This is a genomic window from Stenotrophomonas sp. INTA L402-1, from assembly GCF_059295135.1.
Window position 1 is genome coordinate 1 of sequence record NZ_JCAFWP010000019.1, and the last position, 57671, is coordinate 57671.

The following is a 57671-nucleotide window of genomic DNA, read 5'->3' on the forward strand; positions in this document are numbered from 1 at the left end:
AGTTGTGTATAAGAGACAGGTCCGGTTGCGGGGGCGTGAGCCGCATGGATGCGGCGACCGAGCTTACATGGACGTACTTGCAGCGGCCCCCGCAACCGGACCCACCCCGCCTCCCCACAGGAAACCAGCTTCTGCTGTTGCTGTTGCTGTTGCTGTTGCTCCAGCTCGTAGCGGGTGCAGGGCGCAGCCCTGCCGTACCCCTAACCCCGTGCCATTGACTGCCACCACTGTGCCAGCAGCTCCGGCCTGCGCAGGCGCTCGCGCCACCAGCGCAGTGCGGCTCCATCCTCACCGGTGCGCCAGGCCAGCCAGAACGTCTCTTCCGGCTTGTGCTCCTCCACCTCACGGATCACCAGCTGGCCACGCGCCACTGCCGCGCGCGCGCACGGCTCGGGCAGGAATCCGAAGCCCACGCCTTCGCACTGCAGCTTCAATTTGCTGGCCATGTCGGGCACCGTCAGCATCTCCTGTCCCATCAACAGGCCGACCGTGCGCGGCAACAGCCGCCGTGCCGAATCGGAGACCGCGATCGCGCAGTGCTCGACCAGCTGCTCGCGACCGAGCACGCCCGGCACTGTGGCCAACGGATGATCGGGTGCGACCGCGAACACGAACTCCACCGTGCCCAGCGGCTCGACCACATAACCACCGCCACTGGGGCCCTCGCCCGGCGCGCCGACCAGCAGGTCGGCACGGCGGTCCAGCAGGGCCTCCCAGGTGCCGGACAGGGCCTCGCCAATCAGCCGCAGCCGGGTCGGCGCCTCGGCCTCACGAAACGCGGCGATGTCCGGGCCGAGCAGCCAGGTCGGGAACACCGAGTCCACCGCCAGGGTCAGTTCGGTCTCCCAGCCCGACGCCACCCGTCGAACCCGCAGTTCCAGCTCCCGGGCTGCGCGCAGCAGGTGGCGGCCTTCGTCCAGCAGCGCGCGGCCAGCCTCAGTCGGCTCGGCGCGCGGGCCGACCCGGTCGAACAGCTGTACGCCCAGGTCCTCCTCCAGCTTGGCCACGGTGTAGGAGATGGTCGAAGGCACTTTGTGCAGAGCCTTGCCGGCGCCGGCGAACGAGCCGCGGCGGTCGATGGCGTCCAGGATCTGCAGGGCATCGAGACTGAGTTTGAGCATTCGAATTTTTCGATGATGGCTGTCAAAACTATCCGTTTTTCAAACCCCGGGCGCAAGCGGATACTTCTCTCCAACGGGGAAACACAGCGGCTACCAGCCCACCCCGCCCCATCGAAACCATCGAACAAGGAGATTCCATCATGCTGCAGATCCGCAAGAGCGCTACCCGTGGCCTGGCCGAGCATGGCTGGCTGTCCTCGCGCCATACCTTCTCCTTCGCCAACTACTACGACCCCCGCTACGTCAGCTTCGGCCCGCTGCGGGTGATCAACGAAGACAAGGTGATCGGCGGCCAGGGCTTCGGCACCCACAGCCACAGCAACATGGAGATCGTTTCCTATGTGCTGGGCGGCGCGCTGGAGCACAAGGACTCGATGGGCACCGGCTCGGTGCTGCGTTACGGCGACGTGCAGCGCATGAGCGCCGGCAGCGGTGTCAGCCACAGCGAGTTCAATCACTCCGCCGACGAGACCGTGCACTTCCTGCAGATCTGGATCTTCCCGGACGCAGAGAACATCACGCCGTCCTACGAGGAGACCCACTTCGCCCCGGAAACCAAGCGCGGCCAGCTGCGCCTGATCGCCTCGCCGGACGGTGCCGACGGTTCGCTGCGCATCCACCAGGATGCCCGCATCTTCGCCACCATCCTCGATGGCGGCCAGAAGCTGCACCACGCCCTCGGCAGCGGTCGTGGCGCCTATGTGCAGGTGGCCCGAGGCCAGCTGCAGGTCAATGGCATCACTCTGGAAGCCGGTGATGCGCTGCAGGTCAGCGACGAAGCGCAGCTGACCTTGGAGAACGGCAACGACGCCGAAGTGCTGGTGTTCGACCTGCCGCTGTAATGACAACGCCCGCGATGCCGAAAAGCATCGCGGGCGCATGTGTAGAGCCGCGTCAGAACCTGTAATTCAAGCTCAACCGCACATTGCGCGGCTCACCCCAGGTGTAGGTGCTGTACCAGCTGAAGATCGTGTAGTAACGCTTGTCCAGCAGGTTGTTGACGTTGAGCGTGGCCGACAGGCGATCGTTGAATTCATAGCGCGCCATCGCATCCAGCAGCCAATAGGGCTGGGTGCGATGCACCACCTTGGCCTGCGTGGCCGGGTTGGTGATCTCGCCGAAAGTGGAATCCTGCCAGCGCGCGCCACCGCCCAGCGTCAGCCCCTTCCAGTCGCCGCGCAGGCGGTAGCTGGTGTGCAGGCTGAACTGGTTTTCCGGCTCCAGTGTGGTCACCTTGGCACCGGCCTGGCGGGCGATCTTGTGCGAGAACCCACCCTGCACCTGCCAGCCCTCGGCCAGCTGGCCCGACATTTCCAGCTCGTAGCCCTTGGTACGCACGCCCATCAGGGCGCGATACGCATCCTGCCCGTCCGGCGTCTTGCCGCCGGTGGGCTGGGCGAAGTTGTCCTGGTCGAGCTGGAACAGCGCCGCACTGGCGTTGAAGCGGCCATCGAAGAATTCCGCCTTCAGGCCCATCTCGTAGCTGCGCCCTTCCAGCGGATCCAGTGCCTTGCCCTGCTCGTCGCGTTCGCTGTGCGGCTTGAAGATGGTGCTGTAGCTGGCATACACCGAATAGTGCTCGCCAAGGTCGTAGACCACGCCGGCATACGGTACGAACACGCCGGTTTCGCGCGTCTGCGGCGAACGGTAGCTGGCCAGGCGGCTGCCGACGATCACCTTCAACGGATCGGCCACGTCGAAGCGGCCGACCACGTACAGGCCGTTCTCACGCGTCACTTCGTTGTTGCTGTAGCTGCGCTGCCACTCCGGCTCGGGAATGTCGCCATTCCAGGTTCTGTAGTCCGGCACGGTATCCGGGAACCCCGCCTGCGGGCCGTAGCCGGTGTTGGTCCAGCGCTTGCGCGAGGCGCTGCCACCGACGACCAGCTCATGCTCGCGGCCGAACAGGCCGAAATGACCGCTCAGGTAGAAGTCGGCCGCATTGCTGACGGTCTTGCCAACGTACTTGCCGAGCCACAGGCTGACGCCCTCGCCGGTCAACGGATCGGGATTGCCGGCGGCGGCGCCGGCCAGTGCGGCGTCATAGCCGTTGACCTGGTGGTTGAGTTGCAGCTTGGCCACCCAATCGTTGGCGAAGGTATGCTCGAGCGTGGCAAAGCCGGTGCGCACATACTGGCGCCAGCCACTCCAGCGGGTGCCGTTGTTGAACGAACGCGGCATGTCATTGAAGTTGCCGGCACTGTCCAGAAGAGGGATGCCACCCCAGGTCGAGCCCTTCGGGTCGCTGTCCATCGTATCGCCACCCACGGTCAGCAGCGTGCGCTCGCCCAGATCTGCTTCCAGCACCGCGTAGCCCACCTTGCTGGTGCGCTGGTAGAAGTCGAGATTGGAATGCTTGTCCTGCCAGGCGCCCACCGCGCGACCGCGCACACGTCCATCGGCGGTCAACGGGCCGCCAACATCGATCTCGGCACGATAGTCATCCCAGCGGCCCACACCCAGCGTCGCACTGCCGGCGAACTCCTTGCCCGGCTTCTTGCGCACCAGGTTGATGGTCGCGCCCGGATCGCCCATGCCGGTGAGCAGGCCGGTCGCGCCCTTGAGCACTTCGATGCGGTCATAGATCGCGGTATCGCTGAGCGTGTTGCCCGCCGAATAGGCCGAGTCACGCGACATCGGGATGCCGTCGTACTGGAAGTTCTGCACGGCGAAGCCGCGCGCGTAGTACTCGGTGCGCTCGCTGTCCTAGGTCACGATGCTGATGCCCGGGGTCACCCGCATCACGTCATCAATGCCGTTCAGGCCAAAGTCGTCCATCTGAGCGCGGGTAATGACGCTGATGGTCTGCGGGGTCTGCCGTGGCGTCAGCACCAGGCGGGTGGCGGTGGCGATGGTGCCCGGCGTGTACGCGCCACTGCCCTCGGTGATGGTACCGAGCAGATTGGCGGTGACCTGCACGGTCTGCAGGGTCTGCGATGCCGGGGCCTCGGCGGCCTTGTCCGGCTCGGTGGCGGACTGCGCGGCTGCGATGCCGCTGCTGGCCAGTGCGGTGATCAGCAGGCCCTGGGCAAGCGCCTGCGGCAACGCACGGCGACGCGGCAAGGGGGACGGAATACGGGCATCAGGCACAGACAGCACGACGGGACCTCCACGATCGGGTGGGATCCTCTGGCGGCGGCTGGAGGGAAGACGGGGACGCGGCCGGATGGCCGCAGGCGCAGGAGTGTACTCCCCTGCGCCCCGGCTGTCGTGCGATGTGCTGTGGTGCGGCGCGCTGCCGCAGGCTCAGCCGCCGATGGCGGCGCAGGCCTCCAGGATCAGCGCGGTCACCTCCTTCGGCTGCGAGGCCAGCGAGGCATGGCTGGCATCCAGCTCCAGCAGTCGCTTGGGCTGCATGCGCGTGGCCATTGCCCTCTGGTTCTCCGGCGCGATCATCCGATCATGGCGGGACAGCTGGTACCAGCTCGGCTTGTGCTTCCACGCCGGGTCGCTCACCGCATCACCGAAGGTGCTGGCCAGCGGCGCCTTCTGGGTCACCGCCATCACCCGGCCCTCATCGTCGCTCAGGTCCTGGCAGAAGCTTTCATGGAACTTGTCGGCGCGCAGCCACAGGTAACCATCACTGTCCGGCGCCAGGTTCGGCGCCGCCTCCGGCAGGTGCTGCTGGGTGATGGCACCGGGGCTCTCGCCGGCATCAGGCGCGAAAGCGGCGATGTAGACCAGGCCCTTCACGTTGGCCTCGTTGCCGGCCTGGCTGATCACCGCGCCGCCATAGGAGTGGCCGACCAGCAGCACCGGCCCGTCGATCTGCCGGATCATTTTCTGGGTGCGGCCGGCATCATCAGCCAGCGAGGTGAGTGGCAATTCCACCGCCTGCACCCGGTCATGGCCGTTGCGATGCAGCTCCAGGATCACTTTGGCCCAGTGTGCGGCCCCGCCCCAGAAACCATGGACGAGGAGGATGGTCGGTGTCGTGCTCATGTACGGATCTCCGGCAGCGGCCGGCGGAATGCCGACCGTGTCGCCACTGTCCGCGCAGGGCGTTAATCAGCGGTGACGCATTCGGGTCACTGCAATCGTATGCGTCGCTCGATGTCATGCAGGGCACTTGCCGAACCAGCCTGAAAACGTTTTCATGGGTGATCCTTGGAGCATCGCACCGCGCATGACGCCCTCATCCCCACGTGCCCAGCAGCACGCCACCCGTGCCGCCTTCTTCATTCCCGGATTCGCCACCGCCGCCTGGGCGCCGATGGTGCCCTACGCCAAGGCCAAGGCCGGGCTGTCCGACGCCAGCCTCGGCGCCGTGCTGCTGTGCCTCGGGCTCGGCTCACTGCTGGCGATGCCACTGGCAGGTGCGCTGACCGGGCGGCTGGGATGCCGCCGGGTGATGGTGATCACCTGCGCGATGATGCTGTGCGCCCTGCCCTTGCTGGTGCTGGCGCCCTCTCCGGTAGCGCTGGGCGCGGCCCTGTTCGTGTTCGGCGCCGGCGTCGGTGCACTGGATTGTGCGATGAACATGCAGGCGGTCGCGGTCGAGCGCGACGCCGGGCGCGCGATGATGTCCGGATTCCATGCCTTCTACAGCATCGGCGGCTTCGTCGGCGCCGGATGCATGACCGGCATGCTGATCCTGGGTACGCCGCTGTGGCTGGCCGCGTTGGTTTCGGTGGCCGCTCTGCTGCTGGTGGCAGTGCTGTCGGCACCGCACTGGCGCCCACAACGGATCCTGCATGAAGGCCCCCTGCTGGCACTGCCGCATGGCGTGGTGCTGTTCATCGGCGTGCTGGCCTTCGTGGTGTTCCTCGCCGAGGGCTCGATGCTGGACTGGAGCGCGGTGTTCCTCGCCGAAGTGCGGCAGGTGCCACGTGACCAGGCCGGTGCCGGCTTTGCACTGTTCACCCTGGCGATGACCGCGATGCGCCTGTTCGGCGACGGCATCGTCGAGCGCCTCGGCCGGACCCGCACCCTGGTCTTCGGCGGCATCACCGCTGCTGCGGGTTTCACCCTGGCGACGCTGGTGCCATCGTTCTCGGTGGCGCTGGCCGGCTACGTACTGGTCGGGCTGGGCTGCGCCAACATCGTGCCGGCGCTGTTCTCGATGGCGGGCCAACAGCGGGTGATGCCGGAGAGCATCGCCATCACCGCGGTCACCACGCTGGGCTACGCCGGAATCCTCGCCGGACCGGCAGCGATCGGCGCACTCGCACACGCTACCAGCCTCGGCTTCGCCTTCCTGTGCGTGGCCGCGCTGCTGCTGGGCGTCGCGGCGTCTGCGCGCTCGCTGGCAAGACGGGTGGCCTGACAGAAAAAAGGGGACGGAGGGGATTAAGTCGTTTCTGGCCCAGCTGTGCGGGAAACGACTTAATCCCCTCCGTCCCCTTTTCTCAGCTGCGTGTCAGCCACTCGGCCTGGGCCGGCAGCTGGGGCGCCGGGCACGCGCTCTGCGGGTGGTGCTGGTCGCGCGCCATCCAGTCATCGACCACTCCGGCCAGCAGGTCCAGCCGCAGCGGCAGGGTGATGTGGTCCTCGCCGCGCATCTCGATGTAGTGCGCGCGCGGATTGGCCTGCGCCAGTTCGCGGCCCTGGCTGACCGGAATGTGCTGGTCGCCCTGACCGTGCAGCAGCAGTACGCAGGCGCGGGTATCGGCCAGCGCGCGCGCTACATCCACGCGGTCCAGATCGACGTCGATGCGGCGGCTGGCGGCGGCGATCACCTGGTTGATGTCCTGGCCGCCGTAGCGCCAGCGCGCGTACGACGCCACCGCCTGCGCCTTCAGTCCTTCCGGCTGCAGTCCCATCAGGTGCGGAATCATCGTGCGGATCGCCACACCGGCATTGGCGAACGATTCCATCGCCACCACGCCTTCCACCTGGTCACCGAGCTTGTCGGCGGTGAATACCGCTGTGGCGGCGCCATATGACACGCCGAACAGGTACAGCGGGCCGGTTACTTCACCACGTGCGCGCAGCTCACCGATTACATCGACCACATCGTCGGATTCATAGGTGCCGTATCCGGACGGACCTGCACCGGACTGTCCATGGTTGCGCAGGTCGAGCGTGATCACGCGGTAGCCGGATTCGGCCAGCTGCAACGACCACGGCAGCATCGAATCACCGTTCATCATCCAGCCGTGCAGCAGCACCACGGTGCCGCGCGGGGCCTGCGCGCGGAACGGTTGCGGTACTGCCAGGCTCAGGCCGGTATCCAGCGGCAGGCCGTTCTCGTGGCGCTGCGGCAGGTAGTGATAACGCGCGCCGTAGTCGCCGGGATCGAACACACGCCAGAAGATCGGCACGCCATCGCGGCCCGGCGCGAAGCCATGGCGGTTGGGCAGTTCGGCGATGGCCGCGGCAATACGCGGGCGATCGAGCAGGGTCGATACGCCACCTGGCGCGATCAGCCTGTCGGCGAGCGAGGTGGACGAGGCATTGATCGAGGAGGAGCATGCAGCCAGCCACAGGCCGGCGCACGCCAGCAACAGCAGCAGCAGGCGCTTCATATCACGTCATTGGGGTGAATCAGACAGGCTGGGACGTTAACGCCCCGATAGACCGGTCATCTATCGCGCGCGGATGACGGCTTGATGACAACGCAGGAACGATTCAGCTTGGTGTACAAGCTGTATCCGTTCAGTCATTGATCCGGATCAATGAACGCGCGCGCGGGATTGCCCACAGTGCCGCCATGCGCACCTCGCTCAAGCTCGCCATTGCCTTGGCCGCCACGTTGGCCGCCGCCTACGGCATCGCCCGCACCACGCCCTACTGGTTCGCACCGCGACAGACGGCGCAGGTCGACATCCACGATCCGACGCTGATCGCGCAGGGACAGTACCTGTCGCGCGCCGCCGACTGCGCCGCCTGCCACACTGCGCCGGGCGGCGAGCCGTTCGCCGGTGGCCTCGGTATGCAGACGCCGATGGGCACGATCTACTCGACCAACATCACGCCCGATCCGGACACCGGCATTGGCGCCTACGACTACGCCGACTTCGAGCGCGCGGTCCGTCGCGGCATCCGTCACGATGGGCAGCCGTTGTATCCGGCAATGCCGTATGCCTCGTACGTGATCGCCAGCGATGCCGAGATCAAGGCGCTGTACGCCTACTTCATGGGCTCGGTGCAGCCGGTGAAGCAGGGCAACGCCGACAGCACGATCCCGTGGCCGGCCAACATGCGCTGGCCACTGGCCTGGTGGCAGCTGCTGTTCGCACGCCCGCGCACGTTCAACCCGGATCCGTCGCTGGATGCCGGCCAGCAGCGCGGCGCCGAACTGGTGGAAGGCCTGGCCCACTGCGGTGCCTGCCACACGCCACGTGGCCTGGCGTTCCAGGAAAAGACGATGGCCGATGATGGCAGCCGCCAGTTCCTGTCCGGCTCGGTGCTCGAAGGCTGGTACGCAAAGAACCTGCGCAACGAGTCGACCGGCCTGGCCAGCTGGAGCGAGGACGAGATCGTCGACTTCCTGCGCACCGGCCGCACCGATCGCTCGGCGGCCTTCGGCGGTATGGCCGACGTGGTCGAGCACAGCACGCAGTACCTGTCCGACGCCGACCTGCTGGCGATGGCCCGCTACCTGAAACAGCTGCCGGCGCGCGAGGGCCGCAGTGCGCAGTGGTCGCCGGGTACCGACACCACCACCGCCGCACTACGCAGTGGCGACTATCGCGTGGCCGGCTCGCTGGCCTATGCCGAGCATTGCCAGGCCTGCCATCGCGCCGACGGCCGCGGCATGCCACGGGTCTACCCGGCGCTGGCCGGCAACTCGATCGTGTTCGCCGATGATCCCAGCTCGCTGGTACAGGTAACCCTGATCGGCGGCCGCACGCCGCATACCCCGCACGACCGCATGGCCTTCACCATGCCCGGTTTCGAGCAGCTGCCGAATGCACAGCTGGCACAGATCCTGACCTTCATCCGCAGCAGCTGGGGCAACCAGGCCAGCGCGGTGAGCGAGGTCGACGTGGCGCGCATGCGCCGGGTGGTGCGTGACAAGCCGGTGCACTACGTTCCGCAGGAGGCCGCACGATGAAACGTTCGCGCAAACGCTCCCGCCTGCTGATCGGCAGTGTGGTCACCCTCGTGCTGCTGGCCGGCGCCGGCACCCTCGCCTATCGCCATCTGTACCCGGACCTGGATGCCGCCGTAGCCAGCACGATCGATATCCTCGATGCGCAGGGCAAGGTGGTCGGCCACTACCACGCACCCAGCGCCGAAGAGATCGCCGGGCTCGGCAATGCCGAATCGGTGATGCTTGGCCGCCGCCTCCTCAACGAGACCGCGCGCCTGCTTCCGGACAACGTCGGCAACGATCTGAACTGCAATTCGTGCCACATGGCCGAGGGCAAGCGACCGTTCGGCAACCACTACTTCAATACGGGCGGCGGCGCCTATCCGCGTTACATGCCGCGCCCGGGCAAGGTGATCGGGCTGACCGAGCGCATCAATGGCTGCCTGCAGCGCTCGATGAACGGCAAGCCGCTACCGAAGGACTCACCGCAGATGCGCGCGATGCTCGACTATATGGCGTGGCTGAGCAGTCCCGTGCCAGTCGGTGCAAAGGTGGCCGCCCCCAGCGAGGGCCCCATCGACAGCACGCTGACCCCGGACCCGATCCGTGGCCAGGCGCTGTACGCCGTGCAGTGTGCCGCCTGCCATGGCGACAACGGCGAAGGCCGGCGCGACGCCAGCGGTGATATCGCCTTCCCGCCGCTGTGGGGCGACCACAGCTTCAACATCGGCGCCGGCATGGCGCGCCTGTACAAGGCGGCCGGTTTCGTCAAGCACAACATGCCGCCGGCGGTGACCCGCGAGCCGCCACTGGGGCAGCAGGTGATGCCCGACCAGGATGCGGTGGACATCGCCAGCTACTTCATCAACCAACCGCGGCCGGACTTCGCCAACAAGGCCAAGGACTGGCCGCGCGACCCGAAACCCAAGGACGCGCGGTACTGAGGAGGGCGTGGTTCAGCGCTTGACCAGCTCGACCCGGCGATTGCGCGCCTTGCCTTCCTCGCTGCCATTGTCGGCCACCGGCCTGTCGGCGCCGAAGCCGGCCGCCTGCAGGCGGTCGGCGTTGACCCCCTTGGCGGTCAACGCCGCCACCACCGACCGCGCACGATCCTCGGACAAGCTGCGGTTGTGCGCGGCCGCGCCGCTGTTGTCGGTGTGGCCTTCGATCGACAGTTTCAGCGACGGGTCGGCACGCAGCAGGTCCAGCACCTGCGCCAGTTGCGGTTCGGACGTCGACAGGATCTGCGCCTTGTCGGTGGCGAAGTTGACCTGGATCGCCACGCGGCCGTCGCTGTCCAGCTTCTTCTTCAACGCATCGGCCGGCAGCAGCGCTGCGGTCTGGGTGAAACCCTTGCGCTCGACCACGACCCAGCCAGCGCTGAGGTATTCGAGGCGAGCATGTACCCACACCTGGCGGCCGTCAGCCAGATCGACGCGATAGACAACGGTGTCGTAGTTGTCCCAGCTGTAGCTGGCCGCGTTGCCGTAGGACGACTGCACCTGCTTCGACACGCCCTCGGCCGCCTCGTGCGGGATGCGCCCCTCGAACACCTTGGTGCCGTTGACCTGGGCCATCATCGCCTCAAGGTTGCGGCGTACTTCATGCATCGAGTATTCGCGCTCGCCCTTGTCGAAATCGGCAGCGAAGGTGCGGCCCTCGACCGGTTCGAAGTGATCTCCGGTCCAGAACGGGAAGGCATCGAAATCACGCTGCTCGGGCGTGTTGCGCTCACGATAGCCGGCCGGCAGGGACAGGTGCGGGAAACTGTCCGACCACTGCGCGGTGGCCTTGAACGGAACGTCATCCACGACCACCAGACCGGCGCCGTTGCTGTCCACCGCCAGCTGCACCCACACGGTGCGGTTGGCCTGGCGCAGCACGTAGACGGTGGTGGGTGCGTCCTGTTCACCGTTCACCGCATCGATGAAGCCACCCCCGACCTCGCCTTCCAGTTGCGGGCCGTAGTAGATGTCGCGCAGCAGCGTGCCTTCAAAGACCTTGCGGCCGCCAGCGGCGGTGATCACACCGTCGAAGTTGCGCTGCACTTCCAGCGCAGAGAACGCCTTGTCGGGGGCCGCCTCACTGTCGGTCACGATGCGTGCCGACCAGCTCGGACCTTCCACCCAATGCACACCCTCGCCCATCCGGAACGGGAAGCGCGCCCAGGCGCGCGGGTGCGGGGCGTTCTGCGGCGCGTAGCCCTGCGGCAGGCTGAAGAACGGCAGTCCGCCCAGCGCGGTGTCGCTCAGCGGCACGCTGCTGGTGTCGAAAGGCACCAGCGGCACCGGCTTGCCATCGCGGTCGGTGAGTGCGGTGCCGTCGGCGGCGGCCGTTGAACCCGCTGGGGCGGCGGCCGGTGCTGCGCCCTCGTCCGCCGTGGCTGGCGCAGGCGGTGCCACCTCTCCATCCGAGGGCGTCCGGTTGCACCCTGCCAGCAGCACCAGGGCTGCACCTCCCAGCCAGATCTTCGATCGCTTCTGCATCGCCACCACCTCAGGTCCATTGAAGCGCCGAGCATACCCGAAGGCCGTGACCGCCCCCACAGTGCCATCGTTCCTGCGCTGCCACGTCATGCCGATGTCATTGGCGCTGCCGACACTCCGGGGTTTCCTCCCTCTGAAGGTCCGGTTTCGATGCGAACGATTGCGCGTTTTCCCCGTGTCTCGCTGCTGGCCCTGCTGATCGCCCCCGCCCTGGACGCCCTCGCAGAAGCACCGCAGGGCGATACGGGCGAAGCGCGCAGCAGCGATGCGCGTACCCTCGACCAGGTACAGGTGATTGGTCAGGCCACCAGCTACGCGAAGACTTCGGTGCGCGCGGAAACACTGAACCGGCAGACGGTGATGAGCAGCGTCAACGACGCGCTCAACGAAGTGCCCGGCGTGGTGGTCAGCGAGGCCGATGCCACCGGTTCGTCGGTGTGGGGCACGCAGATCAGCATGCGCGGCTTCGTCACCAACCGTGACACCCAGCAGATCGGCACCACCATCGACGGCCTGCCCAATGGCGGCTCGGGCTACGGTGGCGGTTCGCTGGCCAACCGCTACATCGATACCCTGGACCTGGAAACAGTGGAAGTCAGCCAGGGCACTGCCGACATCTCCTCGCGCTCGAACGAGGCGCTGGGTGGCACGCTCAACTTCCTCACCAGCGACCCACTGCAGGACAGCCGCCTGCGCTTCGTGGTCGGTGCCGGTGACAACGAGGCGCGCAAGTACTACGTGCGCTACGACACCGGCCTGCTCGGCGGCCATACCCGCGCCTGGGTCAGCGCTTCTTCCGCACGTGTGCACGACTGGATCGATGGCAGCGGCAAGACCAGCAATGACCACATCGCCGGCAAGTTCATCACCGAGCTGGATCGCTGGACGCTGACCGGCTACCTGTCCTACAACGATGCCGACGAGCCGGAGTACACCAGCGTCTCGCCGAAGGGCTTCGCCACCAATCCGGACCGCGACAACCTGGTCGGCACCCTCACCGGCATACCGTACCTGGACCAGAACTACCGTTCCGGCTCGCGTGCGCTGCGCGAGAACACCTTCGGCTACCTGCGCGCGGCCTTCGACGGCGGCAACGGCTTCAAGGCCTCGGTGGCGGCTTACGGGCACCGCATGGAAGGTCGTGGCGACTGGCTGCCCCCCTACCTGGCGCAGGTCAGCGATGATGGTGCCGGTCGCCCGGAGTCGGAGTACATCGGTGGAAAGACCGTGTACGGTGGCAGTAACCGCGGCCAGATTTTCTTCGTCAATCCCGATGGCAGCGCCGCGCAGCGCCTGGCCAGCTGCACCCCACGGCTGGGCTTCACTGCCGAGTACGATCCGAACTGCTACGCGGGCAACGTGCTGGGCGCGCAGTCCTACCGCCACACCCACTACGACAACGACCGCATGGGCGTGACCGCCGACGTCGAATGGCGGCAGACCTTCGGTGCCGTCGACAACACGATCCGCGGCGGCCTGTGGGTGGAAAAGCTGGACCGCTCGGCGCGCCGCGACTGGCATCGCCTGCTCAACGTAGGCCAGGACATCGCCTTCGACCATCAGCCGTACTGGGTGCAGTTCGAAGACAAGTACAAGGTTGACGAGCAGATGTACTACGTCGAGGACGTCGCCCGCTTCGGCCCGTTCAGCGCACGCCTGGGCGTAAAGCAGTTCTTCGTCGACCAGTCGCGCCGCCGCGTGATCGGTGCCAGCGAGCACGTCAAATCCGATTCCAAGTCCGATCCGCTGCTGTCCACCGGCTTCACCTGGGCGCCCGGTGTGGAAGGCATGGAGCTGTTCGCTGGCTTCTCGCAGAACTTCGCCGCCATTCCCTCCGGCGTGCTCGGCGAGACCGACCCGCAGCGCTTTCGCAACGTCGAGCCGGAGACCGCCGACAACATCGAAGTCGGCATGCGCATCAGCCGCTGGCCGCTGACCGCGTCGGTCACCCTGTACAACATCAAGTTCGACAATCGCATCGTCTACCTGCCGGCTGGCTTTGTCAGCGGCATCGACTACCTGGGCGAGACCGACGGTGTCTACGAGAACTTCGGTGGCGTGGAAAGCAACGGCCTGGAGGCGGCGTTCGGCTACGGCTGGGACAATGGCTGGCGCCTAAACGCCGCCTATACCTACAACCGCTCCAAGTACCTGGGCAGTGGCGATGCCGCACGTGATACCCAGCTGGGCATCGTCGACGGTGCCAAGGTGATCGGCCAGCCAGAACAGACCCTGGTGCTGTCGGCCGACTGGCAGGGCGAAAACTGGAACTTCGGCCTGTCCGGTCGCTACCTCGGCACGCGCTACCTCGATGCCGCCAACGTCAACAAGCTGCCCTCGGCCACCGTGTTCAACGCCAATATCGGCTTCGACCTGCAGGGCCTGTCGCCGCGCCTGAAGGGCATGGGTGCCAACCTGGTGGTGAGCAACCTCACCGACAAGCGGTATCTTGCAGGGGTGGACGGCCGCGACAACGCCTTCATCGGCGCCCCGCGCACTGTCGGCATCTCCTTCCGTGTGGACCTGTGAGTGAGCCCGTGACTGATATCGGCCGACGCCGGTTGTTGCAGGCCGGCGTTGCCGCCGGCCTTTCCCCGCTGCTGCCCAGCATCGCCCGGGCCGCAGCGATCGCCCCCGCCGCGCAGACGCGCAGCCTCGAAGACCTGCAGCACATCGTGGTGTTCATGCAGGAGAACCGCTCGTTCGACCACTACTTCGGTACGCTGCCGGGCGTACGGGGGTTCGGCGATCGCTTCGTGGCTCCCGCGCCGGCACTGCAGACCGGCGGCCGCACGCGCAGCCTGTGGCTGCAACCCGATGCCAGCGGCACGCGCGCGATCGCACCGTTCCCGCTGGATACCGCCGCGCACTTCGGCTACATGCGGGTGGAGGGCACACCACACACCTGGCCGGACGCACAGCGCGCCTGGGACCACGGCCGCATGGGGCAATGGCCGAAGGCCAAGCAGAACCACTCGATGGGCTACTTCCAGCGCAGCGACCTGCCCTTCCAGTTCGCACTGGCCGATGCCTTCACCATCTGCGACGCCTACCACTGCGCGATGCAGGCCGGAACCAACCCGAACCGGGTGTTCCTGTGGACCGGTCACAATGATGCACACGCGCGTGCTGGCGGCCCGGTGATCGCCAACTCGCACGACAACTTCCCCGAGCACGGCGGGCATCCGGCGTCGTATCGCTGGACCAGCTATGTCGAACGCCTGCAGAAGGCGGGCGTCTCCTGGCAGATCTACCAGGACATGGCCGACAACTTCACCGACAACCCGCTGGCCGGCTTCGAGGCGTTCCGCCAGGCCTACCGCGCTGCGCCGGGGCATGACCCGCAGCTGCGAGCACGCGGGGTCAGCACCCGTGGCCTGGCGCAGCTGCGCCAGGACGTGGTCGATGGGCGTCTGCCGCAGGTCAGCTTCATCATCGCCGACGCGGCCGGCAGCGAGCATCCCGGCCCCTCCAGCCCGGCCCAGGGCGCGGCCTATACCGCACGCGTGCTGGATGCACTGACCGCCGATCCGGAGGTGTGGAGCCGCACCGCCCTGCTGCTGATGTTCGACGAGAACGACGGCTTCTTCGACCACATGCCGCCACCGGCACCGCCTTCACCGATAAACGGTGGCTGGGCGGGTACGTCTTCGGTCAGTACCGAAGGCGAGTACCACCGCCATCCGGCACCGGGCGACGAGAAGTACGACGCCGCCGAGCTGCGCGGACGCCCGTATGGTCTCGGCCCGCGCGTGCCGCTGTACGTGATTTCGCCATGGAGCCGCGGTGGCTGGGTCGATTCGCAGGTGTACGACCACACCTCGGTCATACGGCTGATCGAACGCCGCTTCGGCGTGGCCGCACCGGATATCTCACCCTGGCGCCGTGCGGTCTGCGGAGACCTGAGCAACGCCTTCGACTTCGCCCAGCGCGATACCCGTCCGTTCATACGCGGCCTGCCCGACGTGAGCGCGGCGGCCGCACGTGCCGCCGCCCTGCCAGGACGCACCGTGCCAGCGTTGCCGGAGGGGCTGGAACCGGCGCAACAGGAACGTGGCGTACGTCCGGCGCGTGCCCTGCCCTATCGGCCGCAGGCATCGATTGCCGCGATCAACACATCGGGCGTGGAACTGGTGTTGTCCTGCGAAGGTGCGGCAGCGGTCCTGCATGTCTACGATCGGCTGCGGCTGGGTGCGGTGCCACGCCGCTATACACTGATACCGGGCACGCCACTGCGGGAGCGCTGGCCGCTGGATGTGCACGGTCGCTACGACCTTTGGCTGCTGGGCCCGAACGGCTTCCACCGTCACTTCCTGGGCGCTGCCAAAGGACCCGTTGTGCAGGCGTCGGTCGAGCGCGCCGACGGCCAGCTGCGGCTGCACCTGCGCAATCTCAGCGATACCGCACAGCAGCTGCGCGTGCATGCCGGTGCCTATGCCGGGCACATGCCCGAGCAGACGCTGGCACTGCCGGCGCATGCAGAGACTTCGTTGGCGTGGGATGCAACGCCTACCGCCGGCTGGTATGACCTGCAGGTCAACGCCGGTGAGAGTGTGCTGCGCCTGGCGGGCCGTGCCGAGGATGGGCGTCCTGGCACCAGTGACCCGGCGATGGGCAGCGAACCACTGCGCTTCGAGCACGATTGAGCCGCTCCGCCCTTGTAGAGTCGAGCCATGCTCGACTGCTTTTTCCGGTCAATGATCGAAGAACGATCGAAAAGCAGTCGAGCATGGCTCGACTCTACAAGGGGGCGTGCCTGATCAGGCCTCCTGCAGCCCCGGCCGACCGTGCTCGACCGCGTAGCGCTTCCAGCTCTGCAGCGCGCCATTCGGCTGCATCACGGTATCCAGCGTCTTCATGTCGCCGATCCATGCATCACGGGTGACATCGCACAGCACATAGCCACGCTTGTCGGTGGTCGCCTTCAGATAAGGGCTGTGCGCGAGCTGATTCCTTGCGTACGCATCCACGCCCTGGCCGTCGGAGCCGGACGTGATCGAAGTGGCGAGGAACTCACTGGAGATCACGCCCGAATCACGATGGTCCTGCACCAGGTCGCTGGCGTAATGCCGGTGCGCGTCGCCACACGCCGTCACCACGTTGTCGAAGCCCACCTTCTGGATGTGGTTGAGCAGGCGCCGGCGGCTGTCCAGATAACCCGACCACTGGTCGTCGGACGACTGCACCACGCCGTCCTTCTCGCGCATGTAGTTGCCCAGTGCCACCTGGTGGGCGATGGTGTGCCAGCGCGGCGCGGCATCGGCCAGGCCGTCGAACAGCCAGCGCTCCTGCTTCGCCCCCACAATGCTGCGCTCCGGCGATTCCACCTCCTCACGCAGCGCCATGTTCACCTGCTTGCTGCGGTACTGGCGGGTGTCGAGCAGGTGCAGGTCCATCAGCGTGCCGTAGCGTGCACGCCGGTACATCTGCATGTGGCCATCGCGCGGGAATACCGATCGGCGCAGTGGCATGTTCTCGTAGTAGGCCTGGAACGCCTGTGCGCGGCGCAGCAGGAACACTTCGCTGGGCGTATCGTCCTGGTCTTCGGCGCCGGCCCAGTTGTTGTCCACTTCGTGGTCATCGAAGGTGACGAACCACGGCGCCGACGCATGCGCGGCCTGCAGGTCGGCATCGCTCTTGTACTGGGCATAGCGGCGACGGTAGTCGTCCAGCGTGTAGGTCTGCGGCCCGACATGATTGCGCAGGTTGGTGAACGGCTGGCCGTTCATTCTCCGCAGGCCCGGCTGGCTTTCGCCTTCGTAGATGTAATCACCGTAGTGGAAAACGAAATCCAGCGATTCCTCGGCAATGCGCCGCCACGCGGTGTAGTGGCCTTCTTCGTAGTGCTGGCAACCGGCCACCGCAAAACGCACGCGATCCACTGCGGCCGTGGCTGCGGGCAGCGTGCGGGTGCAACCGACCGCACTGGCGTGGCCGCCTACGGTGAAGCGGTACCAGTAAGGCCGTGCGGGCGCCAACCCACCCAGCTCCACGTGCACAGCGTGGCCGAGTTCGGGATGCGCCATCGCCGAACCCTGGCGTACCACCCTGCGCATGCCCTCGTCCGCCGCCAGCTGCCATTCGACCACCATCGGCCGGGTCGGCATGCCACCGCCGAACACCAGCGGCTCGGTCGCCAGCCGTGTCCACAGCACCATGCCATCGGCCGAAGGATCACCCGAGGCCACGCCCAGGGTGAACGGCGTGCTGGCGAACCGCGGCGACGCCAGCAGGTTGCGCGGGTTCAGCGCGGCGGCATCGGTCTGTGCGGCCAGCGCGTGCGCCGTGCCCATCCACGCGCCGGCAGCAGACAGGCCGGCCAGGGCCAGGAATCGCCTGCGATTGATCGTATCCACGGCTGCGCCCTCAGTTGTAGATGATGTGGAAATAGAAGAAGCGGCCGTAGTCGTCGATCTCGGTACGGAAGCGCCCGTTCGGGCCGGTGCTGTAGGTCGGCTGCGTGTTGAACAGGTTCTTGGCCTCGTACTTCAGCGTCACGTGCCTGCTGACCTTGTGGCTGAAGCCCATGTTGAAGGTCATGTACGGGTCGTAGTACGAATCCAGCCACTGGGTATCGCCGAAGTCGACCAGCATCCGGCTGCGGTAGGTACCGGACAGGCGCAGCTGTGCGCTCTTCCACGGCATGCGCCAGATCACCGACCCATTGAGCGACCAGTCCGGCTGGTACAGCAGGCGGTCCAGGCGGCGTTCGGTGCCATCACTGATGCGGTAGTTGGTCTGGCCTTCCAGCCGCGTTGCGTTGAAGTACATGTCGAAGCGCTGGCGGCCCCACTGCAGGTTGCGGTTGGCCACCGCGAACTCGACACCGCGCAGCCTGGACTCGTCGGTGTTCATCGGCTGGGTGACCCGGTAGCGGGTATCACCCACATTCTCGAAGGTGGTCAGGGTGTAGATGTCGTCCTTGATCACCTTGTCGAACAGTGCCACCGAGACCAGGCCGTTGTTGCCGTTGAAGTACAGGTCCCACGCCAGGTCGATGTTGGTGGAACGGCGCGGCTGCAGGTTGGCGTTGCCCTGCTTGATGGTGCAGAAGCCCCTGCCCTCCTCGTCATCACCACAGCTGGTGCTGGTGGCCTGGGCGATGTTGCTGGGTGTCGGCCGGCCCAGCGTTCGGCTGGCGGAGAAGCGCAGGCGCTGGTCCTCGCTCAACTTGAACGTCGCATTCAATGAAGGCAGCAGGTTGTTGTAGCCACCGCTCGTATTGCGGAAGGCAGAGGTATACGTAGTGCCGCCATCATCGCTGAATGGGCTGTAGGCATCGAAGCGGGTGTGGTCGTAGCGCAGGCCGCCGATCAGCAGCAGTCGGTCCCAGGCGTAGTGTGCGGACACGTAGGCATTGGTGATGTCCTCCACGTACTTGTAGTCGCTGGTGAAGTTGGCATTTGGATACGCCGCATTGTTGTTGCCCAGTTTCGGCAGCAGTTCCTCGTTCCACTTGCGGTTGTCGATCAGCGGGAAGCCCGGCACGCTGCCCAGCAGCGTCGAACCCGGATACAGGTAATCGTTGAGCGTGGCACTGCTCTTGAAGTAGTCGAAGTCGATGTCCTGCCAGATCTTCAGATGGCGGTACTCGGCGCCGGCGGCCAGGCCGAAGCCACGCGCATCGGCGTCGATGTTGTAGCTGAAGTCGGCACGCAGGTTGTCGATGCTCTCCTTGGCGTCGCGCGGCGAGACATAGGCCTGTGCCGGGTTGAGCTTGAACGCCGAGCTGGTCAGCAGGCTGGAATCGGAAACCGCCACTGCGTTCGGGAAGCCGTGGCTGTCGTTCTCGTAGTCGACGAACAGATTGCTTGGGTAGGCGCGCACACCCCAGTAGACCTGATTGTTGTGGAAGGTCTCTTCGGTATGGCCGCCACGCAGGGTCAGCCGCGAGCGATCACCGATATCCCAGTTGAAGCTGGCGATGGCGCCACGGTTGCTGCGGTCCCAGCGGTCGTGGCGGTTCTTGATGTAGATGCTGTTGATCTGGGTGGTGCCACTGTCTTCGGTCTGGTTGCGGATCGGAAACTTGGCGTTGCCGTACAGATCGGTCTTGTTCATCGTCGAGTTCTCGTAGAACCGGTACGAGTACAGCAGCAACGATGCGTAGAAAGGATCGTCCGATGGCTTCCATTCCAGCTTGGCCGAGCCACCGAAGTTGGTGATGAAGTTGGTGTAGGTGCCGGTGCTGAAGTTGCCCGGCGCACGCAGTCCGTTCCAGCCCTTGGCCTCGTCCGGCCCGGTGGTGCCGTCGGTGAGGTACTTGCCGGCGTCGTTGTAGTAGTAGTTCGACTCCACCCAGCGCTTGACGCTGTTGCGCGAACGCTGCTCGTAGCGCGCTACCGCAACAAGGCCGAATTCCTGGTCGGCACCGAACTGGTTGGAGAACACCATCTTGGCGCTCTTGCCGAAATGCCCCAGGGTCTCGTGGTTGCCACCGGCACTGCGCTCGACATTGGTCTCGGCCGTGGAGTAGATACCAGCCACATCGGCGAACACGTACCTGCCGGACCGGTCGAAGGCACTGCGGCTGATGATGTCGATCACGCCGCCGATCGCATCCGGCGCCTGCTCTGCGCTGAAGCTCTTGTAGATGTCGGTGCGGGTGCCGATGTCGCTGGGAATCAGCTGCAGGTTGTTCATGCGCTCACCCGAGCCACTGCCACCCACGCTGGCAATCGCGATGCCGTCGATGGTGGTGTAGTTGAGGTTGGCCTGCACGCCACGCACCGTCACGTAACGGGGCTCACCGGCATCCTCCACGGCACTCAGGCCCGGCGCGGCCATCAGGCTCTCGGCCAGTGTCTCGTCGCCGTAGCTGTCCATCTCGTCGTAGACCACCGAATCCTTGATCACCGGCGAGGTCTTCTTCTGGTCGATCACCTCATGCGCAGCAATCACCTTCACCGTGCCCAGGGTCGGCGCCACCACCGCTTCGGCCTCGCGCGGCTTCGGCGCGGCCGGCTTCGGATCGTTGTGTGCCGGCGCAGGATCAATGGCGATGACGTTGCCATCCACCACGGTGTAGCCCAGGCCGGTCCCTGCCAGCAGCGCGTCCAGCGCCTGCTTGACGGTGGCACCGCGCGGCACCGCCCCGGCCATGTGCACTTCACCACTGCCCGAATACAGGAACTGCACGCCGGAACTGCGCGACAACTGCTCCAGCGCGCGCGCCAGCGGCTGCGCCGCGATCGGCGCCGAAACGCGGGCCTCGAGGCCATCGGCAGTGGCCGCAGCCGCCAGCGGCACGCTGCAGGGAGACAGGGCGAGGATGATCGACAGGTAGAGCGTGTTGCGCATCACGGGTCCTTGGAAGAGAGAAGGCAGCAGGTGCCGCTGCGTGACTCGGCAGCGGCTTCTCCCAAGTAAGAGCCCGCATCCACCGAAGTGGAGAACGCGGATTTGATGAATTTTTTCTGACAACGCACGGCCATGTCGACCTCAGCGACTGCCAACCCGCACGGTGTCGCCTTCTCGCCGCACCACGAAGCGCGGGTCGCGCTCGAGGAAGGCCTGCAGCGCACCGATGCGATGCGCGTCCAGGCTGCCGGACAACCGCGCCGACGCCGCACCTTCATCCAGCACCCGCACCTGCACCTGGTTGTGGCGGTTGAAGGCGGCGGCCACCTCATCCAGCCGCTCGTCCAGGAAAGAGACCTTGCGTTGCTGCCAGTCCAGCAGCATCGACAACGGCACATCCAACGACTCGACCGCATGGCTGCGCGCGTCGACCTGCACCACCTGGCCTTTACCCAGTTGTGCAAGACGCCGCGCATCCGCACCGTGGCTCCACACTTCCACCTCGCCGGAAACCACACCGATGCGGGTGCCCTGCAGCCGTCGCGACACGTCGAACACCGTGCCGATATCGCGGATCTTCAATCCGTTCACCTGCACCTCGAACGGCCGTCGGTCCAGGGCGATGTCGAACGTGGCCTCGCCCTGCAGCAGCTCCACCCTGCGGCTGAACCCGCCCATGCGCACCCGCAGGCGGCTGTCCGCGTTGAGCCGCACCTGGGTCTGGTCGGGCAGCACCAGGTCGCGAATTTCTCCATGTCCGGCGCTGTAAAGCTGCTCGGTAGGCATCAGCTGCGGTACCAGGCCCACGCCGAGCAGGGCGATACAGGCTGCGGCAGCCGCCACCCACCAACGCGTGCGACGGCTGTGCGGCGCACTGCGCAGCGGGGCCTGTGCGTGTCCGAACAGCGGCACGACCTTGGCAGCGGCCTGCTGTGGCGGCACCGAGGCCTCTTCAGCCAATGCCGATTGCAGCGCCTCACCAACCTGCCGGTGCAGTGCGAGCGCGTGCATATAGGCGCGCACATGCTCCGGCGAGCGCTTCATCCAGTCCAGCAACGCAACCCGCTCGGCTTCGCCCAGCACGCCCTCGCGATTGCGCTGGAACCAGTCCATGGCCTCGCTGGCGATCGCGTCGTCGGCCGCACCCGATGGATTCCGTTTCATGTGAGCTCCCTGGCGCCCAGCGCCTTCCTGCAGGCGTCCAGCCCCTTGCCGATATGCTTGCGCACCATGTACACCGAGACCTGCAGCTGCTGGCTGATTGCCGGGCAGTCCAGCCCGTCGCGGTAATGCAGCTCCATCACCCGCCGCGTGGTCGCCGGCAGCCGTGCGATGGTGGTGCGGATATTGTTCCAGCGCTGCGCGCGCTCGAATTCGCCTTCGATGTCTTCTTCGCTCTTCAGCACTTCGGCCAGGAGGTCGACGTCCTCCAGCGGCGGCAGCGACGAACGCGCGCGCGCGTGCTCCCGTGCAAGATTGGCGGCCACGGTGAACAGGTAGGCTTCCGGGTTCTCGACCGCGTCGGCATGCTCACCGGTGCTGCGCAGCAGCCGCAGGTAAACCTCCTGCGCCAGATCCTCGGCATCTTCGCTGGCAGAACCCCGGCGCAGGAAGAAGCCGCGCAGCAGCCGCCGCCGCAGCGCATAGCTCTTCTCCCAGATCCTCACGCTGTTCACGGCCGGCCAACCACCCAAGGCTGGAAAGCCCCGCAGGGTGACGGCCATCGATGACAGTGGCGTTTCAACTGCCGGCAGGCAGCCGCTAGAATGCCGCCTCTGCAGTTTCCGGCAGCCGGCACAATGAGTGCCCCGCAATGAACGCCCGCACCGCCATCAACACCCTCAGCAGCCTGCTGTTCCTGCTGCTGGTCGCACACACCACCGCCTACCAGCAGCAGATGTGGCCGCCCAGCCGTGTCGTCCACGTGCATCCGGTGGTCATCGCCCTCGCCTACGCGCTGGGCCTGCTCACCCTGCTGCTGTGGATCGGAGGGCGCCGCTTGCCGGAACGCTGCCAGCAGCTCTCAGGCTGGCTGCCGATCGTGGCCTGGTGCCTGCTGGGCGTTGGTGTGGCGGTCATCCCGATGTTCTTCCCGGGCCTGTCCCCGGCCTGATCAGCGGCCGCACCCGGCGCGCCCGGCCATGATACGGCGCGCCGTGCCAACCCTTGCTTGCCAGAGACCCAAGCCCTGCCCGCCTATCGAAGCCGGGGGGCCAGGCCTACGCTTGTCTTCTCGGCGGCCGCCACGGTCGCCCTTCGCGTCACGGCCCCGCCGTTGCGACCCCGCTCCAGTGCTGTGCGCCCTGCCGGTGTTGTCGCCCAGGCAGAAGTCCGACCGGCGCCCTCTGGAGACAGTCATGAACCAAGCGCTCATTCCCTTCGACACCGATCCGCTGGAAACCCGCGAGTGGCGTGAATCACTGGAAGCGGTGATGCAGGCCGGTGGCCGGCCGCGCGCGCACTACCTGATCGACCAGCTCAGCGAGCTGGATGCACAGCAGCACGGCGACCTGCATACCCGTGCCTGGACCGCCTACGTCAATACCATCCCGCCCGAGCGCCAGCCGGCCTACCCGGGTGATCTGGCCATCGAGCGCCGCCTGAACGCGATGATCCGCTGGAACGCGATGGTGATGGTGCTGCGTGCCGGCAAGCATTCCAACGTCGGTGGCCACATCGCCACCTACCAGTCGGCGGCAGTACTGTACGACGTGGGCTTCGATCATTTCTTCCGTGGCCGTACCGACACCTTCGACGGCGACATGATCTACATCCAGGGCCACTCCGCGCCGGGCATCTATGGCCGCGCGTACGTGGAAGGCCGCATCGATCCGGCGCGCATGGACAACTTCCGCCGTGAAGCCGGGCGCGAAGGCCTGTCCTCGTATCCACACCCGCGATTGATGCCGGAGTTCTGGCAGTTCCCCACCGTATCGATGGGGCTGGGCCCGCTGACCGCCGCCTACCAGGCACGCTACATGCGTTACCTCGAGTACCGCGGCCTGAAAGAACACCAGGGCCGCAAAGTCTGGGCCTTCCTCGGCGACGGCGAGATGGACCAGCCCGAATCGCTGGCGGCGATCTCGCTGGCCGGCCGCGAGCGGCTGGACAACATCGTGTTCGTGGTGAACTGCAACCTACAGCGCCTGGACGGTCCGGTGCGTGGCAATGCCAAGGTCATCCAGGAACTGGAAGGCACCTTCCGCGCCGCTGGCTGGAACGTGATCAAGCTGATCTGGGGCAGCGGCTGGGACGACCTGCTGGCCCGCGACCACAGCGGCCTGCTGCGCCAGCGCATGATGGAATGCGTGGACGGCGACTACCAGACCTTCAAGTCGCAGAACGGTGCCTACGTGCGCGAGCACTTCTTCGGCCGTTACCCCGAACTGCTGGAACTGGTCGCGCACATGAGCGACGACGACATCTGGGCGCTGGCGCGTGGTGGCCATGATCCGCAGAAGGTGTTCGCTGCCTACCAGCAGGCAGTGAACACCAGCGGCCGGCCCACCGTGATCCTGGCCAAGACGGTCAAGGGTTTCGGCATGGGTGAAGCCGGTGAAGGCCAGAACATCAACCACCAGCTGAAGAAGATGAGCGCCGACGCGGTGCGCGCCTTCCGTGACCGCTTCAACCTGCCGGTCAGCGACGAACAGCTGGAAGAGATGCCCTATCTGCGCCCGGAACCGGGCAGCGCCGAGGCGGCCTACTTCGCCGAGCGCCGCCGCATCCAGGGCGGGCAACTGCCCGCGCGCCTGGCCAAGGTCGATCCACTGCCGCTTCCGCCGCTGTCGATCTTCAACACCCAGCTGCAGGGCAGCGGCGATCGCGGCCAATCCACCACCATGGGCTTCGTGCGCATCCTCACCAGCCTGCTGAAGGACCCGGAGCTAGGCAAGCTGGTCATACCGATCGTGCCCGATGAATCGCGCACCTTCGGCATGGAAGGCCTGTTCCGCCAGATCGGCATCCACTCCTACCTGGGCCAGCTGTATACCCCGCAGGATGCCGGCCAGCTGAGCTACTACAAGGAAGCCAAGGACGGCCAGATCCTGCAGGAAGGCATCAACGAATCCGGCGCGATCTGCTCGTGGATCGCCGCCGGCACCGCCTACAGCAACCACGGCCTGGCGACGATCCCGTTCTACATCTTCTACTCGATGTTCGGCCTGCAGCGCGTCGGTGACCTGGCCTGGGCCGCCGCCGATGCGCGCACCCGCGGCTTCCTGCTGGGTGCCACCTCCGGCCGCACCACGCTGATGGGCGAAGGCCTGCAGCATGACGACGGCCACAGCCACGTGCTGTCGTCGGTCATCCCGAGCTGCGTATCCTACGACCCGACCTACAACTACGAGCTGGCGGTGATCATCCACGACGGCCTGCGCCGCATGTACGTCGAGCAGGAAGACATCTACTACTACATCACCGTACTCAACGAGAACTATCCGCAGCCAGCGCTGCCCGAGGGCGCCGAGGCCGGCATCCTGAAGGGCCTGTACCTGCTGCACCCGGCGGCCGCCGACAGCGACTCGCAGCCACGCGTGCAGCTGATGGGCAGCGGTTCGATCCTGCGCGAAGTGGAAGCCGCGGCAGAACTGCTGCAGCAGGACTTCGGCATCGCCAGCGATGTGTGGAGCGCGACCAGCCTGACCGAACTGCGCCGCGATGGCCTGGCCGCCGAGCGCTGGAACCTGCTGCATCCGGCCGAGGAGCCCCGCGTGCCCTACCTGCAGCAGTGCCTGCAGGGCCATGAAGGCCCGGTGGTGGTGGCCACCGACTACATGAAGATCGTCGGCGACCAGATCCGTCCCTTCATCAACGACCGCCGCTTCACCGCGCTCGGCACCGATGGCTTCGGCCGCTCCGACACGCGTGAGTCGCTGCGCACGTTCTTCGAAGTGGATCGCCACTTCATCGTGCTGGCCGCCCTGAAGTCGCTGGCCGACGAAGGCCGCATCGAGCGCGCGCGGATGCAGGACGCCATCGACAAGTACGGCATCGACACCGGCAAGCGCGACCCGGCTGCGGTGTAAGGCTGCTGCATTCACCACGCCCGTTCTGCGGGCGTGGTGCCGGCGACAACGCTAGGGCATTCGCTTGAACAGATTGGTCTGCAGGATCGGCGTACCGTCGTGGCCGTAGAACGCCTTGGTCTCGGTCATCGTCGAGCGGTCGGCCGCGACGGTATAGATACGGGTGGAGGCCGGCGTGCCGTGGTCCACCAGCTGCATCACCAGGGTGTTCGGCGCTGGCAGTTTCAGGTTGGCCTTGTCTGCGCCATAGGTGCCGGACAAGGGCCCCGGCGTGCCGTCCAGCGCCAGCGTGCCGTCGGATTTCATGGTCTTGCCGTCGTGCAGGACGATGTCCACATGTGAACTCCAACGCCCCGCACCGGCGTCCTTGAACTCCAGCACCACCTGCTTCGGGCGCTGCGCCTCGGGCAACGCAGACGTAGCGATATCCAGCGACCAGCGCCCCAGCAGCGGTGACGGCGCCCCCTCCTCTGCCAGCGCCGTAACGGCGGGGAGTGAAAGCGCAGACAACAACACAGCGGACAACAGCTTCATACGTGGCTCCGTTCCGGTGAAGAAGACTCTGCGTGAGGCGTTGTGGGGCGCAGCAGGGGGAATGCTGCGCGCCTGCGGCCTGTGGTGCAAGCCACTCGCTGAATGGCCGACCACGCGCGATGTCAGGCTGCTGTCACACAGGGGTAGTAGAACGATGCCGGATCTCCGGCAATCCTTCCCATACACGGCGTTGAACGCGCAGCCCTCGCCACGGCACCTCTATGCCGCCGGCCACTTCGCCCGCACTCTGGTCTGGTCGTTCGTGGACTTGGCACTCGGCTTCTACCTGCACGCGCGGCTGGGACTGTCGGCTGCCCACACCGGCCAGCTGCTGGCGATCTCCCTGGCCTACAGCAGCGTTCTCGACCTGCTGCTGGCCGCCGTATTCACCCGCCTTCGCAACCAGCAGCGCCTCGCCTTGCGCCTGCAGCTGGTCGGCGGCCTCGGTACCGCGGCCAGCGCCTGCCTGCTGTTCAGCCCCAGCACCGCGACCGAGCCCGCCTTCCTGCCGCTGCTGGCCGCCTCGCTCTTGTTCCGTACCTGCTACGCGGTTTACGACGTGGCCCAGAATGCATTGACTTCGCTGTTGCCCCGCGACGAGAACGAGGCCATGCGCTACGTTTCCGCTCGCGCGGTAGTGGTACCGATCTCCAAGCTGTGCATCGCTGCAGCACTGTTCGGCGTGGTCGGTGCACCTGAATCTGCAGGCAGTGGCAGCGCACTGCTGATCTGCATGATCATCGGCATCCTGATCGCGGCCGCCGCGCTTCCCCTGGCCTGCGTCGCCACGCCCGCACAGCCCGCCACAACCAGCAGGCCCGTTGCCGGCGCCCTGCCGCTGCCGGCACTGCTGCCGGTTCTGCTGGCCGCAGCGGCAGAGACGGCGCTGGTGGGCCTGGCCGGGCGTCTGTTTCCCTTTGCCGACCAGGGCGCAGCGCTGACCTTCGCCATGGTCGCGGGCATGGTGGTCGCGCCTTGGCTCCATCTGCGCCTGCGCCCCCCGCTGTGCAGCGAGACAGGCCTGATCGCGCTGATGTCGGTGCTGGTCATCGCTGCCGTCTGCGTTTACCAGGCCAAGCCCTCCCTGCCTGTAGCGATTGCGTGTGCCGCTGTCCATGGGGCGGCGGTAGCCAGTGTCGGCCTGGTGCTGTGGCGGCGCACCGCGCTGATCGCCCGTCGCCATGCCGCCCGCAGCGGGCGCGAGGATGACCTTAGCTGTTTTGCGCTGCTCACTGGAACCATGAAACTGTCCATTGCCGCCTCCTCATTGCTGCTGGGCCAGCTGCTGCCCGGCATACAGGCCGGTGATCCGGGCACCTCTGCCGTACTGGTCTCGCTGGTTGCCGTCGGCAGTCTGCTGTCGCTGGCCGCATTGGCCTGGCCGGTCGTGCTTCCGCATACCGAGGGCCTGCACCCATGAACCTGGCTCCTGCATCGCGGCTGCGCCGCAAACCGCTGATCGCGCTGGATGCCGACCACAAGCGCATCATCTGGCTGTTGCGCACGATGGGCGCTGTTCCCCGCATCACCATTGCCCACCAGCTGGGCATGCACAACGGTGCATTGACCCGCCTGGCGCGTGAACTGTTGATGCTGGAGGTGATCGAGGAACAGGGACAACTGTCCGATGGCCAACGGGGGCGTCCATCGGTGCCACTGGCACTGTCCGGGCGGGGGGGCTATGCCGCCGGTGCCACGGTGCACCCCGGTTGGCTGGAGATCGCGCTGGTGGATTTTGCCGGCCAGGTCATCGCCCACGATGCAACCGCATTCGACAGCGCGGATCCACACGACTTCGTGCACGCGGTGGACCAGCGCCTGCGCAGCCTCACCAGCCGCACCGGGCTCATGCGCGCCCGTTTCCTCGGCCTCGGCGTGGCGGTCCCCGGGCCCGTGGTCGAAACCGGTCCGGCACGCCGGCACGCGGTGGACTGGCTGCATGGCTGGCGCGATATCGACAACGACCAGTTCTTCGAAGACTACTTCGGCTTCCCGGTCTGGGTGGAGAACGATGCAACCTTGGCGGCGCTGGCGGAATACTACGACAGCGGACTGATCCGCGACTGCGCGTCGGCGCTGTTGCTGTATGTCGGCCACGGCGTGGGCGGTGGCGTGATCCATCGACGTGATGTGATGCGCGGTGAGTTCGGCAATGCCGGCGATATCGGTCGCCTGTTCCGGATGGACGCACCGCGTCCCTCGGGCATCGACCTGCTGGCCACGTTGCGCGACGCCGGCGCCGGCATTCCTTCACTGTTCGAACTGGAGGCCTGCCTGCACACCCATGCCGGCATCATCAATGCCTGGGCAGAACGTGCGGGCAACCAGCTGGGCGTGGCGGCCAATACCGGTGTGGCATGGCTCGATCCTGGCGCCGTGATCCTGTCCGGCTCACTGCCAAGGCAGGTACTGGAAGTGTTGGGGCAACACCTGCAGCAACCGGCACGCTGGAGCAGTGCGCTGGACAGCCTGCGCCTGCCGCAGGTGCATGTGTCGCGGCTGGGAGGATCTGCGGTATCGGTGGGCGCGGCGCTGCTGCCGATCCATCAGCTGGGCGCCGACGCCCTCGCTTAATTGTTTATTTCCGCCGAAGTAAACAATTCCGTCATCGCCCGGACCTACCGTGCAGCGGTCCCCCTTCCCTGCATGGCCGCCCTCCGATGAACATCAGCCCTCTGGTCCTGGGCATCTCCCTGGCCCTGATCACCCTGCACGGCAGTGCGTCTGCGCAGGACGCCCCCGTCCAGAACAAGGACAGTGCCGACGCTGCAACGCTGGATGCGGTGGTGGTTACCGGTGCGGCACGCACCCAGCGTCGCTTCGATGCGTCCTTCGCGGTCAATTCACTCAGCCGCGAAGACGTGCAGAAACTCGCACCGAAAAGCTATGCCGACCTGCTCGGCTCAGTACCCGGCATCCATGTCGAGGCCACCGGTGGTGAAGTACAGAACATCACCCGGCTGCGTGGCATTCCCACTGACCGCGGCTTCATTGCCTTCCAGCAGGAGGGCCTGCCGCTCTACCAGGAGCTGGACGGCCACTTCTTCAATTCCGGCGACGGCATGAACCGGTTCGACGTGATGAACCAGCGGGTAGAGATCGTACGTGGTGGCCCCGCACCGATCTATGCGAGCAGCGGTGGTGCCATCGTCAACAACATCCTGGCCGAGGGTTCCGAAGACACCCACGGCAAGGCGCAGCTGACCATCGGCGATACCGGCCTGTACCGCGGTGAGATGTACCAGTCGGGCGCGCTGGGCAAGGACACCTTCTATGCGGTCGGTGGATTCCTGCGTCAGCACGATGGCTACCGCGACAACGGCTTCCCCAATGACAAGGGCGGGCAGATCAGGGGCAACATCAAGCACTACTTCGACGACACCAGCTGGTTCAAGGTCAGCGGAACCTTCGTTGACGACCACAATACGTTCTACCTGCCGATCCCGGTCGCCGACCCTCGCAATCCCAGCGTCCCGCTGGATCCCTACATCGACTACTTCGACGGCACCCTGAACTCGCCCTCGCTGCGCAGTGTCAACCTGAAGTACCTCGATGGCGGCGGTGTCCTGCAGGGCATGAACCGCGATCTGGCCGATGGCCGCCACATGCGCTTCGGCAACATCGGCTTCCAATACGAGAACACCGCCACCGACTGGACCCTGTCGCTGAAATCCGGCTACACCAAGGGCCGCAATACCTTCGACGCGCTGTACTCGACCACCAATCCGGTCGACGCACGCAGCTTCGCCAACGGCTATCTGGGCGCGGCCCGTACCGCCTTCGGTGCCGGTGTCGCGCGGATGGGCTACGCGCTGGCCGGCAGCAACGGCGCCACTGCCTACGATCCCTACGCCGACTCCGGCCTAGTGATCTCGGCCCAGTACCGTGCTGCTGATTCGGACTTCTACTCCGGTCAGGCCGATTTCAGTGCGACGCGGCTGTTTGAAACGGCCTGGGGCAGCCACGATCTGAACATCGGCGCGTACACCGCCTTCTTCGGCACCACGTCCTTCAGCCTGTACCAGGACATGCTGATGGAGATGCGCGGCAAGCCACGCCTGCTTGATCTGGTGGCCTACGGTAACGATGGCGCCCCACTGGGCTATGTCACCGACAAGGGCACGCTGCGTTACACCACCACCCTCAATCGCGGCAAGGTCGATGCCCGCATGTTCGCGGTGTATGCCAATGACACCTGGGCACTGACGGACCGTTTGAAGCTTGATGCCGGCATCCGCCATGAGCGCTACCGCTACGAGGGCTATGCCGAGCAGACCGCCCAGGTCGACCTCGGCGACCGCAACACACTGGCCGACAACACCACGCGCCGGTTCACCGGCGTCGTCCAGAACCATCGCCTGAACCCGACCGCCACCAACTGGACGGTCGGTGCCAACTACGATTTCACTGCCACCGTAGGCGCCTATGCCCGCGTGTCGCACATGGAGATCGTTCCCAATTCGTCGGTGGCGCGCTCGATCGACCCCACCATCGTGCAGACCCAGCTGGACCAGTACGAGCTGGGCTTGAAGGCCGGGTTCGGCCGGTCCTATCTCTACCTGACCGCGTTCTACACCAAGTTCGATCCACTCAATGCGTCCTTCGTCGCCTTCAATCCGACGACCGGCCGCAATGACCAGTCGGTGCCCTTCATCGGCACCGCCGTCTCCAAGGGCATCGAGCTGGATGGCATGTTCCGGCCGCTGGACTGGTTCAGCATCGCCGGCTCGATCACGGTCAGCGATCCGCAGTACGACAGCCTGCAGAACGATTCCGGCGCCGATCCGGCCGCGGTCAACGGCAAGCAGATCGTCCGCGAACCCAAGCTCTACGGCAGCCTGCGGCCGACCTTCAGTTTCCAGTACGGCCAGGACCAGTTCGAGACCTGGCTGCGCTATGACGTGGTCGGCAAGTCATATGTCGATCTGTTCAACCAGACCGCGTTGCCTGCCTACCAGACCCTGGGGCTGGGCGTTTCATGGAAGCGCGGCAACTGGGGCGCACAGCTGGTGGGCGACAACCTGACCAATGAAAAGGGGCTCACCGAGGGCAACACCCGCACCGACGCCCTGGCCGGACAGGGTTCGGCCGAGGCAATCTATGGACGGCCGCTGTTCGGCCGCAACGTCCGCCTGATGGTCAGCAGGAGCTGGTGATGCACCGACGATTGAGCTTGTCCCTCGCCCTGCTGGCCACGGCTGTGCTGCCGCTTGCGGCAGCCGCCGATGACCGCGACAGCGCCGCCCTCGCCTCGCGCTTGTTTCCGACCCTCGCGCAGCTGAAGCACGATACGTTGCCCGATCGTGCGCGCGCCGCCCTGGCCGAACGCATGCAGCAGCTGGCGGCCTGCCGGACCACTGCCTGCACACTCGAGGCGGCACACTGGACGCCGGCGCAGGCAGGCCTGCTGACCACCGCGGTTCCGGCGCGCGCCGATGCCATCGAAAGAGAGCTTGCGGGCCTCAACAACATCCTCTCCGTCTACGGCCACGGCCAGCCGCCCCGCTACGACGCCATCGACGGCCCGGTCGGTGCGGCGGGCAGCACGCGACTGGCCGGCGATGTTGCCATTGCCATGCAGATGAGCGAAGTGGACGCCGGCGCGGCCTACACCGCATTCGATCGCAGCATCGCCGTGGCGGTGGGCCTGCTTGATGCCAATGGCCGCCTCGATGCGATCCGCTTCGAGCCCATCAACGCGGGAATGAACGCCGCGCCATTCGCGCGCGCGCGGCAGTTCGATTGGAATGCGCATCCGTACACAGCGATCATCGTGCTGGGCCAGGGACCGGACGAGCTGACCACCCCACTCAGCGCTGGCAGCAAGCTGCGCCTGAAAGCCGCTGCGCAGCGCTATGCGGCGGGCGATGCACATTTCATCATCGTCTCCGGTGGCGCCGTGCATCCACGCGGCACCCGAAGCGTCGAAGCGGTGCAGATGCGCGAAGCGCTGATCGCGCGCTTCGGCATTCCCGCAGATGCGATCATCATCGAACCGTATGCCCGCCACACCACCACCAACCTGCGCAATGCAGCCCGCCTGCTGGCGGCCCTGCAGGCACCGCCGCGGCAACCGGCACTGGTGGTCAGCAGTCCGTCGCATATCGATTCGGTCGCCAGCAGCGGGTTCAGTGACCGCAACCGCCGTGAGCTGGGCTACGTTCCCGGCAAGGTCGGTTCACGCATTTCACCGTACGCGATCACCTTCGTGCCAGCGCCCGAATCACTTCGCATCGACCCGATGGATCCACTGGATCCCTGAACCTCGCCACTGCCGCCTCAATAGCCGACCTTCAGCGTGAACATCACGTTTCGCGGCGCGCCGTACCAGCCCTGGTTGTAGAAGCCGATCTGCGAGTAGTAGTGGCGGTCGAACAGGTTGTTGATGTTGACTGCGGCCGACACATTGGAACTGAACTGATAGCGCGCCATCAGGTTCACCAGCGCGTAGCCGGGCTGCTCCACCGGCACACGGCGATTCCCTGGCGCGGTGGCGGTCTGGTACATGCGGTTCTGCCAGTCAACGCCACCGCCGATCGTCAGCCGGTCCCAGGCACCCGGCAGCCGCCAGGTAGTGAACAGCTTGAACAGGCTGCGCGGCTTGGCGGTGTTGATCGCCCGTCCCTGTGCATCCTGCGCGATGAAGGTGGTGAAGCTGGTACCCAGGCTCCAGCCCGGTAGCGGCTCGCCGGCCAGCTCCAGTTCCAGGCCATCCACGGTTGCGCCCTTCACCGCACGGTAGGCCGCCTGCGTGCTGCCCTCGACCAGACCACCAGTGGCCTCGGCCAGGTTGTCCTGCTGGGTGCGGAACAGCGCCGCCGACGCATTCAAGCGCTCCTGCAGCCAGCTGCCCTTGAGGCCCAGCTCATAGCTGCGGCCACTGACCGGATCGAGGATCTGCCCGGATTCGTTGCGGTTGTTCTGCGGCTTGAAGATGCCGGTGTAGCTGGCGTACACGCTGCTGTAGCCGTTGAAATCCCAGACCACGCCGGCATACGGTACGAACTCGTTGCGGTAGCGGTACTTCCGCTTGGTGCCAAAGTAGACCTGGTCGGTCTCCCAGTTGCTCATGCGGCCACCGACGATCACGTGCAGCGGATCGGCCAGCGACAGCCGCGCCACCGCGTAGGCACCGCTCTGATGGTTGTCCAGATCGTCGGCCTGGGTCTTGCTGCTGGCCCACGTCGGCTCCGGCGTGCCCGGCCCGTGCCAGTCCAGATAGCTGGCCAGCGGCGGCAGCGGCGCCAGCGCGCGGTACTGCCCCAGCGCGATTTCATCGCGTGAGCGCGACCAGCCGATGGACGCAGTGTGCTGGCGGCCGAACAGCTGGAACGGACCGGTCAGGCTGGCGCTGATCGCTTCGCGGCGCACCGGACCGTCGTAGCGGGTGAAGCTGTTGCCATTGGTCATGGCGCCAGTGACCGGGTCGGGGTAGCCACCGCGATAGAGATGCTTCATTTCCATGTCGGTATGCGAGCGGCTGTAGGACACGCGCGCCTGCCAGTCGTTGCCGAAACGATGGTTGAAGTCGAAGAAGCCATTGCGGGTGTCGGTGGTCATCCGTGCCCACGGCGCGGTGGCTGATACCGAGCGGTCGAAACGGGTGCGCGTGCCATCGGCGTTGAACAGCGCGAAGCCGCTGCCGAAGCCACGGTTGTCGTTGCCCTGGTAGGAGATGCCGGCGATCAACCCGGTGTCCTCGCCCAAGTCCACGCTGACCACGCCGTAGAGCGTCTTCGCCGTACTGTCCAGGCCAGCGGTGTAGCTGTCGCCCTCTGCCTGCGCGGCCACCAGGCGACCACGCACACGCCCTTCCCGGCTCAGCGGGCTGGACACATCCGCCCACGCGCGCCGTGCGTCCCAGCTGCCGAGGCTGATGCCACCACTGGCAGCGAACTCGCGCAGCGGGCGCTTGCGCACGTAGTTCACTGCCGCCGAGGGATTGCCGGCGCCGGTCATCAGGCCGTTGGCGCCGCGCACGATCTCGATGCGGTCGTACACCACCATGTCCAGGTTGTTCTCGCCGAAATTCCACGGCGACAGCACCGGCATCACCACGCCATCGAACTGGTAGTTGTCGATGTCGAAGCCGCGTGCGGAGAACGAGTAGCGGTTGGCGTCGCTGCGCGTGACCGAGATGCCAGGTGCGGTCGCCAAGGCATCGGCGGTGCTGAGCAGGCCACGGTCCTCGATCTGCTGGCGGGTGACCACGCTGACGGATTGCGGGGTCTGCCGCGAGGTCAGCGACAGTCCGGTCGCCGTGCCCATCGAGTCGGTGGTGTAGGAACGCGACGTTTCGGTGCTGCCATCGAGGTCGGCCGTGACCTGCACGGTTGGAAGCTGGGAAGGCGTTACGGACGGAGTGCGTTCGGCGGCGTGGGCAGCGTTGAACAGCGCCAGGGTCGTGCCGATGGCGCTAGCCAGGGCACACGGGCGGAAACAGGCAGGCATGGGAGATCCAGCGGGAAGGAAAGGCTGGATGAGAATTATTGTCATTTGAGCGTGAGCGCACGTATGCGCGGATGCAGCAGGCGTATGCGCACTGCCGACGGTGGTCCGGACTCAGCGAAGCTCGCTGGGCGCGATGCCGTAGCGCGCGCGGAATGCGGTCGCGAAATTGGTGGCGTGCCGGTAGCCGACGAAGTGTGCGGCCTGCTGCACGCTGCAGCCCTGCCGCAGCTGCTCGCAGGCCAACTGCAGGCGCCGCTCGCGCAGCCAGGCGAACACCGAACACCGGTGCACCTGCTGGAACTTCAGCCGCAGGCTGCTCGGGCTCATGCAGGCCAGGCGCGCCAGATCCTCCAGGCTGTGGTCAGCCGCAGGTGATGCCTGCAGGCAGTCGATCACCCGTTGCAGCATGCGGCGATCACGTGCTGAAACACGCTGGTCCGGCGATGCCTCCTGGGCAGGCGCACCCAACGCCATCGCCAGCATCTGCAGGCCCACACCCTCGCACAGCAGCGCATGCATTGCGCCCTGCCAGGTCCCCGACAGCAACTGTTCGGCGGCATGTTCAAGATGCGCGGGTACCTGCCAGCTGTGCAGCCGCCGGCGACCATGGCGATGCGCCTGCAACAGCAGTTCGCTGATCACCGGATCATCCATCTCGGCCGGTGCATCCAGCGAGACATTCAGACTGCGCATCCGTTGACCGGCCGGATGAATCGCAGTCATCGGCGTGGCATCGGCCAACACCATCGCGCCGGCGCCGCGGTTCATGCCGATCACAGCCTGCCCTTCCAGGCGTGCTCCGGCACGACCTTCCAGCATCACGATCGCAGCGAACGGCGGGGGTGCCTCCGAAGTCGCCTCGAACGGCTGATGCGCGACCACGTCCGACAGCGCCAGGCTGATGCCAGGGCGCAAGCAGCGCTGTTCCACCCTGCCCTCGACCACGCACAGCGCACCCGAATCCGCGGCGGACGCAAGTGCGGGCAGCCGATAGCGGAAGCCGCTGCTGCGGCCCAGGCGGTCCAGGTCGGCGAGGGTGAGGCTGTGCATGGTGCGCCCGTGAAAAATCACCCGCCATTCTCATATGAGAACCGTTCTCATATCCAGCCCTGGTGGCAAGGCCCAATCCGCCCTTGTCGATACAAAGAGTTACGTTATAACATTTCACATCAACTTCACGGATCGTGTCATGCGCCGCCATCTCCTTGCTGCAGCCATTCTGTTCGCCGTCCACACCGCCCAGGCCGCGGACGAACCCACCCTCCCCACCCTCCAGGTCCAGGCCTCCCAGCCCTCGCGCATCGACAGCCGGGTCACCGTCGACAATCCGCAGGCGCAGAACCGCACCCTCGGCGGCCTGCTCGAACACGTCTCCGGTGTGCAGAGCAGCGCCTTCGGGCCAAACGCGGGCGCTCCGGTCATCCGCAGCCTCAGCGGCAACCGTGTGCAGATCCTGCAGGACGGCCAATCGATTCTGGGCATGAACGCGATCAGCGGTGACATCAACATCCCGTTCGATCCGCTGTTCGTACGCAGCGTCACCGTCAACAAGTCCTCCGACACCGTGCGCTATGGGGGCAATGCGATCGGCGGCAGCGTGGAGATCGACTCGGGCCTGATCTCGCGCAGCATGGAAGACAAGGATCAGTCGATGGAACTGGTCCTGCGCAAGGGCTTCAACGCGGCCGACGCGCAGGGCTTCCGCATGAACTTCAACAACCAGCGCAACATCTCCACCAATCTGCAGGTGTCGCGGCAACGCATCTCGCACTACGACATCCCCGGCAACAGCAAGGCCAGCGTCTGCAACACCGGGCTGTTCCCGGCCGGCGGGGGCGTCAACTCGGCACTGGCCGACGCCTGCCAGAAAGAGGCGCGCGTCCAGCAGCTCTACAACAAGGCCTCGCAGCCGTACATCGACCAGTTCATGACCGAGAACCCGGACTGGGCCGATGGTGATTTCTCGTTCTACACCAACAATCCGACCTCGGTCTGGCAGCGCCGCACCTACATCAATCCGGTCAACCCGACCTACGTGCCCGGTACGCCGTCGTATGTGCAGAAGCAGATCAACAACGATGTGACGCCCAACTACCATCGCCGACTGGGCAACAGCTATGCGCGCAACAGTCAGGTGGCCTTCGGCTCGACCCTGTTCTTCGACCGTGGCTACGTGGGTGTCAGCATTGATGCCAAGGACAGCGAGTACGGCGTTCCAGGCTTCTCGATGCAGAACCTGTCGTTCGGTTCCAACTATGCCGATGGCCTGCCGGTGGGCGTGGTGATCAAGCAACAGCGCTACGCGCTGGAAGCCCTGCTGCGTGATCCACTGCCGTGGTTCGAGCGCGCGGAACTCCGTGTTTCCAAGCTGGACAACACCTCAGGCGAGCGGCTGGGCGCCACCAAGGCCAACGACTACGATTTCGAGAGCACCCAGGCCGAGCTGCTGCTCAGCCATCAACGCATCGGCCCTCTCAGCGGCCTGCTCGGTTTCAGCCATCAGTCGCGTGATGTCACCGGCAGCGGCTCGCAGCGCTACCTGCCGGACGTGGACACGCGCAGCAATGCGGTGTTCCTGAAGGAGACGCTGGACTTCGGCTGGGCCACCTTCGATGCAGGCATGCGCCACGAGCGTGTGGATCACGAATTGCAGCCCAGCCGCTTCAAGACCGCGCGCAATGCCGCCAACACCAAACTGCAGGACCGCGACTACCGGCTCAACAGCTACAGCCTGGGTTCGTATGTCGAGCTGGGGCCGATGTTCGCGGCCAAGGTTCGCTACTCGTCTTCGCAGCGCGCACCGGAGATCAACGAACTGTATGCGAGCAACGCTCACTATTCGGTGATGACCCAGGAAGAAGGCAACCAGAATCTGGAGCCGGAACGCGCGAAGAGCCTGGAGCTGACCGGCCTGTTCCATCTCGGCGGTTTCGAGCTGTCCGCCACCGCGTACCGGATGCAGTACGAGAACTACCTCTACCTCGGCTACTCCGGCCTGCAGACCGCCAACCGCCTGCCACTGAAGTACTGGAAGCAGACCGACACCACGGTGAAGGGCTTCGAGATCGATGCTTCGCAGGCATTGGACCTGGGCCGCTTCGGCACGTTGAATGTCTCCGCCTTCGCCGACCTGGTGAAGAACAAGGCCGACCGCCCCGATTCGCTGCGTGCCCACAACGACGGCGAGTACCTGCCGAACATGCCGACCAACCGCTACGGCGCCAACCTGCAGTGGCAGCGCGAGGGCTGGAAGGCGCAGTTGTCCAGCACCTACTACGACAGGCAGAAGTACCTCGGCCGCAACGTCAGCGAGGAGGTGCCACTGGATGCGTTCAACCTGGTCGACCTGCAGGTCAGCCGCGAACTGCCGGTACGCAACAGCTACATCGCCGGCGTGGAGGTGTTCGTCAACGGCAGCAACCTGCTCAATGAAGAAGCACGGCCGCACAACTCGCCGTTGAAGTACATCGCACCGTTGCCCGGGCGTGGCTTCCAGGTGGGTGTGACGGTGAAGCTCTGACAACCGGATGCATCGGTACACGCCTGCAGGCAGACGGCCTGCAGGCGTCGTCCATCGCACCCCCTGCGTGGTTGCACCACGCTCCCCGGTTGATTCACCATCGGCAGAGAAGGAGAGCGTGATGAACTGGAAGCATGCGGTTTCACTGGCACTGTTGTTGTCCGTTTCATCAGGCGCAAGTGCTGCGTCTGCGATCACCTACGACAAGGATGGCCGCTACGGCTATTCGATGAACCAATCTTCCCTCACCACTGCGATGCAGCAGTCGCTGCACTACTGCGCAGCGCGATCGCGCAATTGCGGTCAGTCCGCCAGCACCAGCAGCGAAGGCTATTCGGCCATAGCGACCGGCACGATTGCGTTGGGCTTTGCACTGGGTGAGAAGACCGCGGACGCCGCGCAGCGGAAGGCCGAAAGAATGTGCAGGGAACGTGCCAACGACTGCACGCTTGCCTTGCTGTGGCGGGAAACCCCAACTCGCTATCTTGAACCGCCACAGCTGCCCGGTGCGCCCGCTCCGGCACCAGCGGCGACGCCCGCGCCCATGCCAACGCCTGCCATCCGTACCGATCAGCCAGGATAGTCAGCTCCACGCCGGCTGTACTTTCGAGTGTCGGATAAAGAAAAACGCCTACAGATCGAGGATCTGCAGGCGCTTCTTTGTATCTGGCGGAGTGAGAGGGATTCGAACCCTCGATAGAGCTTTTGACCCTATACTCCCTTAGCAGGGGAGCCCCTTCGGCCACTCGGGCATCACTCCGGGGTTTTCTCCGCGTCTGGTGCGTTGCACCTCAGCGGGGCGTGAATCATAACGTTAATCGAGTGCGAAGGTAAAGCGTTATTCGGCAGAATTTTCGCTACCGGTGCCACCGGCTTCATCACCACGCTGGATGCGCTGATAGATCTCTTCGCGATGCACAGCGACGTCCTTCGGCGCGGTGATGCCGATACGCACCTGGTTACCCTTGACGCCAAGCACGGTGACGCTCACCGAGTCTCCGATCATCAGGGTTTCGCCGACGCGGCGAGTCAGGATCAACATTTTTGTAAGTCTCCATGGAACCGTGTGGAAGGGTATCCCCCACCGGCTTGACGCTCCGTCAAGAAGCGCTACCACGACAAAGGGAAAAGATTCGCAATGGTACCGTCAGCCGTCCCGCTCCTACAAGGAGGGGGACGGCCAGGTTCATCACAGGCGGGGGCTGACCCATTCGACGACTGCAGCCAGCGCAGTGGCAAGGGCGGGCCCGTCCTCGCCACCACCCTGGGCGAGGTCCGGGCGTCCGCCGCCCTTGCCCCCGATCTGACCGGCGATATGGGACAACAGTTCCCCGGCCTTGACCTTGCCCATTGCGCTGCCGTTCACACCCGCGACCAGGGCGGCCTTGCCGTCCTGGGCGCCGGCCAGCACGATCACCGCATTGCCCAGCTGCTGCTTCAGGCGGTCCATGGCGTCACGCAGGGCCTTGGCATCGAAGCCCTCCAGACGGGCGGCCAGCACCTTCACGCCCGCAACCTCGACCGCCTGGCCGGACAGGTCGGCGGTAGCACCGGCGGCAACCTTGGCCTTCACGGCGTCCAGTTCGCGCTCCAGCTGCTTCTGGCGCTGACCGAGGGCACGGATCTTCTCGACCACGTCGGCAGCGCTGCCACCGAGCAGGTCGGCGGCTTCGGCCAGGCGGGCCTCTTCGGCGTCCACGTAATCCAGGGCGCCCTGGCCGGTGACCGCTTCGATACGGCGCACGCCGGCGGAAACACCGCCCTCGGAGGTGATCTTGAACAGGCCGATGTCGCCGGTGCGGTTGACGTGGGTACCGCCGCACAGCTCGGTGGAGTAGTCACCCATCTTCAGCACGCGCACGTGTTCGCCGTACTTCTCACCGAACAGGGCCATCGCGCCGAAGTCCAGCGCTTCCTGCATGCCCATGTTGTGCACTTCGGCAGCGTTGTTGGCACGCACCTGCTGGTTGACCTTGCGCTCGATCACCGCCAGCTCTTCCGCGCTGATCGGCTGGAAGTGCGAGAAGTCGAAACGCAGGCGGTCCGGAGCGACCAGCGAGCCTTTCTGCTGCACGTGGGTGCCGAGCACTTCGCGCAGGGCGGCGTGCAGCAGGTGGGTGGCAGAGTGGTTGAGGATGGTGGCGCCACGGCGCTCGCCATCGACCTGGCCGGACAGCACGTCACCGACCTTCAGGCCGCCTTCGGACAGGGTGCCGACGTGGCCATGGAACTGGCCGGCGAACTTCTGGGTGTCTTCCACCACCAGGCGCACGCCGTTGCCGGTGAGCACGCCGGTGTCGCCGACCTGGCCGCCGGACTCGGCGTAGAACGGGGTCTGGTTGGTGATCACGATGACCGCATCACCGGCATCGGCCGACTGCACCGGACGACCGTCCTTGAGCAGCGCCAGCACGGTCAGGCCGTCGGCCTGCAGGCGGTCATACCCCAGGAACACGGTTGGGCTGAGGGTCGCCACCAGCTCGGCCGGCAGGGTCACGCCACCACCGAACTTGCCGGCGGCGCGCGCGGTCTCGCGCTGCTGCTCCATCGCGGCGTCGAAGCCGGCAATGTCGACGGTCAGGTCGCGCTCGCGGGCGATGTCCTGGGTCAGGTCGAGCGGGAAGCCATAGGTGTCGTACAGGCGGAACGCGTCAACGCCCGGGATCACGCCATTGCTGGCCTTGCCGGCCACGTCCTCGAAGATCTTCATGCCGGCATCGAGGGTTTCAGCGAAACGCTCTTCCTCGGCCTGCAGCGCACGGGTGACGGTATCCACCGCCGCCGGCAGTTCCGGGTAGGCCTCGCCCATCTGCTCGACCAGGGTCGGCACCAGCTTGCTGAAGAACGGCTGGCGCACGCCCAGCATCCAGCCGTGGCGCAGGGCGCGGCGGATGATACGGCGCAGCACGTAGCCGCGGCCTTCGTTGGACGGCAGCACGCCGTCGACGATCAGGAACGAACAGGCACGGATGTGGTCCGCGATCACGCGCAGTGACTTGTTTTCCAGGTCGGCGGTGCCGGTCAGCTCGGACGCCTTGCGGATCAGCGCCTGGAACAGGTCGATCTCATAGTTGGTGTGCACGTGCTGCAGGATCGCCGCCAGGCGCTCCAGGCCCATGCCGGTATCCACGCACGGCGCCGGCAGCGGCACCAGGGTGCCATCCGGCTGGCGGTCGAACTGCATGAACACCAGGTTCCAGATTTCGATGAAGCGGTCGCCGTCCTCATCCGGGGAGCCCGGGGGGCCGCCGGCGATATGGTCACCGTGGTCGTAGAAAATCTCGGTGCAAGGGCCGCACGGACCGGTGTCGGCCATCTGCCAGAAGTTGTCCGAGGCGAACGGTGCGCCCTTGTTGTCGCCGATGCGCACGATGCGCTCTTCCGGCACGCCAACCATGTCGCGCCACAGCGCGTAGGCCTCGTCGTCGGTCTGGTAGACGGTGACCAGCAGGCGCTCGGCCGGCAGCTTCCAGACCTGGGTCAGCAGCTCCCAGGCCCAGGCGATCGCATCCTTCTTGAAGTAGTCGCCGAACGACCAGTTGCCCAGCATTTCGAAGAAGGTGTGGTGGCGTGCGGTGTAGCCGACCTGGTCGAGGTCGTTGTGTTTGCCGCCCGCGCGCAGGCAGCGCTGCACGTCGGCCGCGCGCACGTAGCTGCGCTTCTCCGCGCCAAGGAACACGTCCTTGAACTGCACCATGCCGGAGTTGGTGAACAGCAGGGTCGGATCATTGCCCGGCACCAGCGGCGCCGACGGCACGATGGTGTGGCCTTTGCCCTTGAAGAATTCAAGGAAGTCGCTGCGGATCTGGGAAGTCGTGAATTTGGCGGATGCGTTCATTGGGGGCTGGCAGTCTGCGGGCCGGCGGGCCCGGACCACCGGCCGCGTTGGCCAGGGTCGCGAGGGACCGCCGAAAACCTAAAGGGTATCAGGCCCGGCGCCGCCAGTCTCAGTCATCCGGGTCGTAGCGGGTCGCACGGCGGATGCTGTCGCCGTCGAAGCCCCGTCGGGCCAGCAGATCGGCGGCCTTGCGCCGCTGCGTCAGGTCCTGCGGACCGGCCTCGCCAAAGCGTCGGCGGACCAGATCACGGGCATTTTCCTGCCAGTCGCCTTCGTAGCTGTCCATCGCCGCGGCAATCGCGGCACTGTCCAGGCCGTGAGTGCCCAGCTCGGCGCGGACATGGATCGGCCCATAACCGGTGTTGGCGCGCATCCGCACCAGGTTCTCGGCGAAACGGGTGTCGTCCTGCCAGCCGGCCTCTGTCAACTTGGCCACAGCCGCCTGCGCGGCTTCGTCTTCGATGCCGCGTGCGGTCAGCTTGCGGGTGAGCTCCTTGCGCGAGTGCTCGCGGCGGACCAGCAGGCCCAGCGCTCGTTGCACGGGCGTCTGCTCGCGCGGCCGGCGTTTGCGGCCGGTGGGAATGTCGTCGGCGTCGGACATCGGTGCTCCAAGGGTGGCGCCATCCGTGGCGCCCAGCCCATCCCTGGGCGATTCGAACCTGCGGGACAGGGCGACGTCACTGACGGCGCCGCCCTGCCCCACAGCAAGCCTTATTCGTCGTCACCTTCGTCGTCGCCTTCCTCACGGGTGGCTTCGGTCGGCTGGAACTTCTCGCGCAGCTCGGCTTCAAGCTTGGCAGCGACCGTCGGGTTGTCGCGCAGGTAGCCACGGGCGTTGTCCTTGCCCTGGCCGATACGCTCTTCACCGTAGCTGTACCAAGCGCCGGCCTTCTCGACCAGCTTGGCATCCACACCCATGTCGATCAGCTCGCCCTCGCGGCTGATGCCTTCGCCGTACAGGATCTCGGTGATGACCTGCTTGAACGGAGGCGCCAGCTTGTTCTTGACGACCTTGATCTTGGTCTGGTTGCCAATGATCTCGTCGCCCTTCTTGATTGCGCCGATACGGCGGATGTCCAGGCGCACCGAAGCGTAGAACTTCAGCGCGTTGCCGCCGGTGGTGGTTTCCGGACTCTGGCCCGGCATCATCACGCCGATCTTCATGCGCAGCTGGTTGATGAAGACCACCAGGGTGTTGGAGCGCTTGATGTTGCCGGTCAGCTTGCGCAGCGCCTGGCTCATCAGGCGGGCCTGCAGGCCCGGCAGCTGGTCGCCCATCTCGCCTTCGATTTCGGCCTTCGGGGTCAGCGCGGCGACCGAGTCGATCACCAGGATGTCCACCGAACCCGAACGGACCAGCATGTCGGCGATTTCCAGCGCCTGCTCGCCGGTATCCGGCTGCGACAGCAGCAGGTCGTCCACGTTCACGCCCAGCTTGGCGGCGTAGATCGGGTCCAGCGCGTGCTCGGCGTCGATGAAGGCCGCGGTGCCGCCCATCTTCTGGCATTCGGCGATGGCCTGCAGGGTCAGCGTGGTCTTGCCCGAGGATTCCGGCCCGTAGATTTCAACGACACGGCCCTTCGGCAGACCGCCAATGCCCAGCGCGATGTCGAGCATCAGCGAACCGGTCGGGATGGCTTCGACGGGCTCGACCACGCGGTCGCCCATGCGCATCACCGAGCCCTTGCCGAACTGCTTTTCGATCTGGCCCAGAGCTGCAGCGAGGGCGCGCTTCTTGTTCTCGTCCATCGGATTGGTCCTTGCAGAGGTCGTGTCGTTGGAGGTGCTGTCTTTGGGGGTCTTCTTTGCCATGGGTTCACTTTAAGTCGGACGTATCGCACAGGCTGAGATTCTGCCCGGCGCTCTGAAAAGAATTATCGGACATCCGTACCAACCTCAGTGGAACCAGAGAATCGCCACAAAAGACCGCGGGGTAATGCGCTATGGAACGGGTCAACGGTTGGGTCGCAACAGGCCGCAATAGAGGCCCTCAATCGAGAAGTCCTGGTCAGGCAGCACCTCGATCGGCTTGTAGTCGGGATTGCGCGGCAGCAGGCGGATACGATCCTTGGCGATCTTCAGCAGCTTGACGGTGATCTCGTCATCGATTCGGGCCACCACGATCTGTCCGGAATGAGCATCGCGGGTGCGGTGCACACCGATCAGGTCACCGTCGAAGATGCCCTCGTCGATCATCGAATCGCCCTGCACCTTCAACAGGTAATCCGGTGCCGGCGAGAAGAACACCCGGTCCAGCACCACGAAGTCGTCCGAGCCGATATCGGCACCGATCGGCAGGCCGGCTGCGACACGGCCCAATACCGGCAGGCGCAGGACGCTGTCGGGCAGGCCCGGCTCGGCCAGCTTCTCGACCGGTGGCGCCTGTACCAGGCGGATGCCGCGGGCCTGGCCCGGGATGCGACGGATCGCACCGGCCTGCTCCAGGGCCTCCAGGTGGTACTGGGCCGCGCGCACGCCCTTGAAGCCGAACGCACGTGCGATTTCAGTCTGCGACGGCGGCGCGCCTTCGCTCTCGATACGCTCGGCGATCAACTGCAGGATCGCCTGCTGGGTGTCGGTCAGGTCCATGGTTAGTAGTATTACTACTAACGAGGGGGACTGCAAGTGCCGGGGGCGACACGGCGACAGCTGTGGTGCCGAGCTGTGCTCGGTAATCGTCGCCGGGCTTGGCCTGGCTGGCAGAGACAAAGGCGAGAGCAGAAGCAGCCGACCAGCGGTCGGCTCTACAGGAATCGCGCAGCGATTCCGCGGCTCCCGTTGGGAACCGCTGCGGCAAGCACACTATGTGTGCTTGCCGCTTCTCCAGATCGAAAACAGGATCCAGACGCCGCAGAAGCCGGCGCCGATGAAGCCGCATACGCCCAGCGCCAGCAGCCAGCGGCTGGAGACGCCACCTACACTGTGCATCACGATGGATGAGCCGATGATCAGGGCAGCAGTGACGATGCCCATCACCAGCCGGTTCGCCGCACGGTTCACCTGCTCGCCGAAGCCCTGCAGCGCCGTGGTTTCCACCTTCAGCTGCAGGCGTCCTCGGCGGGCGGCCTGGACCAGCTTGCGCAGGTCGCGTGGCAGTTCACCGGCGAAGTCGACCAGGCCCAGCAGGCTGCGGCGGCCGCGCTTGAGCAGGGCCTTGGGCGCGTAGCGCTGCAGTACCACCCGTTCCAGGAACGGGCGCGCGGCGCTGGCCATGTCGAAATCCGGGTCCAGCTGCCGCCCCATCCCTTCCAGTGTCAGGAACGCCTTGATCATCAGCGCCAGGTCGGCCGGCAGGGTCAGGCTGTAGCTGCGCAGCAGCTGGGTGATGTCGCCCAGCATCAGACCGATGCGCAGGTCCTTCAGCGGCACGCCACGGTACTGGTCGACGAACTGGCTGATGTCGTGCTGCAGCCGGTTCTCGTCCACTTCCACGCCGCCGGCCCAGTCCAGCAGCACGTCGGCCACACCCTGCGGGTCCTGCTCGACCAGCCCGTGCAGCAGCTGCGCGACCTGGAAGCGCCGCACTTCGGACAGCGCACCGACCATGCCGAAATCGATCACGCCGATACGGCCGTCGCGCAGGTAGATGATGTTGCCGGGATGCGGATCGGCGTGGAAGCTGCCGTCCTCCAGCACCATCTTCAGCACGATGTCCGCACCGCGTCGCGCCAGTTCGCGCCGATCCAGCCCCGCCGCATCGACGCCGGCCAGATCACGCCCTGGAATGCCGTCGACGAAGTCCTGCACGTTGAGGCTTTCGCAGGTCCACTGCCAGTGCACGTCGGGAATCAGGATGTCGTCGCGGCCTTTGAAGTTGCGCGCGATGCGCTCGGCATTGCGGCATTCGGCGGCGAAATCCAGCTCGCGACGCAGCGACACGGTGAACTGCTGCACCACCTCGGCCGGGCGATAGCGGCGCAGGTCCGGCAGGCGCGCCTCGACGATCTCCGCCAAGCGGGCCAGCAGCCGCAGGTCGGCCTCGACCACATCGCGGATGCCGGGGCGACGCACCTTCAGCACCACCTCGCGACCGTCATGCAGGCGCGCGCGGTGGGCCTGCGCCAACGAGGCGGCGGCCATCGGGGTTTCATCGAGGAAGGCGAACACTTCTGAAGGCGATGCGCCAAGGTCGGCCTCAAGCTGCTCGCGGATATCCGCGTACGGCAGCGCCGGCACTGCGTTCTGCAGTTCAGAGAGCTCGGCGATCCATTCCGGCGGCAGCAGGTCGACGCGCGTCGCCAGTACCTGGCCGAGCTTGACGAAGGTCGGGCCGAGATCCTGCATCGCGCTGCGCACGCGCACCGGCGCGGTCATCCGCAACAGTTCCTGCCGCTCCTCGTTCCAGTGCAGCAGGCGCCCTGCCCGCTCCAGCGTGCTGGCCAGGCCGATGCGCCGCACCACGTCGCCGAAGCCATAGCGGATCAGGACGACGGCGATTTCCTGCAGTCGGCCCAAGTCACGGACCGTGCCCAGCGTTTCCCACATCATGCGTGCTCCGGACGATTACCGGAGCAGCATGTCACAGCTGGGCGTCGATACCGCGCAATGCCGCCGCCACGGTTTGCCGGCGGATGGCTTCGCGGTCGCCGTCGAACTGGAACAGCTCGGCACGGGCGTAGCCACCGCGGCGCTTCCAGCCAATCCAGACGCTGCCGACAGGCTTGTCCGGGCTGCCGCCACCAGGACCGGCGATGCCGGTCACCGCCACGGCGATACCGGCGCCGGAATTGACCAGCGCACCGGACACCATTTCCAGCACGGTTTCGCGGCTGACCGCGCCGAACTGCTCCAGCGTCTGCGCACGCACGCCCAGCAGGCGCTGCTTGGCCTCGTAGCTGTAGACCACCATGCCGCAGTCGAAGAACGCCGAGGAACCGGCGATGTCGGTCATGCACTTGGCGATCCAGCCACCACTGCAGCTTTCAGCGGTCACCAGCTGCAGCGAAGCCTGCTGCAGGCGCTGCCCGAGCGCGGCGGACTGGGCATTGAGTTCAGCGTCGGTGGGAATGGACATCGGCATGACGGTGGGGTGAAGAATCTGCACGTTGTACCGCAGATGACAGGCGGATGTCGCGCTCCTCCGGCACGGTTGCGCTGCCGGCCAGCGGCCGGCACTACCAGGCATCGGCCGCTAGCTCACCATTCCGGCGGTTTTTCCGGCAGCAGCGCCCGGATCGGCGCGCCGTCGGCACTGGCGGCCAGCTTTTCGGCTTCTGCGATCGGCAGGTCGACCTGCAGCAGCCAGCCGTCTTCGTCGGCCTGCTCGCTGCGGATCACTTCCAACTGGTGCAGGCGCGCACGCAGGCGGCCGGCATCCGGCGGCAGGCGCAGTTCGCCGGTGACATGCTGCAGGCCCAGGCGCTTGCCCAGCACTGCCTGCAGCAGCTCCAGGCCCTGCCCGTCACGCGCGGAAATCCACACCCGCTCGCGACGCGACTCATCCGGGATACCGTCCTGGCCATCGTGGCGGACGTCGGCGCCCTCGATCCGGTCGATCTTGTTGAACACCAGCAGCTGCGGCAGGTCACCGGCACCGACCGCGGTCAGTACCTCGTCGACCTGGGCGATGCGCTCCTCGCGGTGCGGATCGGCGGCGTCGACCACATGCAGCAGGAAATCGGCCTCGCGCGCCTCGGACAGGGTCGAGCGGAACGCAGCGACCAGGTCATGCGGCAGATCACGGACGAAGCCGACGGTGTCGGCCAGCACCACGTTGCCGCCCGGCACCGCGATGCGGCGCACGGTCGGATCCAGCGTTGCGAACAGCTGGTCGGCGGCATAGGCCTCGGCGCCGGTCATGGCGTTGAACAGGGTCGACTTGCCGGCGTTGGTGTAGCCCACCAGGGCAACACGCGGCAGCTCGCTGCGCACGCGCGCACGGCGCATCTGGGTGCGCTGCACCTCGACCTTTTCCAGCCGCTTCTGCAGCTGCTCGACCCGCTTCTGCAGCAGGCGGCGGTCGGTTTCCAGCTGGGTTTCACCCGGGCCGCGCAGGCCGATCGAACCACCGCGCTGGCGCTCCAGGTGGGTCCAGCCGCGCACCAGCCGCGTGGCCAGGTGACGCAGCTGCGCCAGTTCGACCTGCAGCTTGCCTTCGTGGCTGTGCGCACGCTGGGCGAAGATGTCCAGGATCAGGCCGGTACGGTCGATCACCCGGCGCTCGAGGAAACGTTCCAGGTTGCGCTCCTGGCCCGGGCTCAACGCATGGTTGACCAGGATCAGGTCGGCACCGCTGGCATCGGCCGCGGCCTTGATCTCGTCCAGCTTGCCGCTGCCGATCAGGGTCGACGGATTCGGACGATCCAGGCGTGCGGTGATCGTCGCGGCGATGCTGGCCCCAGCCGAGCGGGCCAGATCACCGAACTCTTCAAGCACATCGTCTTCCAGCTTGCCGAAATGGGGCTGGATCAACAGGGCGTGTTCGCCCTTCTTCGAGCGGTCAAACATTCACCGCTCCGGTATTACTCGTCTGCTTCATCACCTGCCTGACCACCTTCACCCGACTGCACGTAACCACCGCCCGGACCGACCTTCACGTTGCGTGCCGGAACGACCGTGGAAATGGCGTGCTTGTAGACCATCTGACTGACCGTGTTGCGCAGCAGGACCACGAACTGGTCGAACGACTCGATCGTGCCCTGCAGCTTGATGCCGTTCACCAGGTACACCGAAACCGGCACGCGTTCGCGCCGCAGTGCGTTCAAGAAAGGATCCTGCAGCGATTGCCCCTTGGACATTGCACACTCCTGATTATTGTTCTTATTGGGTTGCCGACGGTTGCCACGGCCCCCGAGCCGCCCGCCGACCGATGATGTTACACGGCTGGCGGGGGTTCAGCGTGCGACGAAGGTCGACACCGCGCCGGCAAGGCGCTCGTGGTCGATATGGGGGTCGAACCAGCGCGCATCAAGCTCGCCGCGCAGCCAGGTCAGCTGGCGCTTGGCCAGCTGGCGGGTGGCGAAGATCGCCTTGTCACGGAAGCGGGCAGCATCGCCCTCCCCGTCCAGGTACTCCCAGGCCTGGCGATAGCCGACCGCGCGCACTGCCGGCAGGTCCAGTGGCGCCTCCACGGCGGCCATTTCCGGCATCGCGCGCAATGCCCGCACCTCATCCAGAAAGCCCTGCGCCAGCATGGCGTCGAAGCGTGCCTCGATGCGCTGGTGCAGCACCGCGCGGTCACGCGGCGCCAGGATCAGCTTGAGGGTGCGCACCGGCAACGGCGCCACGCCCGGCCGGCGCTGCCATTCAGTGATGGGGGTGCCGGTCAGGCGATAGACCTCCAGCGCCCGCTGGATGCGCTGCGGGTCGGTAGCATGGATGCGTGCGGCCGCCGCCGGATCGACCTGGGCCAGCTCTGCGTGCAGTGCCGCCCAGCCACGCTCGGCCGCCTCGGCGCTGAGTGCTTCGCGCGTCGCCGGATCGGCCTCCGGCATCGGCGACAGGCCCTGCAACAGGGCGCGGAAGTACAGGCCAGTGCCACCGGCCAGGATCGGCATCTTGCCGCGTGCCACGATGTCGGCCACGACCCGGCCGGCATCGGCGGCGAATTCGGCTGCCGAGTAGGTCTGCCAGGGATCGCGCAGGTCCAGCAGATGGTGGGGGGCCTGCGCGCGCTCGGCCGCATCCGGCTTGGCCGAGCCGATGTCCAGGTGGCGGTACACCAGCGCCGAATCGACGCTGACGATCTCGCCATCCAGCTGCTTCGCCAGGGCGATCGCGGTGGCGGTCTTGCCACTGGCGGTCGGCCCCATGACGGCGATCGCCAGCGGCCGCCGGTCGATGCCCATCAGTCTTCGTCCGGCCAGCGGATCGTCGGCGTGGCGTCAGCGCGTGGCGTCGGCACCGCCTCGACCGCCTGCCAGATCTTCAGCGCATCCACAGTGGCGGCTACGTCATGCACGCGCACGATGCGCGCACCACGCTGCACCGCAATCAGGTGCGCGGCCACCGATGCGGCCACGCGTTCGGACGGCGTGTCGCGGCCGGTCAGTTCCCCCAGGCTGCGCTTGCGCGACAAGCCGGCCAGCATCGGCACGCCCAGTTCCAGGAAGCGCTCGGAGCGCGCCAGCAGGGTCATGTTGTGGGCGGTGGTCTTGCCGAAGCCGAAACCGAGATCGACCAGCAGATTCTTCTTCGCAATGCCCGCCATTTCCGCGGCGAACAGGCGCTGCACCAGGAAGCCATGCACCTCGGCGACCACATCGTCGTAGTGTGGATCGGCCTGCATGTGGCCCGGCTCACCCTGCATGTGCATCAACACCACCGGCACGCCGGCTACAGCGGCGGCGTCCAGCGCCCCCTCCTGGCGCAGGCCGTAGATGTCATTGATCATGCCGGCGCCAGCCGCCACTGCCGCGCGCATCACCTCCGGCTTGAAGGTGTCGATGCTGATCGGAACCTGGGTTCGGGCGGCCAGCTGCTCGATCACCGGAATCACGCGGCGCAGCTCGTCCTCGATCGATACCGGGGCGGCACCCGGGCGGGTGGATTCGCCGCCGATATCGAGCAGGTCCGCGCCCTCTTCGACCAGCTTCAGGCCATGTTCGACCGCGGCCTCGGTGGTGTCGTGCGCGCCGCCATCGGAGAACGAGTCCGGGGTGACATTGACGATGCCCATGACCCGGGCACGGTCGAGGCGCAGGATGCGGCCGGCGCAATCGAGCTGGGGCGAGGTATCGAACATGGGCAATCCTGCAGGGACAACGGCGGGTAGTTTAGTTCGGCAGGGCGGCGCCCTGCACCCGCAGAGGCCAGAGCTACAGCAAGAGCCGGAGCAACAGCGGGTTTACTGAGGGATGGCGGGGTGGGTCCGGTTGCGGGAGACGCCGTGAATCCGTCCATGGAGGCTCGGTCGCGCCATCCATGGCGCTCACGCCCCCGCAACCGGACCCACCCCGCCTTCGACAGTTTTCTGCGATCTGCAGTAGATCCACGCCATGCGTGGATGACTCAATCGATATCTGACAGATGTGTCGACCAAGGTCGACACCTACCAACAGCCGCGGAGATCTGTCAGAGGTGGGGCGGTGTCGGAGGGCGGGGTGTCAGCCGCATGGGCCCGAGGCATGCCTCGGGCGGGTTGGGCAGGACGCCCAACCCCGGTCTTGCCGTGTGCGCAGGAATGCGCACGCGAGCAAGCGGCTGCCAAGCTTACAGGGACGTACTTGCAGCGTCCCCGCACTCCGACACCGCCCCGCCATCCTACAGAAAGCCCGCTGTTGCTGTTGCTGCTGAGGTTGCCGGCCAGCGACCGGCACTACCGCGGGTGCAGGGCGCAGCCCTGCCAACACCCTTAACGGCGGCGGCGCTTTCGGTCCACGTACAGGGTCCTGACGATGCTCAGCACGATGCCGACACCGATACCCACCACGCAGCCCAGCAGCAGATTGTCGGCCCCCAGGCCCACACCCACGCCGACCACGGTGGCGATGACCATTTCGGCGGTGTGGGAAATCGGTTCGGGCTTCGGGGCGGACATGCGGGCTCCAGCGTCAGATCAGTTCTTCGGGATGGGCCAGTGGCCCGGAAACGACGAAGCCGGGTTGCCCCGGCCTCGTCTGGTGTCACGTGCAGCGGGCCGTCAGTGCGATTCGGCCGGGCCTGCGATCGGCGGCAGCGGACGGGCGTCGCCGCCCTTGTCGTTGCCACCATCCTTGTTCGACTTGTTCCAACCGGCCGGCGGCGGCGGATCGCGGCCTTCCATGATGGCGTCGATCTGCGGCGCGTCGATGGTCTCGTACTGCAGCAGCAGCTGGGACATCGCGTGCAGCTTGTCCAGGTTGGCCGTCATCAGCTCGGTGGTGCGTGCGTAAGCCTCGTCGAGGATGTTGCGCACTTCCTCGTCGATGCGGCGCGCGGTGTCGTTGGACACGCTCTTGTGCTGGGTGACCGAACGGCCCAGGAACACCTCGTCGTCCTCTTCGCCATAGGCGATCGGGCCGAGCTGGTCGGACAGGCCCCACTTGGTGACCATGTTGCGGGCCATCTTGGTGGCGCGCTCGATGTCGTTGGAGGCGCCGGTGGTGACCTTGTCGGCACCGAAGATCAGCTCTTCGGCCACGCGGCCACCGTACAGCGAGCACAGCTGCGACTTGATCGCCACGCGGTTCATCGAGTACTTGTCGCCTTCCGGCAGGTACATGGTCACACCCAGCGCGCGGCCGCGCGGAATGATGGTGACCTTGTAGACCGGGTCATGCTCGGGCACCAGACGGCCGACGATGGCGTGGCCGGCTTCGTGGTAGGCGGTGAGGGTCTTCTCCTCCTCGCTCATGGCCATCGAGCGGCGCTCGGCACCCATCAGGATCTTGTCGCGGGCACGGTCGAAGTGGTCCATGCGGACCTCCTTCTCGTTGCCACGCGCGGCGAACAGGGCAGCCTCGTTGCAGAGGTTGGCCAGGTCGGCGCCGGAGAAGCCCGGGGTACCACGCGCGATCACCATCGGCTCGACGTCGTCGGCCAGCGGCAGCTTGCGCATGTGCACCTTCAGGATGTGCTCGCGACCCTTCACGTCCGGCAGGCCGACCACTACCTGGCGATCGAAACGGCCCGGGCGCAGCAGCGCCGGATCCAGCACGTCCGGACGGTTGGTCGCAGCGATCACGATCACGCCTTCGCCACCTTCAAAACCGTCCATCTCGACCAGCAGCTGGTTCAGGGTCTGCTCGCGCTCGTCATGACCGCCGCCCAGGCCGGCGCCACGGTGACGACCGACGGCGTCGATTTCGTCGATGAAGATAATGCAGGGGGCGTGCTTCTTGGCCTGCTCGAACATGTCGCGCACGCGGCTGGCGCCGACGCCGACGAACATTTCCACGAAGTCCGAACCGGAGATCGAGAAGAACGGCACCTTGGCTTCGCCCGCGATGGCCTTGGCCAGCAGCGTCTTGCCGGTACCCGGCGGGCCGACCATCAGCACGCCGCGCGGAATCTTGCCGCCCAGCTTGGTGAACTTGGACGGGTCGCGCAGGAAGTCGACCAGCTCGCCCACTTCTTCCTTGGCCTCGTCGCAGCCAGCGACGTCGGCGAAGGTGACCTTGATCTGGTCTTCGCCCTGCAGCTTGGCGCGCGACTTGCCGAAGGACATCGCGCCCTTGGCACCGCCACCACCGCCCTGCATCTGGCGCATGATGAACAACCAGAAGCCGATGATCAGGATGACCGGCAGGAAATTCATCAGGATCGCGCCGAGGGAAATGCCGCTGGACGGCTCCTCCTGCACGATCTCCACGTTCTTGGTACGCAGCACGTTGATCAGGTCACGATCGAACGGTGCGGTGATGGTGGACGACTGCCCACCGCGGGTGGTGTAGGTCAGCTGGCTGGTGCCGCCGCGCATGTCGCCGCCAAAGGCGACCTTCTGCACGTTGCCGCTGTCCACCTGGTCCAGGAACTGCGAGTACGACGCGCCCTGCGCGCCGGCCCCGGAGGACTTCGGCGAGAAGCTCTGGAAGACCACCATCAGCACGACGGCGACGACCACCCATAGCAGGAGGTTCTTGGTCAAGTCGTTCATCCTCATTGGCTCCGGTGTTCCTCTCAGTGCTGGCGTTGCGTTGGGGTCGAACTTGCGTACGTTGCGAGCTTACTTCATGTGGGCGCGTTTTCCCTGACCCAAGGCATACACCTCGGGAGAGCGCTTGCGCGAGGCTTCCGGCTTGCGGATGGAGACCTTGTCGTACCGGCGGCGCATGTCGCGCACGTAGTCGTCAAAGCCCTCGCCCTGGAACAGCTTGATCAGGAATGCCCCACCGGTCTTCAGGTGGTTGTCGGCAAAATCCAGGGCCAGCTCCGCCAGGTGCATCATCCGCGGCTGGTCGACCGCGCCTACACCACTCTTATTGGGGGCCATGTCCGACAGCACAAGGTCTACCGGCTGATCCCCGAGCATGGCTTCAAACTGCGATAGAACGGCTTCTTCCCTGAAGTCACCATGAAGGAACTCCACGCCGGCCAGCGGCGGCATGTCCAGGATATCCAGTGCCAGCACGCGGCCGGTATCGCCGATCTGTCTCCGAACCTGCTGAGACCAGCCGCCCGGGGCCGCGCCGAGGTCGACCACCACCATGTGCGGCTTCAGCAACCGGTCACGTTCCAGCAGCTCTTCGAGCTTGTAGGCCGCGCGCGAGCGCATGCCTTCGGCCTGGGCCTTCTTCACGAAGGGGTCGGAGAAGTGTTCCTTGAGCCAGCGCTGGCTGCTTTTGCTGCGGGTAGCCATTGAAAATAGGGGCTGATGGGGTCCTCATGATACCCTGATCGCCCCATTCAACCGTGTTTTCCTGCATGTCCATCGCCCTGACCGCTTCCCAGACCCGTTTCCTGCGCGGCCAAGCCCACGACCTGAAGGCGCTGCTGCAGACCGGCGGCAAGGGCGTGACCCCGGCCTTCATCGCTGAGCTGAACGAAGTGCTGGAGCGCCACGAGCTGGTCAAGGTGAAGGTCGCTGCCGAAGACCGCGACGCCCGTGACGTGATGATCGGCGAGATCGTCGAAGCCACCGAGAGCGCATTGGTGCAGCGCATCGGCCATGTCGCCGTGCTGTATCGCCCGAGCAAGGAACAGCGCCAGATCGTGCTGCCGCGCGGCTGATCGCCTTACTGCCATGCAGCTGAACCACGAACCGCCCGATTACGCCTACAGCCTGCGTGCCGCCGATGGCCGCTCGGCCAAGGTGAATGACCAGGTGCTGGGCAGCAGTTTCTTCCTGACCCCGGACCAGCTGGTCACGCAATGGCCGGTAGTGAGCGCCACCGCGCTGCAGCTGGCTGACCTGGAGCCGATCCTGGCGCTGAACCCGGCGCTGATCGTGCTCGGCACGGGTGACCGCCAGGTGTTCCCGCCGGCGGTGGTGATGGCCGCCTGCCTGTCACGCGGCATCGGCCTGGAAGTGATGAACAATCCGGCCGCCGCGCGCACCTTCAACATCCTGGCCGGCGAAGGCCGCAAGGTCGCGGCCGCTTTCATTCTGGAAGGCTGAGGTCGAGGCGTCGGGCGCGCCCCGGCGCTAGCCGCCAGAAGCGGTGCAGCGGAAGGCCGAGAACTGCTTCAGCCGCCCGATCAGGTTGCCGCCCTGGCCCCAGCGGATGTCCATGACCTTCCAGTCCTGGCCCTGCCTTTGCAGCAGGACACGGTCGGTCCAGCGATAGTCGCCTATCGCCATTTCGACGAGCACCCAACTGCCATCGCCGCTCGTCGCGGGCAGCCCCACCGTTACCGTTTCCGGCCGATCCGGCGCCATGAGATACGGGCTCTGGTCCAGCATGTGCGGCTTCTCGTCATGCGCGGCCAGCGCCGCACAGGCCCGCTCGTAAGCGCGCTGCGCATCAATGGCTGAGCGCAGCGCATCGCCCAGCAACGGCGGAATGGTCGCTTCGTCCGAAGCCGGCGCCTGGACGGCCGCGTAAAGACGGGTGACCACGTCGCGCGGATCGCTGGCTGCGGAGGCCAGCGGCGCGACGATGAGCAACGCGAGAGTGGAAGCAAGACGGAGCATGGGGCACCGGATCGACTGGGACCGCTCAAGAATGCCGGGTATCCCGTCCGCCGTGAAGGTGAGCCTGCGACACACAAGATCGCAAATGACCACTCTGCAGTACCCGAGTCGAGCATGGCTTGCCTCTACAGCTCAGGAACGCCGGGCATGGCCCGGCGCTATCGCATCTGACGATCAGCGTGCCGGCAGGTACTGCTGCGGGTCGACCGGCTTGCCGTTGTAGCGAATCTCGAAGTGGACCATGTCGCGGTTCGCACCGGTACGGCCCATTTCGGCGATCTGCTCACCGGCCTTCACGCTCTGCCCTTCATTCACCAGGCGCTTGCGGTTGTGGCCATAGGCCGACAGCCACTGGTCGCTGTGCTTGATGATGATCAGCTCGCCGTAGCCGACCAGGCCGGCGCCGGAATACACCACCACGCCATTGGCGGTGGCCTTGACCGCCTGGCCGCTGGTGCCGGCGATGTCGACGCCCTGCTTGGTCGCATCACCAGCCACGTAACGGCCAACGATGGCGCCATCAGCCGGCCAGCGCCAGGCGATGTTGCTCTTCACCGGACCGACCGGCGCCGGGGCCGGCGTGGTGCTGCCGCCACTGCTGCCACCGGAACGCGGCGGGGTGACCACCGTGGTGGGCGCGCGGCCGCCGCTGGCACCGGCCGGATACAGCCGGATCACCTGCCCCGGATAGATCGTCGAGGGGTTGTCCAGGCTGTTCCAGGCAATCAGATCGGCCGGGGTGATGTCATGGATGCGGGCCAGCGCATAGATGGTGTCGCCCTTGCGCACCACCACGGTCTGCCCCGGCTTGGGTACCGAGGTCTTCGGCGTGGTCACACCGCCACCGGCGCTGCCACCACCAGGACGAACCACGGTGGCGGTGCCGCAGGCGGCCAGGGTGGAAACCAGCAACGCCAGCGCGCCGATGCGCACTCCCTTGCTCAGACGATCAGGACTCATGCGAACTTCGACCTCCATACAAGCCAGGCGATCAGCACCACCACCAGCGCGGTGGCGATCCAGCCCAGCGGTTCAATCCAGCGACGCAGTGCCGCTTCAGCACGCGCACCACCGATACGGATGACCGCAGCCAGCACGAACACGCGCTTGCCACGACCGATCAGCATGCTCAACAGGTACTGCGGCATCGGTACACCGACGATACCCGATGCCCACGTGAAGACCTTCATCGGGATGGGCATGAATCCGCCCAGCACCAGGAAGGTGAACACTGCCCACGGCGACTCGGCCATCTTCGCCTGCACGGTGGTGATGCCCTGCTCGATGGCCGGCAGCATGCCCAGCGCCTCGAACAGCGGCTTGATCGCCTCGAAGGCGTAATGACCCAGCGCGTAGCCAACCAGTGCGCCGACCATCGAGCCGGCCAGGCTCAGGGTGGCGAACCACCAACCGCGCTTGGGCTGGGCCACGCACATCGGCGCCAGCATCACCTCCGGCATCACCGGGAAGATGATCGCCTCGAAGAAGCTCAACACCGTCAGGTAGGTCGGCGCGCGTTCGTGCGCCGCCCACTTCATCGCCCGCTCGTACAGCGGCCCGAAAATCTTCATGCAACCCTGCTCCGTGGATTAGTCGAGCATGCCAGACAGCAGCGGCACGAACGTGACCGGCGCCAGCACGTGTTGTTCGATGCTGCCGTCGGCCTTGCGGTCCAGCTGTACCAGCGACTGCGCCCCGGGGCCACCGACCGGCGCCACCAGGCGGCCGCCCTCGGCCAGTTGCTCGATCAGGGCGTCGACCAGTGCCGGCGCCGCCGCAGTAACCACGATGGCATCGAACGGACCGTGCTCGGCCCAGCCGACGCGACCGTCGTCATGCTTGGTGCGGATGTTCATTCCCAGCGCACGGAAGCGCTTGCGGGCCTGTCGCAGCAGATCGCCGATGCGCTCCACGGTGTAGA

The 57671-nt window shown here is 66.1% G+C and carries 45 protein-coding genes, 1 tRNA gene and 1 pseudogene (1 of these 47 running past the window's edge); 16 read left to right on the top strand and 31 right to left on the bottom strand.

From position 1 onward, the window contains the following. Positions 1–200: 200 nt before the first annotated feature. Positions 201–1121: a LysR family transcriptional regulator gene (locus tag AC5O77_RS12355; protein ID WP_478057051.1), complete on the bottom strand. Its 921-nt coding sequence runs from the start codon at positions 1119–1121 to the stop codon at positions 201–203. Positions 1122–1261: 140 nt separating this feature from the next. On the opposite strand from AC5O77_RS12355, the gene AC5O77_RS12360 reads away from it, so the two are divergent. Further along, complete coding sequence (locus tag AC5O77_RS12360; protein WP_478057052.1) at positions 1262–1963, top strand: pirin family protein; 702 nt, start codon at positions 1262–1264, stop codon at positions 1961–1963. Positions 1964–2015: 52 nt separating this feature from the next. Here AC5O77_RS12360 and AC5O77_RS12365 read toward each other — a convergent pair. After that, a pseudogene (locus AC5O77_RS12365) lies at positions 2016–4220 on the bottom strand (TonB-dependent siderophore receptor). A 147-nt stretch (positions 4221–4367) separates the two neighbouring features. Then, a complete protein-coding gene (locus tag AC5O77_RS12370; protein ID WP_478057053.1) occupies positions 4368–5063 on the bottom strand; it encodes an alpha/beta hydrolase in 696 nt (231 codons plus the stop codon). Between the two features lie 184 nt (positions 5064–5247). On the opposite strand from AC5O77_RS12370, the gene AC5O77_RS12375 reads away from it, so the two are divergent. Further along, on the top strand, positions 5248–6387 hold the full coding sequence (locus AC5O77_RS12375) for an MFS transporter (RefSeq protein WP_478057054.1): 1140 nt from the start codon (positions 5248–5250) through the stop codon (positions 6385–6387). An 82-nt stretch (positions 6388–6469) separates the two neighbouring features. Here the strand turns inward: AC5O77_RS12375 and AC5O77_RS12380 are convergent, their stop codons facing one another. Continuing rightward, positions 6470–7588: an alpha/beta fold hydrolase gene (locus tag AC5O77_RS12380; RefSeq protein ID WP_032128432.1), complete on the bottom strand. Its 1119-nt coding sequence runs from the start codon at positions 7586–7588 to the stop codon at positions 6470–6472. A 185-nt stretch (positions 7589–7773) separates the two neighbouring features. Here AC5O77_RS12380 and AC5O77_RS12385 point away from each other — a divergent pair, with 185 nt between their 5' ends. Together AC5O77_RS12385 and AC5O77_RS12390 are read left to right on the top strand one after the other, a co-directional pair. Beyond that, entirely contained in the window at positions 7774–9120 is a 1347-nt protein-coding gene (locus AC5O77_RS12385; RefSeq protein WP_478057055.1) for a c-type cytochrome, read from the top strand. Further along, positions 9117–10043: a c-type cytochrome gene (locus AC5O77_RS12390; protein WP_478057056.1), complete on the top strand. Its 927-nt coding sequence runs from the start codon at positions 9117–9119 to the stop codon at positions 10041–10043. The genes AC5O77_RS12385 and AC5O77_RS12390 overlap by 4 nt, the downstream gene beginning before the upstream one ends. Before the next feature lie 12 nt (positions 10044–10055). Here AC5O77_RS12390 and AC5O77_RS12395 read toward each other — a convergent pair whose 3' ends face one another. Then, positions 10056–11585, bottom strand: a complete 1530-nt coding sequence (locus tag AC5O77_RS12395) for an OmpA family protein (RefSeq protein WP_478057057.1) — start codon at positions 11583–11585, stop codon at positions 10056–10058. Positions 11586–11735: 150 nt separating this feature from the next. Here AC5O77_RS12395 and AC5O77_RS12400 point away from each other — a divergent pair, with 150 nt between their 5' ends. Both AC5O77_RS12400 and AC5O77_RS12405 read left to right on the top strand, forming a co-directional pair. Continuing rightward, complete coding sequence (locus tag AC5O77_RS12400; protein WP_121503741.1) at positions 11736–14114, top strand: TonB-dependent receptor; 2379 nt, start codon at positions 11736–11738, stop codon at positions 14112–14114. 8 nt (positions 14115–14122) lie between these two features. Beyond that, the gene (locus AC5O77_RS12405) at positions 14123–16231 is read left to right on the top strand and encodes a phosphocholine-specific phospholipase C (protein ID WP_478057058.1); all 2109 of its coding nucleotides are present in this window, start codon (positions 14123–14125) and stop codon (positions 16229–16231) included. A 114-nt stretch (positions 16232–16345) separates the two neighbouring features. On the opposite strand, the gene AC5O77_RS12410 is transcribed toward AC5O77_RS12405, so the two are convergent. The 4 genes from AC5O77_RS12410 to AC5O77_RS12425 form a co-directional block, all read right to left on the bottom strand. Next, on the bottom strand, positions 16346–17941 hold the full coding sequence (locus AC5O77_RS12410; protein ID WP_478057059.1) for an alkaline phosphatase D family protein: 1596 nt from the start codon (positions 17939–17941) through the stop codon (positions 16346–16348). A 10-nt stretch (positions 17942–17951) separates the two neighbouring features. Beyond that, positions 17952–20885, bottom strand: a complete 2934-nt coding sequence (locus tag AC5O77_RS12415; protein ID WP_478057060.1) for a TonB-dependent receptor — start codon at positions 20883–20885, stop codon at positions 17952–17954. Between the two features lie 141 nt (positions 20886–21026). Beyond that, entirely contained in the window at positions 21027–22049 is a 1023-nt protein-coding gene (locus AC5O77_RS12420) for a FecR family protein (RefSeq protein ID WP_478057061.1), read from the bottom strand. Continuing rightward, the gene (locus AC5O77_RS12425) at positions 22046–22561 is read right to left on the bottom strand and encodes an RNA polymerase sigma factor (protein WP_478057062.1); all 516 of its coding nucleotides are present in this window, start codon (positions 22559–22561) and stop codon (positions 22046–22048) included. The genes AC5O77_RS12420 and AC5O77_RS12425 overlap by 4 nt, the downstream gene beginning before the upstream one ends. 137 nt (positions 22562–22698) lie before the next feature. Here AC5O77_RS12425 and AC5O77_RS12430 point away from each other — a divergent pair, with 137 nt between their 5' ends. Beyond that, on the top strand, positions 22699–22998 hold the full coding sequence (locus tag AC5O77_RS12430) for a hypothetical protein (RefSeq protein ID WP_049400445.1): 300 nt from the start codon (positions 22699–22701) through the stop codon (positions 22996–22998). A 244-nt stretch (positions 22999–23242) separates the two neighbouring features. Then, positions 23243–25915, top strand: a complete 2673-nt coding sequence (gene aceE / locus AC5O77_RS12435; protein WP_478057063.1) for a pyruvate dehydrogenase (acetyl-transferring), homodimeric type — start codon at positions 23243–23245, stop codon at positions 25913–25915. Between the two features lie 51 nt (positions 25916–25966). Here aceE and AC5O77_RS12440 read toward each other — a convergent pair whose 3' ends face one another. Continuing rightward, positions 25967–26449 (bottom strand): LuxR family transcriptional regulator, encoded by a 483-nt coding sequence (locus AC5O77_RS12440; RefSeq protein ID WP_478057064.1) that lies wholly within the window; start codon positions 26447–26449, stop codon positions 25967–25969. 190 nt (positions 26450–26639) lie between these two features. Here AC5O77_RS12440 and AC5O77_RS12445 point away from each other — a divergent pair, with 190 nt between their 5' ends. The 4 genes from AC5O77_RS12445 (at position 26640) to AC5O77_RS12460 (ending at position 32711) form a co-directional block, all read left to right on the top strand. Next, the gene (locus tag AC5O77_RS12445; RefSeq protein ID WP_478057065.1) at positions 26640–27869 is read left to right on the top strand and encodes an MFS transporter; all 1230 of its coding nucleotides are present in this window, start codon (positions 26640–26642) and stop codon (positions 27867–27869) included. After that, the gene (locus tag AC5O77_RS12450) at positions 27866–29023 is read left to right on the top strand and encodes an ROK family protein (RefSeq protein WP_121503749.1); all 1158 of its coding nucleotides are present in this window, start codon (positions 27866–27868) and stop codon (positions 29021–29023) included. The genes AC5O77_RS12445 and AC5O77_RS12450 overlap by 4 nt, the downstream gene beginning before the upstream one ends. Positions 29024–29109: 86 nt before the next feature. Continuing rightward, positions 29110–31605, top strand: a complete 2496-nt coding sequence (locus tag AC5O77_RS12455) for a TonB-dependent receptor (protein WP_478057066.1) — start codon at positions 29110–29112, stop codon at positions 31603–31605. Continuing rightward, on the top strand, positions 31605–32711 hold the full coding sequence (locus AC5O77_RS12460) for a YdcF family protein (protein WP_478057067.1): 1107 nt from the start codon (positions 31605–31607) through the stop codon (positions 32709–32711). Before AC5O77_RS12455 ends, AC5O77_RS12460 begins: the two co-directional genes overlap by 1 nt. A 17-nt stretch (positions 32712–32728) precedes the next feature. On the opposite strand, the gene fauA is transcribed toward AC5O77_RS12460, so the two are convergent. Together fauA and AC5O77_RS12470 are read right to left on the bottom strand one after the other, a co-directional pair. After that, positions 32729–34900 (bottom strand): TonB-dependent alcaligin siderophore receptor FauA, encoded by a 2172-nt coding sequence (gene fauA, locus AC5O77_RS12465; protein WP_478057068.1) that lies wholly within the window; start codon positions 34898–34900, stop codon positions 32729–32731. Between the two features lie 111 nt (positions 34901–35011). Continuing rightward, entirely contained in the window at positions 35012–35950 is a 939-nt protein-coding gene (locus AC5O77_RS12470) for a helix-turn-helix transcriptional regulator (protein WP_049422688.1), read from the bottom strand. A 139-nt stretch (positions 35951–36089) separates the two neighbouring features. Here AC5O77_RS12470 and AC5O77_RS12475 point away from each other — a divergent pair, with 139 nt between their 5' ends. After that, positions 36090–38420 carry a TonB-dependent receptor gene (locus AC5O77_RS12475; RefSeq protein ID WP_478057069.1) on the top strand — a complete coding sequence of 777 codons (2331 nt, stop codon included), beginning with the start codon at positions 36090–36092 and terminating at the stop codon, positions 38418–38420. Positions 38421–38541: 121 nt separating this feature from the next. Continuing rightward, positions 38542–39003 (top strand): DUF4189 domain-containing protein, encoded by a 462-nt coding sequence (locus AC5O77_RS12480; protein WP_132809787.1) that lies wholly within the window; start codon positions 38542–38544, stop codon positions 39001–39003. 84 nt (positions 39004–39087) lie between these two features. Here the strand turns inward: AC5O77_RS12480 and AC5O77_RS12485 are convergent. The 15 genes from AC5O77_RS12485 to rlmE form a co-directional block, all read right to left on the bottom strand. Beyond that, positions 39088–39180: transfer RNA gene (locus AC5O77_RS12485), tRNA-Ser, on the bottom strand. A 78-nt stretch (positions 39181–39258) separates the two neighbouring features. Next, positions 39259–39462 (bottom strand): carbon storage regulator CsrA, encoded by a 204-nt coding sequence (csrA, locus tag AC5O77_RS12490; protein ID WP_004152909.1) that lies wholly within the window; start codon positions 39460–39462, stop codon positions 39259–39261. A 147-nt stretch (positions 39463–39609) separates the two neighbouring features. After that, positions 39610–42258 carry an alanine--tRNA ligase gene (gene alaS, locus AC5O77_RS12495; protein WP_478057070.1) on the bottom strand — a complete coding sequence of 883 codons (2649 nt, stop codon included), beginning with the start codon at positions 42256–42258 and terminating at the stop codon, positions 39610–39612. A gap of 109 nt (positions 42259–42367) precedes the next feature. Then, complete coding sequence (recX, locus tag AC5O77_RS12500) at positions 42368–42859, bottom strand: recombination regulator RecX (protein ID WP_014036760.1); 492 nt, start codon at positions 42857–42859, stop codon at positions 42368–42370. A 110-nt stretch (positions 42860–42969) separates the two neighbouring features. Next, positions 42970–44007, bottom strand: a complete 1038-nt coding sequence (recA, locus tag AC5O77_RS12505; RefSeq protein WP_049449560.1) for a recombinase RecA — start codon at positions 44005–44007, stop codon at positions 42970–42972. A 204-nt stretch (positions 44008–44211) separates the two neighbouring features. Continuing rightward, positions 44212–44847, bottom strand: coding sequence for a transcriptional repressor LexA (gene lexA, locus AC5O77_RS12510; protein WP_032128412.1), 636 nt, complete (start codon positions 44845–44847; stop codon positions 44212–44214). Positions 44848–45060: 213 nt separating this feature from the next. Further along, the gene (ubiB, locus tag AC5O77_RS12515) at positions 45061–46743 is read right to left on the bottom strand and encodes a 2-polyprenylphenol 6-hydroxylase (protein WP_110714292.1); all 1683 of its coding nucleotides are present in this window, start codon (positions 46741–46743) and stop codon (positions 45061–45063) included. 34 nt (positions 46744–46777) lie between these two features. Continuing rightward, positions 46778–47272 carry a CinA family protein gene (locus tag AC5O77_RS12520; protein WP_010484249.1) on the bottom strand — a complete coding sequence of 165 codons (495 nt, stop codon included), beginning with the start codon at positions 47270–47272 and terminating at the stop codon, positions 46778–46780. A gap of 122 nt (positions 47273–47394) precedes the next feature. Then, positions 47395–48705 carry a ribosome rescue GTPase HflX gene (gene hflX / locus AC5O77_RS12525; protein ID WP_279913921.1) on the bottom strand — a complete coding sequence of 437 codons (1311 nt, stop codon included), beginning with the start codon at positions 48703–48705 and terminating at the stop codon, positions 47395–47397. Positions 48706–48719: 14 nt separating this feature from the next. Continuing rightward, positions 48720–48995: an RNA chaperone Hfq gene (gene hfq, locus AC5O77_RS12530; protein ID WP_004152891.1), complete on the bottom strand. Its 276-nt coding sequence runs from the start codon at positions 48993–48995 to the stop codon at positions 48720–48722. A gap of 96 nt (positions 48996–49091) precedes the next feature. Further along, complete coding sequence (miaA, locus tag AC5O77_RS12535; protein WP_164080819.1) at positions 49092–50045, bottom strand: tRNA (adenosine(37)-N6)-dimethylallyltransferase MiaA; 954 nt, start codon at positions 50043–50045, stop codon at positions 49092–49094. Then, the gene (gene folP / locus AC5O77_RS12540) at positions 50045–50941 is read right to left on the bottom strand and encodes a dihydropteroate synthase (protein ID WP_478057071.1); all 897 of its coding nucleotides are present in this window, start codon (positions 50939–50941) and stop codon (positions 50045–50047) included. The genes miaA and folP overlap by 1 nt, the downstream gene beginning before the upstream one ends. 609 nt (positions 50942–51550) lie before the next feature. After that, positions 51551–51736 (bottom strand): hypothetical protein, encoded by a 186-nt coding sequence (locus tag AC5O77_RS12545; protein ID WP_121503759.1) that lies wholly within the window; start codon positions 51734–51736, stop codon positions 51551–51553. Positions 51737–51838: 102 nt separating this feature from the next. After that, a complete protein-coding gene (ftsH, locus tag AC5O77_RS12550; protein ID WP_010485966.1) occupies positions 51839–53773 on the bottom strand; it encodes an ATP-dependent zinc metalloprotease FtsH in 1935 nt (644 codons plus the stop codon). 69 nt (positions 53774–53842) lie between these two features. Next, positions 53843–54475: a 23S rRNA (uridine(2552)-2'-O)-methyltransferase RlmE gene (gene rlmE / locus AC5O77_RS12555; RefSeq protein WP_005409014.1), complete on the bottom strand. Its 633-nt coding sequence runs from the start codon at positions 54473–54475 to the stop codon at positions 53843–53845. Between the two features lie 65 nt (positions 54476–54540). Here rlmE and yhbY point away from each other — a divergent pair, with 65 nt between their 5' ends. Continuing rightward, positions 54541–54846 (top strand): ribosome assembly RNA-binding protein YhbY, encoded by a 306-nt coding sequence (gene yhbY, locus AC5O77_RS12560; protein ID WP_004152868.1) that lies wholly within the window; start codon positions 54541–54543, stop codon positions 54844–54846. Between the two features lie 13 nt (positions 54847–54859). Next, complete coding sequence (locus AC5O77_RS12565; protein ID WP_012510659.1) at positions 54860–55234, top strand: Mth938-like domain-containing protein; 375 nt, start codon at positions 54860–54862, stop codon at positions 55232–55234. Positions 55235–55261: 27 nt separating this feature from the next. Here the strand turns inward: AC5O77_RS12565 and AC5O77_RS12570 are convergent, their stop codons facing one another. The 4 genes from AC5O77_RS12570 to AC5O77_RS12585 form a co-directional block, all read right to left on the bottom strand. Then, a complete protein-coding gene (locus AC5O77_RS12570; RefSeq protein WP_478057072.1) occupies positions 55262–55750 on the bottom strand; it encodes a hypothetical protein in 489 nt (162 codons plus the stop codon). Between the two features lie 174 nt (positions 55751–55924). Next, positions 55925–56710 (bottom strand): peptidoglycan DD-metalloendopeptidase family protein, encoded by a 786-nt coding sequence (locus AC5O77_RS12575; RefSeq protein ID WP_049462716.1) that lies wholly within the window; start codon positions 56708–56710, stop codon positions 55925–55927. Next, positions 56707–57321: a YqaA family protein gene (locus AC5O77_RS12580; protein ID WP_014036746.1), complete on the bottom strand. Its 615-nt coding sequence runs from the start codon at positions 57319–57321 to the stop codon at positions 56707–56709. Before AC5O77_RS12580 ends, AC5O77_RS12575 begins: the two co-directional genes overlap by 4 nt. A gap of 18 nt (positions 57322–57339) precedes the next feature. Further along, on the bottom strand, positions 57340–57671 hold the 3' end of the coding sequence (locus AC5O77_RS12585) for a protein-L-isoaspartate(D-aspartate) O-methyltransferase (RefSeq protein ID WP_010485977.1). 346 nt of this gene lie beyond the right edge of the window; only the last 332 of its 678 coding nucleotides appear in the window; its start codon lies beyond the right edge, outside the window; it ends in the stop codon at positions 57340–57342.

Coding starts and splice junctions, on each gene's coding strand:
- AC5O77_RS12400 (WP_121503741.1), top strand. CDS start 11,736: ATGCGAACGATTGCGCGTTTTCCCCGTGTCTCGCTGCTGGCCCTGCTG.
- ftsH (WP_010485966.1), bottom strand. CDS start 53,773: ATGAACGACTTGACCAAGAACCTCCTGCTATGGGTGGTCGTCGCCGTC.
- AC5O77_RS12415 (WP_478057060.1), bottom strand. CDS start 20,885: ATGCGCAACACGCTCTACCTGTCGATCATCCTCGCCCTGTCTCCCTGC.
- lexA (WP_032128412.1), bottom strand. CDS start 44,847: ATGGACCTGACCGACACCCAGCAGGCGATCCTGCAGTTGATCGCCGAG.
- AC5O77_RS12385 (WP_478057055.1), top strand. CDS start 7,774: ATGCGCACCTCGCTCAAGCTCGCCATTGCCTTGGCCGCCACGTTGGCC.
- AC5O77_RS12380 (WP_032128432.1), bottom strand. CDS start 7,588: ATGAAGCGCCTGCTGCTGCTGTTGCTGGCGTGCGCCGGCCTGTGGCTG.
- AC5O77_RS12440 (WP_478057064.1), bottom strand. CDS start 26,449: ATGAAGCTGTTGTCCGCTGTGTTGTTGTCTGCGCTTTCACTCCCCGCC.
- ubiB (WP_110714292.1), bottom strand. CDS start 46,743: ATGTGGGAAACGCTGGGCACGGTCCGTGACTTGGGCCGACTGCAGGAA.
- AC5O77_RS12355 (WP_478057051.1), bottom strand. CDS start 1,121: ATGCTCAAACTCAGTCTCGATGCCCTGCAGATCCTGGACGCCATCGAC.
- fauA (WP_478057068.1), bottom strand. CDS start 34,900: ATGCCTGCCTGTTTCCGCCCGTGTGCCCTGGCTAGCGCCATCGGCACG.
- AC5O77_RS12475 (WP_478057069.1), top strand. CDS start 36,090: ATGCGCCGCCATCTCCTTGCTGCAGCCATTCTGTTCGCCGTCCACACC.
- AC5O77_RS12470 (WP_049422688.1), bottom strand. CDS start 35,950: ATGCACAGCCTCACCCTCGCCGACCTGGACCGCCTGGGCCGCAGCAGC.
- AC5O77_RS12395 (WP_478057057.1), bottom strand. CDS start 11,585: ATGCAGAAGCGATCGAAGATCTGGCTGGGAGGTGCAGCCCTGGTGCTG.
- hfq (WP_004152891.1), bottom strand. CDS start 48,995: ATGTCCAAGGGGCAATCGCTGCAGGATCCTTTCTTGAACGCACTGCGG.
- AC5O77_RS12360 (WP_478057052.1), top strand. CDS start 1,262: ATGCTGCAGATCCGCAAGAGCGCTACCCGTGGCCTGGCCGAGCATGGC.
- rlmE (WP_005409014.1), bottom strand. CDS start 54,475: ATGGCTACCCGCAGCAAAAGCAGCCAGCGCTGGCTCAAGGAACACTTC.
- AC5O77_RS12480 (WP_132809787.1), top strand. CDS start 38,542: ATGAACTGGAAGCATGCGGTTTCACTGGCACTGTTGTTGTCCGTTTCA.
- AC5O77_RS12570 (WP_478057072.1), bottom strand. CDS start 55,750: ATGCTCCGTCTTGCTTCCACTCTCGCGTTGCTCATCGTCGCGCCGCTG.
- hflX (WP_279913921.1), bottom strand. CDS start 48,705: ATGTTTGACCGCTCGAAGAAGGGCGAACACGCCCTGTTGATCCAGCCC.
- AC5O77_RS12460 (WP_478057067.1), top strand. CDS start 31,605: ATGCACCGACGATTGAGCTTGTCCCTCGCCCTGCTGGCCACGGCTGTG.
- miaA (WP_164080819.1), bottom strand. CDS start 50,045: ATGGGCATCGACCGGCGGCCGCTGGCGATCGCCGTCATGGGGCCGACC.
- AC5O77_RS12575 (WP_049462716.1), bottom strand. CDS start 56,710: ATGAGTCCTGATCGTCTGAGCAAGGGAGTGCGCATCGGCGCGCTGGCG.
- AC5O77_RS12390 (WP_478057056.1), top strand. CDS start 9,117: ATGAAACGTTCGCGCAAACGCTCCCGCCTGCTGATCGGCAGTGTGGTC.
- folP (WP_478057071.1), bottom strand. CDS start 50,941: ATGTTCGATACCTCGCCCCAGCTCGATTGCGCCGGCCGCATCCTGCGC.
- yhbY (WP_004152868.1), top strand. CDS start 54,541: ATGTCCATCGCCCTGACCGCTTCCCAGACCCGTTTCCTGCGCGGCCAA.
- alaS (WP_478057070.1), bottom strand. CDS start 42,258: ATGAACGCATCCGCCAAATTCACGACTTCCCAGATCCGCAGCGACTTC.
- AC5O77_RS12370 (WP_478057053.1), bottom strand. CDS start 5,063: ATGAGCACGACACCGACCATCCTCCTCGTCCATGGTTTCTGGGGCGGG.
- AC5O77_RS12450 (WP_121503749.1), top strand. CDS start 27,866: ATGAACCTGGCTCCTGCATCGCGGCTGCGCCGCAAACCGCTGATCGCG.
- AC5O77_RS12430 (WP_049400445.1), top strand. CDS start 22,699: ATGAACGCCCGCACCGCCATCAACACCCTCAGCAGCCTGCTGTTCCTG.
- recA (WP_049449560.1), bottom strand. CDS start 44,007: ATGGACGAGAACAAGAAGCGCGCCCTCGCTGCAGCTCTGGGCCAGATC.
- AC5O77_RS12420 (WP_478057061.1), bottom strand. CDS start 22,049: ATGAAACGGAATCCATCGGGTGCGGCCGACGACGCGATCGCCAGCGAG.
- AC5O77_RS12565 (WP_012510659.1), top strand. CDS start 54,860: ATGCAGCTGAACCACGAACCGCCCGATTACGCCTACAGCCTGCGTGCC.
- AC5O77_RS12520 (WP_010484249.1), bottom strand. CDS start 47,272: ATGTCCATTCCCACCGACGCTGAACTCAATGCCCAGTCCGCCGCGCTC.
- AC5O77_RS12545 (WP_121503759.1), bottom strand. CDS start 51,736: ATGTCCGCCCCGAAGCCCGAACCGATTTCCCACACCGCCGAAATGGTC.
- recX (WP_014036760.1), bottom strand. CDS start 42,859: ATGTCCGACGCCGACGACATTCCCACCGGCCGCAAACGCCGGCCGCGC.
- AC5O77_RS12455 (WP_478057066.1), top strand. CDS start 29,110: ATGAACATCAGCCCTCTGGTCCTGGGCATCTCCCTGGCCCTGATCACC.
- aceE (WP_478057063.1), top strand. CDS start 23,243: ATGAACCAAGCGCTCATTCCCTTCGACACCGATCCGCTGGAAACCCGC.
- AC5O77_RS12580 (WP_014036746.1), bottom strand. CDS start 57,321: ATGAAGATTTTCGGGCCGCTGTACGAGCGGGCGATGAAGTGGGCGGCG.
- csrA (WP_004152909.1), bottom strand. CDS start 39,462: ATGTTGATCCTGACTCGCCGCGTCGGCGAAACCCTGATGATCGGAGAC.
- AC5O77_RS12375 (WP_478057054.1), top strand. CDS start 5,248: ATGACGCCCTCATCCCCACGTGCCCAGCAGCACGCCACCCGTGCCGCC.